49 protein-coding genes and 1 riboswitch (1 of these 50 running past the window's edge) are annotated in these 57,671 nt (G+C 63.5%); of the genes, 34 read left to right on the forward strand and 15 right to left on the reverse strand.

All coding sequences use genetic code 11. The features are described 5' to 3' along the window. Positions 1–98: 98 nt before the first annotated feature. A complete protein-coding gene (gene putA, locus PM2_RS12130; RefSeq protein ID WP_028698479.1) occupies positions 99–4,052 on the reverse strand; it encodes a trifunctional transcriptional regulator/proline dehydrogenase/L-glutamate gamma-semialdehyde dehydrogenase in 3,954 nt (1,317 codons plus the stop codon). Positions 4,053–4,083: 31 nt separating this feature from the next. After that, a complete protein-coding gene (locus tag PM2_RS30735) occupies positions 4,084–4,335 on the reverse strand; it encodes a hypothetical protein (protein WP_141099571.1) in 252 nt (83 codons plus the stop codon). A gap of 74 nt (positions 4,336–4,409) precedes the next feature. Here PM2_RS30735 and putP point away from each other — a divergent pair, with 74 nt between their 5' ends. The 9 genes from putP to PM2_RS12175 all read left to right on the forward strand — a co-directional run bounded on the left by putP (position 4,410) and on the right by PM2_RS12175 (position 15,181). After that, the gene (putP, locus tag PM2_RS12135; RefSeq protein ID WP_016712365.1) at positions 4,410–5,888 is read left to right on the forward strand and encodes a sodium/proline symporter PutP; all 1,479 of its coding nucleotides are present in this window, start codon (positions 4,410–4,412) and stop codon (positions 5,886–5,888) included. 106 nt (positions 5,889–5,994) lie between these two features. Then, the gene (locus tag PM2_RS12140; protein ID WP_016712364.1) at positions 5,995–6,831 is read left to right on the forward strand and encodes a 23S rRNA (adenine(2030)-N(6))-methyltransferase RlmJ; all 837 of its coding nucleotides are present in this window, start codon (positions 5,995–5,997) and stop codon (positions 6,829–6,831) included. A gap of 209 nt (positions 6,832–7,040) precedes the next feature. After that, positions 7,041–8,798 carry a carbamoyltransferase family protein gene (locus PM2_RS12145; protein ID WP_016712363.1) on the forward strand — a complete coding sequence of 586 codons (1,758 nt, stop codon included), beginning with the start codon at positions 7,041–7,043 and terminating at the stop codon, positions 8,796–8,798. After that, a complete protein-coding gene (locus PM2_RS12150) occupies positions 8,782–9,912 on the forward strand; it encodes a glycosyltransferase (RefSeq protein WP_016712362.1) in 1,131 nt (376 codons plus the stop codon). Before PM2_RS12145 ends, PM2_RS12150 begins: the two co-directional genes overlap by 17 nt. Next, positions 9,912–10,808 carry an antimicrobial resistance protein Mig-14 gene (locus PM2_RS12155; protein ID WP_016712361.1) on the forward strand — a complete coding sequence of 299 codons (897 nt, stop codon included), beginning with the start codon at positions 9,912–9,914 and terminating at the stop codon, positions 10,806–10,808. The genes PM2_RS12150 and PM2_RS12155 overlap by 1 nt, the downstream gene beginning before the upstream one ends. Further along, positions 10,805–12,208, forward strand: coding sequence for a PIG-L deacetylase family protein (locus PM2_RS12160; protein WP_028698480.1), 1,404 nt, complete (start codon positions 10,805–10,807; stop codon positions 12,206–12,208). The genes PM2_RS12155 and PM2_RS12160 overlap by 4 nt, the downstream gene beginning before the upstream one ends. A 48-nt stretch (positions 12,209–12,256) precedes the next feature. Then, positions 12,257–13,213 (forward strand): glycosyltransferase family protein, encoded by a 957-nt coding sequence (locus tag PM2_RS12165; protein WP_016712359.1) that lies wholly within the window; start codon positions 12,257–12,259, stop codon positions 13,211–13,213. Between the two features lie 65 nt (positions 13,214–13,278). Continuing rightward, entirely contained in the window at positions 13,279–14,052 is a 774-nt protein-coding gene (locus PM2_RS12170; protein WP_016712358.1) for a glycosyltransferase family 2 protein, read from the forward strand. Positions 14,053–14,089: 37 nt separating this feature from the next. Continuing rightward, entirely contained in the window at positions 14,090–15,181 is a 1,092-nt protein-coding gene (locus PM2_RS12175; protein WP_016712357.1) for a glycosyltransferase, read from the forward strand. A gap of 3 nt (positions 15,182–15,184) precedes the next feature. On the opposite strand, the gene PM2_RS12180 is transcribed toward PM2_RS12175, so the two are convergent. Continuing rightward, a complete protein-coding gene (locus PM2_RS12180) occupies positions 15,185–15,790 on the reverse strand; it encodes a serine/threonine-protein kinase (protein ID WP_016712356.1) in 606 nt (201 codons plus the stop codon). Positions 15,791–15,890: 100 nt separating this feature from the next. Between PM2_RS12180 and PM2_RS12185 the strand changes: the two genes are divergently transcribed. The 3 genes from PM2_RS12185 to hldE all read left to right on the forward strand — a co-directional run bounded on the left by PM2_RS12185 (position 15,891) and on the right by hldE (position 20,442). Beyond that, entirely contained in the window at positions 15,891–17,066 is a 1,176-nt protein-coding gene (locus tag PM2_RS12185) for an O-antigen ligase family protein (RefSeq protein WP_016712355.1), read from the forward strand. A gap of 15 nt (positions 17,067–17,081) precedes the next feature. Next, a complete protein-coding gene (gene msbA, locus PM2_RS12190) occupies positions 17,082–18,890 on the forward strand; it encodes a lipid A export permease/ATP-binding protein MsbA (RefSeq protein ID WP_028698481.1) in 1,809 nt (602 codons plus the stop codon). 130 nt (positions 18,891–19,020) lie between these two features. Beyond that, positions 19,021–20,442, forward strand: coding sequence for a bifunctional D-glycero-beta-D-manno-heptose-7-phosphate kinase/D-glycero-beta-D-manno-heptose 1-phosphate adenylyltransferase HldE (gene hldE / locus PM2_RS12195; RefSeq protein ID WP_016712353.1), 1,422 nt, complete (start codon positions 19,021–19,023; stop codon positions 20,440–20,442). 32 nt (positions 20,443–20,474) lie between these two features. On the opposite strand, the gene PM2_RS12200 is transcribed toward hldE, so the two are convergent. Genes PM2_RS12200 through PM2_RS12215 form a run of 4 tightly spaced genes read right to left on the reverse strand, consistent with a single transcriptional unit; the run spans position 20,475 to position 23,859 of the window. After that, positions 20,475–21,443, reverse strand: a complete 969-nt coding sequence (locus tag PM2_RS12200) for a hypothetical protein (protein ID WP_016712352.1) — start codon at positions 21,441–21,443, stop codon at positions 20,475–20,477. A gap of 52 nt (positions 21,444–21,495) precedes the next feature. Further along, entirely contained in the window at positions 21,496–22,308 is an 813-nt protein-coding gene (locus PM2_RS12205; RefSeq protein ID WP_016712351.1) for an aldo/keto reductase, read from the reverse strand. Next, positions 22,305–23,480, reverse strand: a complete 1,176-nt coding sequence (locus PM2_RS12210) for an NAD(P)/FAD-dependent oxidoreductase (protein WP_028698482.1) — start codon at positions 23,478–23,480, stop codon at positions 22,305–22,307. Before PM2_RS12210 ends, PM2_RS12205 begins: the two co-directional genes overlap by 4 nt. A gap of 46 nt (positions 23,481–23,526) precedes the next feature. Continuing rightward, positions 23,527–23,859, reverse strand: a complete 333-nt coding sequence (locus PM2_RS12215; protein ID WP_003249458.1) for a DMT family transporter — start codon at positions 23,857–23,859, stop codon at positions 23,527–23,529. An 87-nt stretch (positions 23,860–23,946) separates the two neighbouring features. Between PM2_RS12215 and PM2_RS12220 the strand changes: the two genes are divergently transcribed. Together PM2_RS12220 and waaA are read left to right on the forward strand one after the other, a co-directional pair. Then, complete coding sequence (locus tag PM2_RS12220; RefSeq protein WP_016712349.1) at positions 23,947–24,837, forward strand: LysR family transcriptional regulator; 891 nt, start codon at positions 23,947–23,949, stop codon at positions 24,835–24,837. 11 nt (positions 24,838–24,848) lie between these two features. Then, positions 24,849–26,120, forward strand: coding sequence for a lipid IV(A) 3-deoxy-D-manno-octulosonic acid transferase (gene waaA, locus PM2_RS12225; protein ID WP_016712348.1), 1,272 nt, complete (start codon positions 24,849–24,851; stop codon positions 26,118–26,120). A 52-nt stretch (positions 26,121–26,172) separates the two neighbouring features. On the opposite strand, the gene PM2_RS12230 is transcribed toward waaA, so the two are convergent. Next, the gene (locus tag PM2_RS12230) at positions 26,173–27,609 is read right to left on the reverse strand and encodes a TolC family outer membrane protein (RefSeq protein WP_016712347.1); all 1,437 of its coding nucleotides are present in this window, start codon (positions 27,607–27,609) and stop codon (positions 26,173–26,175) included. A gap of 160 nt (positions 27,610–27,769) precedes the next feature. Continuing rightward, positions 27,770–27,876, forward strand: a riboswitch (TPP riboswitch). 154 nt (positions 27,877–28,030) lie between these two features. On the opposite strand from PM2_RS12230, the gene thiC reads away from it, so the two are divergent. Together thiC and cytX are read left to right on the forward strand one after the other, a co-directional pair. Continuing rightward, positions 28,031–29,911: a phosphomethylpyrimidine synthase ThiC gene (thiC, locus tag PM2_RS12235; RefSeq protein WP_016712346.1), complete on the forward strand. Its 1,881-nt coding sequence runs from the start codon at positions 28,031–28,033 to the stop codon at positions 29,909–29,911. A 149-nt stretch (positions 29,912–30,060) separates the two neighbouring features. After that, entirely contained in the window at positions 30,061–31,344 is a 1,284-nt protein-coding gene (gene cytX / locus PM2_RS12240) for a putative hydroxymethylpyrimidine transporter CytX (RefSeq protein WP_016712345.1), read from the forward strand. On the opposite strand, the gene PM2_RS12245 is transcribed toward cytX, so the two are convergent. Continuing rightward, positions 31,313–32,059: an RsiV family protein gene (locus PM2_RS12245; protein WP_016712344.1), complete on the reverse strand. Its 747-nt coding sequence runs from the start codon at positions 32,057–32,059 to the stop codon at positions 31,313–31,315. The genes cytX and PM2_RS12245 overlap by 32 nt on opposite strands. A 196-nt stretch (positions 32,060–32,255) precedes the next feature. On the opposite strand from PM2_RS12245, the gene PM2_RS12250 reads away from it, so the two are divergent. From PM2_RS12250 to PM2_RS12290, 9 genes are all read left to right on the forward strand, one after another. After that, a complete protein-coding gene (locus tag PM2_RS12250) occupies positions 32,256–32,873 on the forward strand; it encodes an NUDIX domain-containing protein (protein ID WP_016712343.1) in 618 nt (205 codons plus the stop codon). After that, positions 32,864–33,316: a DUF1249 domain-containing protein gene (locus tag PM2_RS12255; protein WP_016501905.1), complete on the forward strand. Its 453-nt coding sequence runs from the start codon at positions 32,864–32,866 to the stop codon at positions 33,314–33,316. The genes PM2_RS12250 and PM2_RS12255 overlap by 10 nt, the downstream gene beginning before the upstream one ends. Position 33,317: 1 nt before the next feature. Beyond that, positions 33,318–34,115: a 3',5'-cyclic-AMP phosphodiesterase gene (gene cpdA, locus PM2_RS12260; RefSeq protein WP_028698483.1), complete on the forward strand. Its 798-nt coding sequence runs from the start codon at positions 33,318–33,320 to the stop codon at positions 34,113–34,115. A gap of 146 nt (positions 34,116–34,261) precedes the next feature. Further along, positions 34,262–34,870, forward strand: coding sequence for a YqiA/YcfP family alpha/beta fold hydrolase (locus PM2_RS12265; RefSeq protein WP_016712341.1), 609 nt, complete (start codon positions 34,262–34,264; stop codon positions 34,868–34,870). Positions 34,871–34,905: 35 nt separating this feature from the next. Beyond that, on the forward strand, positions 34,906–36,810 hold the full coding sequence (gene parE, locus PM2_RS12270; protein ID WP_016712340.1) for a DNA topoisomerase IV subunit B: 1,905 nt from the start codon (positions 34,906–34,908) through the stop codon (positions 36,808–36,810). Then, a complete protein-coding gene (locus PM2_RS12275; RefSeq protein WP_028698484.1) occupies positions 36,807–37,793 on the forward strand; it encodes an esterase-like activity of phytase family protein in 987 nt (328 codons plus the stop codon). The genes parE and PM2_RS12275 overlap by 4 nt, the downstream gene beginning before the upstream one ends. Next, on the forward strand, positions 37,790–38,308 hold the full coding sequence (locus PM2_RS12280; RefSeq protein ID WP_019097697.1) for a retropepsin-like aspartic protease family protein: 519 nt from the start codon (positions 37,790–37,792) through the stop codon (positions 38,306–38,308). The genes PM2_RS12275 and PM2_RS12280 overlap by 4 nt, the downstream gene beginning before the upstream one ends. A 10-nt stretch (positions 38,309–38,318) precedes the next feature. After that, positions 38,319–40,577, forward strand: coding sequence for a DNA topoisomerase IV subunit A (parC, locus tag PM2_RS12285; RefSeq protein ID WP_016712337.1), 2,259 nt, complete (start codon positions 38,319–38,321; stop codon positions 40,575–40,577). Positions 40,578–40,749: 172 nt separating this feature from the next. Then, entirely contained in the window at positions 40,750–41,460 is a 711-nt protein-coding gene (locus PM2_RS12290; protein ID WP_028698485.1) for a PqiC family protein, read from the forward strand. Between the two features lie 115 nt (positions 41,461–41,575). On the opposite strand, the gene PM2_RS12295 is transcribed toward PM2_RS12290, so the two are convergent. Continuing rightward, the gene (locus PM2_RS12295) at positions 41,576–43,036 is read right to left on the reverse strand and encodes an AhpA/YtjB family protein (protein ID WP_028698486.1); all 1,461 of its coding nucleotides are present in this window, start codon (positions 43,034–43,036) and stop codon (positions 41,576–41,578) included. Between the two features lie 134 nt (positions 43,037–43,170). Between PM2_RS12295 and serB the strand changes: the two genes are divergently transcribed. Beyond that, positions 43,171–44,385 carry a phosphoserine phosphatase SerB gene (gene serB, locus PM2_RS12300; protein WP_016712333.1) on the forward strand — a complete coding sequence of 405 codons (1,215 nt, stop codon included), beginning with the start codon at positions 43,171–43,173 and terminating at the stop codon, positions 44,383–44,385. Positions 44,386–44,458: 73 nt separating this feature from the next. On the opposite strand, the gene asd is transcribed toward serB, so the two are convergent. From asd to PM2_RS12315, 3 genes are read right to left on the reverse strand one after another with little or no spacing between them, the layout of a single operon-like run. Then, the gene (gene asd / locus PM2_RS12305; protein WP_016712332.1) at positions 44,459–45,322 is read right to left on the reverse strand and encodes an archaetidylserine decarboxylase; all 864 of its coding nucleotides are present in this window, start codon (positions 45,320–45,322) and stop codon (positions 44,459–44,461) included. A gap of 9 nt (positions 45,323–45,331) precedes the next feature. Then, entirely contained in the window at positions 45,332–46,141 is an 810-nt protein-coding gene (locus PM2_RS12310) for a rhodanese-like domain-containing protein (protein WP_028698487.1), read from the reverse strand. Positions 46,142–46,185: 44 nt separating this feature from the next. After that, entirely contained in the window at positions 46,186–47,721 is a 1,536-nt protein-coding gene (locus PM2_RS12315) for an HDOD domain-containing protein (protein ID WP_016712330.1), read from the reverse strand. 130 nt (positions 47,722–47,851) lie between these two features. On the opposite strand from PM2_RS12315, the gene motA reads away from it, so the two are divergent. Together motA and motB are read left to right on the forward strand one after the other, a co-directional pair. Next, the gene (gene motA, locus PM2_RS12320; RefSeq protein WP_016712329.1) at positions 47,852–48,703 is read left to right on the forward strand and encodes a flagellar motor stator protein MotA; all 852 of its coding nucleotides are present in this window, start codon (positions 47,852–47,854) and stop codon (positions 48,701–48,703) included. Between the two features lie 3 nt (positions 48,704–48,706). Further along, the gene (motB, locus tag PM2_RS12325; protein WP_016712328.1) at positions 48,707–49,738 is read left to right on the forward strand and encodes a flagellar motor protein MotB; all 1,032 of its coding nucleotides are present in this window, start codon (positions 48,707–48,709) and stop codon (positions 49,736–49,738) included. A gap of 45 nt (positions 49,739–49,783) precedes the next feature. Here the strand turns inward: motB and rsgA are convergent, their stop codons facing one another. Then, the gene (gene rsgA / locus PM2_RS12330; RefSeq protein WP_016712327.1) at positions 49,784–50,815 is read right to left on the reverse strand and encodes a small ribosomal subunit biogenesis GTPase RsgA; all 1,032 of its coding nucleotides are present in this window, start codon (positions 50,813–50,815) and stop codon (positions 49,784–49,786) included. 152 nt (positions 50,816–50,967) lie between these two features. Here rsgA and orn point away from each other — a divergent pair, with 152 nt between their 5' ends. Both orn and PM2_RS12340 read left to right on the forward strand, forming a co-directional pair. Continuing rightward, a complete protein-coding gene (gene orn / locus PM2_RS12335; RefSeq protein ID WP_016712326.1) occupies positions 50,968–51,510 on the forward strand; it encodes an oligoribonuclease in 543 nt (180 codons plus the stop codon). Positions 51,511–51,601: 91 nt separating this feature from the next. Next, positions 51,602–52,213 (forward strand): trimeric intracellular cation channel family protein, encoded by a 612-nt coding sequence (locus PM2_RS12340; protein WP_003249516.1) that lies wholly within the window; start codon positions 51,602–51,604, stop codon positions 52,211–52,213. Positions 52,214–52,239: 26 nt separating this feature from the next. On the opposite strand, the gene queG is transcribed toward PM2_RS12340, so the two are convergent. Continuing rightward, positions 52,240–53,304, reverse strand: a complete 1,065-nt coding sequence (queG, locus tag PM2_RS12345) for a tRNA epoxyqueuosine(34) reductase QueG (protein ID WP_028698488.1) — start codon at positions 53,302–53,304, stop codon at positions 52,240–52,242. A gap of 65 nt (positions 53,305–53,369) precedes the next feature. Between queG and PM2_RS12350 the strand changes: the two genes are divergently transcribed. The 4 genes in view from PM2_RS12350 to mutL are tightly spaced (at most 11 nt apart) and all read left to right on the forward strand, a layout consistent with a single transcriptional unit that may run on beyond the window. Further along, positions 53,370–54,230, forward strand: a complete 861-nt coding sequence (locus PM2_RS12350) for an NAD(P)H-hydrate dehydratase (protein WP_028698489.1) — start codon at positions 53,370–53,372, stop codon at positions 54,228–54,230. Beyond that, complete coding sequence (gene tsaE, locus PM2_RS12355) at positions 54,218–54,691, forward strand: tRNA (adenosine(37)-N6)-threonylcarbamoyltransferase complex ATPase subunit type 1 TsaE (protein WP_016712323.1); 474 nt, start codon at positions 54,218–54,220, stop codon at positions 54,689–54,691. Before PM2_RS12350 ends, tsaE begins: the two co-directional genes overlap by 13 nt. 11 nt (positions 54,692–54,702) lie before the next feature. Next, positions 54,703–56,133, forward strand: a complete 1,431-nt coding sequence (locus tag PM2_RS12360; protein WP_016712322.1) for an N-acetylmuramoyl-L-alanine amidase — start codon at positions 54,703–54,705, stop codon at positions 56,131–56,133. After that, positions 56,130–57,671, forward strand: the 5' portion of a protein-coding gene (gene mutL, locus PM2_RS12365; RefSeq protein WP_016712321.1) for a DNA mismatch repair endonuclease MutL. It continues 357 nt past the right edge of the window; the window shows 1,542 of its 1,899 coding nt (coding positions 1–1,542); the start codon lies at positions 56,130–56,132; the stop codon falls past the right edge of the window. Before PM2_RS12360 ends, mutL begins: the two co-directional genes overlap by 4 nt.

Raw genomic sequence — 57,671 nt, forward strand, 5'->3', positions numbered from 1 at the left:
GCGCGGGCGGCGCTCGGTCTCATAGGCGCCAAACATCTCAAGCCATGCGCCCATAAAAAAGGAGAGCCGAAGCTCTCCTTTATCAACAACCCTCAGCCTCAGCCAATGGTCATCAAGCTGGCATTACCGCCCGCAGCAGCAGTGTTTACACTCACCGCCCGCTCGATCACCAAGCGCTCCAGCGCAATCTGGTGATCCCCGCTGGACAGCCCGTGCACACCCACGATCGCCCCGGCGCGTTTGGCCACCTGCTGGCAAACGCCGCGCAGTTGGTCAGAGTCGCCATGGTGGATCACGGCGTCGAACGCCACTTCATCCTTGTTCCAGTCCGACACCAGCTTCACCTTGGCCTGCAGCTCGCGTGGCAGGCGCTGGCGCAGCGCCTTGCCAGGTTCGCCGTCAGCCCATACCGCCGAGCTGCCCACCGCCAGCACGGCCGCGAACTGGGCCAGCAGGTCGGCCTCGTTGTCGGCCAGGCACAGCACGTGCTCGCGCGGCAGGATGGTATAGCTGTTGCGCTCGCCGGTCGGGCCTGGCAGCAGGCGGGCGATGCCGCTCTGCGACTGGCTGGCGAACTGGCTGCACAGCGCGGCCAGGTCGGCCAGCTGGTTGTTTTCTGCCCAGGCCTTCAGGCCGTGCAGCGGCTTGATCAGCTGATCGTGCAGGGTGCGGTCCGGCTTGCCTTCGCCATCCTGATGCTGGAAGTGGCGGCCAATCGCGTCGGCCGGGCGGGTCGACAGCAGGCGGTACAAGTACAGCGGGCCGCCGGCTTTCGGGCCGGTACCAGACAGGCCTTCACCACCGAATGGCTGCACACCTACTACCGCACCGACGATGTTGCGGTTGACGTACATGTTGCCGGCGTTGGCGGTTTCCACGACTTTGGCGATGGTCTCGTCGATACGGGTGTGTACGCCGAGGGTCAGGCCGTAACCGGAGTTGTTGATCTGCTCGATCAGCTGGTCCAGGTTGCGACGGTTGTAGCGCACCACGTGCAGCACCGGGCCGAAGATTTCGCGCTTCAGCTCGTCGAAGCTTTCCAGCTCGATCAGGGTTGGCATCACGAAGGTGCCGCGCTTGATCTCGGCGGCATCGGCGATTGCCACTTGATAGACCGAGCGGCCTTTCTCGCGCATGCCCTGGATGTGCTTCTCGATGCCGGCCTTGGCTTCGGCGTCGATCACCGGGCCAATGTCCACGGCCAGGCGGTCCGGGCAGCCCAGGCGGCTTTCGGCCATGGCGCCCTTGAGCATTTCGATCACGCGGTCGGCGGAGTCTTCCTGCAGGCACAGCACGCGCAGGGCCGAGCAACGCTGGCCGGCACTGTCGAAGGCCGAGGACACCACGTCGATCACCACCTGCTCGGTCAGTGCCGAGGAGTCGACGATCATGGCGTTCTGGCCACCGGTTTCGGCGATCAGCGGGATCGGTCGGCCCTGGTTGTCCAGGCGGCCAGCGACGTTACGTTGCAGTAGGCGGGCCACTTCGGTGGAGCCCGTGAACATCACACCTTTGACGCGCTCATCACCCACCAGGCCGGCACCAACGGTTTCGCCGCGGCCTGGCAGCAGTTGCAGCACGCCTTCAGGGATGCCGGCTTCCAGCAGCAGGCGCACGGCCTGGGCGGCGATCAGCGGGGTTTGCTCGGCTGGCTTGGCCAGTACCGGGTTACCGGCGGCCAGGGCAGCGGCTACCTGGCCGGTGAAGATTGCCAGCGGGAAGTTCCACGGGCTGATGCACACCACCGGGCCCAGTGGGCGGTGGGCGTCGTTGCTGAAGTCGTTGCGGGCCTGTACCGCGTAGTAACGCAGGAAGTCCACGGCTTCACGCACTTCGGCGATGGCGTTGGCGAAGGTTTTACCCGCTTCGCGGATGAGCAGGCCCATCAGCGGCTGGATTTCGGCCTCCATCAGGTCGGCGGTGCGCTCAAGAATGGCGGCGCGCTCGGCGGGCGGGGTAGCCTGCCAGATCGGTGCAGCATTCAGCGCGCACTGGATGGCGTTGTCGACATCGGCGACGGTAGCTTCCTGTACATGGCCTACCACGTCGCGGTGGTCTGCCGGGTTCAGTACCGGCGCGGCGGCACCTTGGCTGGCCGCGCAGGCCAACAGCGGGGCGGCTTTCCAGTCATTGTGAGCGGTGGCCAGCATGGCGCAGGACAGCGATGCCAGGCGGTGTTCGTTGGCCATGTCGATACCGGCCGAGTTGGCGCGCTCGCTGCCATACAGTTCACGCGGCAGCGGGATGCGCGGGTGCGGCAGGCCGATGCTGCCTTCCTGGGTGCCCATGCGCTCGATGCTGGCGACCGGGTCGGCAACCAGTTCCTGAATGGAAATCGAGTGGTCGGCGATGCGGTTGACGAACGAGGTGTTGGCGCCGTTTTCCAGCAGGCGGCGTACCAGGTAGGCCAGCAGTGTTTCGTGGGTGCCGACCGGTGCATACACGCGGCACGGGCGGTTCAGCTTGCCGTCGGCAACCTTGCCGACCACTTGCTCGTACAGTGGCTCGCCCATGCCGTGCAGGCACTGGAACTCGTACTGGCCCGGGTAATAGTTCTGCCCGGCAATGTGGTAAATGGCCGACAGGGTGTGGGCGTTGTGGGTGGCGAACTGCGGGTAGATGGCTTCTGGCACGGCCAGCAGCTTGCGGGCGCAGGCCACGTAGGACACGTCGGTGTACACCTTGCGGGTGTAGACCGGGTAGCCTTCCAGGCCTTCGACCTGGGCGCGCTTGATCTCGCTGTCCCAGTAGGCGCCTTTTACCAGGCGGATCATCAGGCGGTGGCGGCTGCGCTTGGCCAGGTCGATGACGTAGTCGATCACGTACGGGCAACGCTTCTGGTAGGCCTGGATAACAAAGCCGATACCGTTCCAGCCGGCCAGTGACGGTTCGAAGCACAGGCGCTCGAGCAGGTCGAGCGATAGCTCCAGGCGGTCGGCCTCTTCGGCGTCGATGTTCAGGCCGATGTCGTACTGCTTGGCCAGCTGGGTCAGCGACAGCAGGCGCGGGTACAGCTCTTCCATCACGCGCTCGTACTGGGCGCGGCTGTAGCGCGGGTGCAGCGCCGACAGCTTGATGGAGATGCCCGGGCCTTCATAGATGCCGCGGCCATGGGAGGCCTTGCCGATCGAGTGGATGGCCTGCTCGTAGGACGCCAGGTACTTCTGTGCGTCGTGCTCGGTCAGTGCCGCTTCGCCGAGCATGTCGTAGGAATAGCGGAAACCTTTGGCTTCGAAGCGGCTGGCGTTGGCCAGGGCTTCGGCAATGGTTTCACCGGTCACGAACTGCTCGCCCATCAGGCGCATAGCCATGTCGACGCCCTTGCGGATCATCGGCTCGCCGCTTTTACCAATAATGCGGGTGAGCGAGGAGGTCAGGCCGGATTCGTTGTGGGTGCGGACCAGCTTGCCGGTCAGCAGCAGGCCCCAGGTGGCGGCGTTGACGAACAGCGATGGGCTGTTGCCCAGGTGCGGCTGCCAGTTGCCGGTGCTGATCTTGTCGCGGATCAGCGCGTCGCGGGTGCCCTTGTCGGGGATGCGCAGCAAGGCTTCGGCCAGGCACATCAGCGCCACGCCTTCCTGGGACGACAGCGAGAATTCCTGCAGCAGGCCCTGGACGATGCCGGCACGGCCACCAGCGCTCTTCTGGTTGCGCAGTTTTTCGGCGATGCCGGCGGCCAGCTTGTTGGTTGCCTCTGCCAGCGGGGCGCTCAGGCGCGCCTGCTCCAGCAGCATTGGCACCACTTCCTGCTCGGGGCGGCGGTAGGCGGCAGTGATTGCCGAACGCAGCACGGACTGCGGCAGGATGCTCTCGGCGAATTCCAGGAAGCACTGGTGGCTGTGGTCAGCCTGGACTTCGCCGGCGTCGTCGGCCAGGTTGCTAACATGACCGTTGAGTTCGGTCAGGGTGGCACCACCCTCGAGCTTCTCCAGGTAATTGAAGATCGCTTGCTTGATCAACCAGTGCGGCGTGCGGTCAATGGACTGCGCAGCTGCTTTGAGTCGCTCACGGGTCGGGTCGTCGAGTTTGACCCCAAGGGTGGTAGTCGCCATTTCTTATCCTCGTTATTGCCACGGTTGTGGCCTAAGCTGGCGTCAAGAGTATCTGTAGGACAATTCGGGTGCAACCAGGTGCAACCCGAATTTTTTGTGTAAAAGGTGCAACTCGTCTGACAGTCATTTCCACACGATGGAAAGGGTCGTTTTCGGTGCTTTTTATTCTGAAAAAACGGCTTGATGCGCCAAAAAGGAGCAAAAAAGCAGCTTTATCGGAAAATGCACCGGCAGGTGCAACTTGCAAATGAAAAAGGGTTGCACCCGCTTTGCGTTGTTGCATAGCATTCGCCGCCTGGGTGCAACCGCCATGGCTGCGGTTGCGCATGAGATAAAAACAAACGCCAGGGCACACGTATGGGCAACCCACTAACGATCACCTTCGTGATCTACATCGCGGCAATGGTGCTGATCGGCTTCGCTGCCTATCGCTCCACCAACAACCTTTCCGACTATATCCTCGGCGGTCGTAGCCTGGGCAGCGTGGTGACCGCGCTTTCCGCTGGCGCTTCCGACATGAGCGGCTGGCTGCTCATGGGCCTGCCGGGCGCCATCTACTTCTCCGGTCTTTCCGAGGCCTGGATCGCCATCGGTCTCACCGTCGGTGCCTATCTGAACTGGCTGTTCGTCGCCGGCCGCCTGCGCGTGCAGACCGAGCACAACGGTGATGCACTGACCCTGCCGGATTACTTCTCCAGCCGCTTCGAAGACAACAGCGGCCTGCTGCGGATCATCTCGGCCATCGTCATCCTGGTGTTCTTCACCATCTATTGCGCCTCTGGCATCGTTGCCGGTGCCCGCCTGTTCGAAAGCACCTTCGGCATGTCGTATGAAACTGCCCTGTGGGCGGGGGCTGCGGCCACGATTGCCTACACCTTCGTGGGTGGCTTCCTGGCAGTGAGCTGGACCGACACCGTGCAAGCGTCGCTGATGATCTTCGCGCTCATCCTCACCCCGGTGATCGTGCTGATCTCGACCGGTGGCTTCGACACCACCTTCGCCGCCATCGACGCGGTGAACCCGGCCAACTTCGACATGCTCAAGGGCGCGACCTTCGTCGGTATCATCTCGTTGATGGGCTGGGGGCTGGGCTATTTCGGCCAGCCGCACATCCTGGCGCGCTTCATGGCTGCCGACTCGGTGAAGTCGATTGCCAACGCTCGCCGTATCTCCATGACCTGGATGATCCTGTGCCTGGCCGGTACCTGTGCCGTGGGCTTCTTCGGTATCGCCTACTTCTCGGCGCACCCTGACCTGGCGGGTCCGGTAACTGAAAACCACGAGCGTGTGTTCATCGAGCTGGCCAAGATCCTGTTCAACCCATGGATTGCCGGTGTGCTGCTGTCGGCCATTCTGGCGGCAGTAATGAGCACCCTGAGCTGCCAGCTGCTGGTGTGCTCCAGTGCCCTGACCGAAGACTTCTACAAAGCCTTCCTGCGTAAGAACGCCTCGCAGGGTGAGCTGGTGTGGGTTGGCCGCCTGATGGTGCTGGCCGTTGCGCTGATCGCCATCGCCATGGCCGCAAACCCGGAAAACCGCGTGCTGGGCCTGGTGGCTTACGCCTGGGCTGGCTTCGGTGCGGCCTTCGGCCCGGTGGTGCTGATTTCGGTACTGTGGAAAGGCATGACCCGTAACGGCGCGCTGGCCGGTATCGTGGTGGGTGCGCTGACCGTGATCCTGTGGAAGAACTTCGACACCCTCGGGCTGTACGAAATCATCCCGGGCTTCCTGTTTGCCAGCATTGCCATTGTGCTGGTGAGCAAGCTGGGCAGCCCGTCGCAGTCGATGGTCAAGCGTTTCGAAACCGCTGATGCGGCTTATCACGCTGACAAGTAATACCCGTTGAATTGGGGGCGCCTGCTTCGCGGGCGCCACCGATCAGCAGCAAGGCCTGACTCCGCCTGCAAGGCAAGGTAAACTTGCCACCCCCGCAGGAGTTGCCATGAACTATCGTCACGCCTTCCACGCCGGCAACCACGCCGACGTCCTCAAACACATCGTGCTGACCCGCCTCATCGCCCTGATGTCGCGCAAGGAGCAGCCGTTCGCCTACATCGATACCCACGCAGGGCTTGGTCTTTACGACCTGCAAGGCGACCAGGCAACCCGTACCGGCGAGTATCTGGAAGGCGTTGCCCGCTTGTGGAATCGTGACGATCTGCCAGCCATGGCTGCCGATTACCTGCGCGTCATCAAGCGCCTGAACGCCGACGGCGAGCTGCGCTACTACCCCGGTTCGCCCGAGCTGGCCCGCCGCCTGATGCGCCAGCAAGACCGTGCCCTGCTCAACGAGAAGCACCCCGAAGACGGGCCGCTGCTTAAAGAGAACATGAAAAAAGACCCGCGCGTGGTCGTGCACCTGGGCGAAGGCTGGCATGTGCCGCGGGCCTTGCTGCCCGTGCAGGAAAAGCGCGCGATCATGCTGATCGACCCGCCGTTCGAGCAGGCCGATGAGCTCAAGCGCTGCACCAATGCCATGAAAGAGGCGATTGGCCGCATGCGCCAGACTGTTGCGGCCATCTGGTACCCGATCAAGGACCAGCGCTCGCTGACTCGCTACTACCAGGACCTGACCAGCACCGGTGCGCCGAAACTGCTGCGGGTCGAGCTGTATGTGCATCATCAGGACAGCCCGCAGGGGCTCAATGGCTCTGGCCTGGCCATTGCCAATCCACCGTGGGGGCTGGAAGAAGAGCTCAAGGAGCTGCTGCCTTGGCTGGCCAAGGAGTTGGCGCAGACCGATGGCAGCTACCGTATGGACTGGTTGATCGCCGAGTAAGCAGCTGTCTCCTATCCCTTGTGGGAGCAGGCTTGTCCCGCGAAGCAGGCGACGCGGTGTATGGCACCGGCTTTGCCGGTGTTCGCGGGGCAAGCCAGCTCCCACAACGACCGCGCAGTTCCTGATCTTTGCGTTATAATCCCGCCCTTTAGCCGCCACCCGCCCAAGAGGCCGCTGGCGCATTTTTACCGAATGAAGAGGCTAATCCCTTGGCATTGACGATCCTTGGCCTGTCCGGCGCCCTTAGCCATGACCCTTCCGCGGCCCTGTACATTGACGGCAAGCTGATTGCCGCCGCCGAAGAAGAGCGCTTCGTGCGTGACAAGCATGCGAAGAACCGCATGCCCTACGAGTCGGCGAAGTTCTGCCTGGAACAGGCAGGCATCAAGCCGTCCGACGTCGACGTGGTAGCCATCCCGTTCGCCCCGATCAGCCTGTTCGGCAAGGCGCGCTGGCACTATGCCAAGCGCTACTGGTACGCCCCGGATCGTGCCCTCGACGCCATCCTGATGGGCAACCGTCGCTACAAGCGCTACCGCAAGAAGATCGTCTGGTGCCTGGAGCAGCTGGGCTTCGACCCGAAAAAGGTCAAGATCGAGCCGGTCGAGCACCACCTGGCTCATGCCTCCAGTGCCTACCACTGCTCGGGCTTCAAGGAAAAAACCGCCATCCTCGGCATCGACGGTAAAGGCGAATACGCCACCACCTTCTTTGGCTACGGCGAAAACGGCAAGATCCACAAGATCAAGGAGTTCTTCGACCCGGACTCCCTGGGTGGCCTGTACGGCGCGATTACCGAGTTCCTCGGCTTCGAAATGCTCGACGGCGAGTTCAAGGTCATGGGCATGGCGCCGTATGGCGATGCCAGCAAGTACGACTTCTCGCGCCTGGCCAGCTTCGAAAACGGCGAACTGGTGATCAACACCGAGTATGCCAACGTTATCGGCCTGCGCCGCTATAAAGAGAAGGGCAAGGGCTTCTACTTCTCGCCGAAGCTGATCGAATGGCTGGGCCCCAAGCGCGAAGGCGACATCGCCGACGAGCCGTACATTCATTACGCGGCCAGCATGCAGGCGCTGTTCGAGAAACTGGCGCTGCAGATGATCGACCACTACCTGGGCGACACCCTGCGTGAAACCGGCAAGCTGGCCTTCGCCGGCGGCTGCGCGCTGAACGTGAAACTGAACCAGAAGATCATCGCCCGTCCGGACGTAAAAGAGCTGTTCGTCCAGCCGGCCTCTGGAGACGCAGGCACTGCCGTTGGCGCCGCGGCCTATGTCTCCCATGCCCGTGGCGTACCGGTCGAGAAGATGGAGCACGTCTACCTCGGCCCGTCGTACTCCAACGAAGACGTGATCGCGGCCTGCGCCCGTCACCCGAACCAGCCGAAGTGGCGCAAGCTGGAGAACATGCCGCAGCAGATCGCCCAGATCATGGTCGACGGCAACCCGGTGGCCTGGTTCCAGGGCCGCATGGAGTTTGGTCCGCGTGCCCTCGGTGGCCGCTCTATCATCGGCTGCCCGAGCGTTGAAGGTGTGGCTGACCGCATCAACCACCAGATCAAGTTCCGCGAACGCTGGAGACCTTTCTGCCCGTCGATGCTCGACACCGTCGCCCCGCAGATGATCAAGGTCGACCACCCGGCGCCGTTCATGACCTTCACCTTCGAAGTGGCTGAAGAGTGGAAAACCCGTGTGCCGGAAGTGGTCCACGAGGACGGTACTTCGCGTGCCCAGGTGCTCAAGCGTGAGTACAACCCACGCTACTACGACATGATGAAGGCGCTGGAAGACCTGACCGGCAACGGCGTGTCGCTGAACACCTCGCTGAACCGCCGTGGTGAGCCGATGATCTGCTCGCCGACCGATGCCCTGAACATGTTCTTCGGCTCGGACCTGCAGTACCTGATCATGGAAGACATCCTGGTCGTGAAGGACGGCGCTGCCGCCTATGACCAGCCGCTCTGAACCGCGCATCCTGCAGTTCTGCCATGGCTATGACGGGCCTTTCCTGGATTGCGCCCGTCAGTACGCCAGCCTGTTCCAGGGCCGTGGCTACCAGGTCACCACGGTGTTCCTCACCGGCGCTGCCGACCCGCAGGTAGCGGCGGGCTGCGCGTCGGACGAGGTGCTGTTCCTGGCGTTCAGCTCCAAGGCCGTGCGTGGCCTGAAGCTCGGCGCCATCCGTGCCTTGCGGCGGATCGCGGCCGAGCGCAATTTCGCGTTCTGCATTGCTCACCGCTTCAAGCCGATCTACGTGGCCCTGCTGGGCACCGGCCTGCCGGTGATTGGCGTGCATCATGCCTTTGGCGACTACGAGCGCAAAGGCCGCCGGTTGTTCGCCAACCTGTTCAGCAAGCGCCTGAGCTTGCTGGGCGTGTCGGACGCCGTGCGTGACGATATGCGCCGCTGCCTGCCGCACTGGCCGGCCGAACGCATCCAGACCCTGTACAACCGCATCGATATCGACGCCCTGCAAGCGGCACTGGTGCCGCGCGCCGAAGCACGCCAGGCCTTGGGCCTGGATGCACAGGCATGGATCGTCGGCAATGTCGGGCGCCTGCACCCCGACAAAGACCAGGCAACCCTGTTGCGTGGTTTTGCTCAGGCGTTGCCAGGGCTGCCAGCGGGCGCCCGTCTGGCGATTCTCGGCAAGGGCCGGCTGGAGGCCAAGCTCAAGGCTCAGGCCGCCGAGCTGGGTATTGCCGGGCAAGTGGACTTCCTGGGCCAAGTGCCGGATGCACGGCGCTATTTCCAGGCGTTCGACGTGTTTGCCCTGAGCTCTGACCATGAGCCGTTCGGCATGGTCCTGCTCGAAGCCATGGTCGCCGGTGTGCCGGTGCTCGCCACGGCATGCGGCGGGGCCCGCGAAGTGGTCGAGGGTGTGGGTGTGCTGTTCCCGCTGGGCGATGCTGCACAGTTGGCGCAGGGGCTGAAGCATCTGGCCGTGCTGGACGGCGAGCAGCGCCAGGTCTGTGCCGAGCACATGTTGCAGCGTCTGCGTGAACGCTTCTCTGACCATGCGGTGCGTGAAGCCTTCTGGCAGCTGCCGCAAGTGCGTGCGCTGGTGGAGCAGGCCTGATGCTCAATCGAATCCAGGCCTTCCGCGAACGCGGTTGGCAAGTTATAGACGCCAAGGCCTATGCCGAGGCATGGGCGCGCTTTGGTGGCAGTGTTGCCACTCATCCGCTGGTGGTCGAACAGCTGGCAGACCTGGCACAGATCCCGGTGCGATACCTGGGCTGGCATCAGGCGGGTGAGCTGAAGGCCGCCATCCCAACCTGGGGGCGTCACCTGGCGCTGTCCAAGGATGTGCTCAAGCGTGCTGGCAAGAAAGCCCTGTTCGATCTGGGCAATGCCGAAATCATCCTGCCGGCGGCAGCCGATGCCGCTGCACCGCTGCGCCATGCCGCACGCTACCTGTCCGACCTGAACCAGGGCCGCTTCAGCGGCCTCAAGGCGCAGAAGGAACAGCTGGCCATGGCCCGCGCCCCTGAAGACCTGTCGAAAAAATTCCGCTACAACCAGCGCCGCGAACTGCGCCTGCTGGAAGAAGCAGGTGGCGTGGTACGCCCGATCAGCGACTTCAGTGCGCAGGAAATCGCCAGCATGTACTGCGACCTGTTCCAGCGCCGCTGGGGCTTCCCGGCCACCGGTGCCGAGCACATGGCCCAGGTGCTGGAGCGCCTGCAAGCGCTGCTGATCGGCTCGGTACTGCTGCTGGATGGCAAGCCGATTGCCATTCAGCTGGTGTACCGCGTCGAAGCGCCGGAATGGATCAGCGTCGAGTACATCAATGGCGGCGTAGACCCTGAAACCAAGGCTTTCAGCCCGGGTAGCGTGCTGAGCTTCCTCAATACCCAGGCCGCCTGGGAAGACGCCCGTGCGCGCAACAAGCCACTGCGGTTCTCGTTCGGCCGTGCCGACCGCGAGTACAAGGACCGCTGGTGCAACCCTGTGCCGGTGTACCAGGCGTGAGCCGCAAGCAGCAGTTGCTCAAGCGCCACCGGCGCAACAAGCGCCTGGGCTTGCTGACGGGCCTGGTTGCGTTGGTCGCCTTGGGGGTTTTCAGCTGGTGGTGGCTGCCACTGCTGCTGTTGCCGCTGGTCTGGGCGGCTCACGAAGCTTGGTTTGCCGACCATCTGTTCTACGCCCCGGGCGAGGATTACGCCTACGACTTCGGTGAACAGGCGCGGGAAGTGCCTGCCAGCCTGCGCGATGGCCAGCTCCAGGCCGATTGCGTGCTGCAGGGTGACGAAACCCTCATGCTTGAGCTGCAGGTAAAAAGCTCCTGGCTGGGGCGGTTTCTCGACCCTCGGGTAGAGCTGGGCGCTGCTGAGCAGGCTGACCGGCAAACGTTCGAGCGTGGTGTCGATGGCGTACGGTTTCTCAACCTGACCGGCCTGGCCGTGCCCTTGCAAGCGGGTACCTTGCGCCTGCGCGGTCGTCATTGCCGGCTGCAAGGCCAGCCGCGCCTGTGGATAACCCCCGCTGTCGAGCTGCAACGTCGCCGAGTGATGGTGATCGCGCCGCACGCCGATGACGCCGAGCTGGCTGCATATGGCCTCTACAGCCAAGCCGACGAAACCTGGGTGGTCACCCTGACAGCTGGCGAGATCGAAGCCGAACACTACCAGCAGATGGGCCTGGCAAAAGCCGAGGCCGCCCGCCTGAAGGGCCGCTTGCGTGCCTGGGACAGCATCGCTGTGCCCCGCTGGGCTGGTGTGCCGGAGTCACGTTGCGTGCAGTTGGGTTACTTCTGCCTGCAACTGCCTGCCATGCAGGCCGCGCCCGATCAGCCGGCTGCTTCCCGTGAAGCTGACCTGGCCGATATCCGCGTGTTCCGCCAGTTCAACCCGTTCCTGCTACCGGCCGACCGCGATGGCGCGCCAACCTGGCACAACCTGCTGGCCGACCTGCGGGCCTTGCTGGAAATGGCCAAGCCGGAAGTGTTGGTGATGCCGCACCCACAACTCGACCCGCACCCCGATCACATCTGCGCCCAGGCGGCCGTGCTGGAGGCCCTGCAAGGCCTGGCCTGGCAGCCGCAGACCTTGTTGTGCTACGCCAATCACCTGCACGACAACGACCGCTGGCCGATGGGCGACAGTGGCGACGGCGTGGCCTTGCCGCCGCAGTTGAGCGCAGCCCAGGCCTGGGCACCCTGCAGCCTGGTGCTGGACCTGGCCACGCAGCGCGACAAGGCCATGGCCCTGGGCATGATGCACGACTTGCAGCCGCCGGCGCCCTTCAAGCGCCGCTTGCGCCGCCTGCTGCAGCGCTGGCTGGCCGGGCGGCAGCCCTCGCCTTACGGGGAGAACGAGTTCTTCCGCAAGGCCGTGCGCCGGCACGAACTGTTCTGGCGGCGTGAACTGTAAGCACGCCCCATGGTTGACCGCGATGGCGCAGAGCGCCCAAGGAACGTTATGAAAGTCCTATTTCTGGTACAGAAGGAACAGCGGGCTATTCTCGACCGCCTGTACGACGGCGTCGCGGCCAACTGCGAGTGCGACCTGCGCTGGCTGACCAGCGATGACCAGCGCAACCTGCGCCGCTACTTCAAGCGTGAAGTGCAGGTCGAGCGCTATGACCGCATCGTGTTCTTCCTGCGCTTCAAGCAGGAGATTCGCCAGGTGGCTTTCATCCGCACCGTGCCGAACCTGGTCATCCTGGAGCACGATGCCTACCAGAACTACATCCCGTGCAAGTACACCGGAAAGTTCAGCGCCCATTACCGGCAGCTGCCATGGGCGCGGGTCATCAGCTCGGGCTACATGGTCAGCGAACGCCTGCGCCAGGAAGGCTTCGATGCGGTATTCGTGCCCAAGGGCTATGACGAGCAACTGCTGGCCGACCAAGGGCGTGAGCGCGATATCGAACTGGCCTTCGTCGGCAGTGTCAACAGCGTGGCCTACAGCGGCCGCAAGGCGCTGCTGGACGAATTGGGGCAGGTCGAGAACCTGCTGGTTACCCGTACCAAGTCGGGCGAAGACTACTGCAACACGCTCAACCGTATCCGGTTCTTCGTCAGTGCCGACGTTGGCATGGGCGAATACATGATCAAGAATTTCGAAGCCATGGCCTGTGGCTGCGTATTGCTGGCATACGACCAGGGCGAGGAAGAGAACCGCGCGCTGGGCCTGCAGGACATGCACAACGTGGTGTTCTATGACAACATCCCGACCCTTCAGGAAAAGCTCCGCCGTTTGCGGGCAGACCCTGAACTGGCCCGGCAGATTGCAGAAAATGGCCGCCATCTGGCGGTTTCCCGTTTCAGTTTCGCCGCAGTTGGACGTAGCATCGTCGACCACATGCGCCCGGCGCTCAGGCCCCACCCGCCCTTGTCTGCATGGCAGCGGTTGCGCCTGAAGCTGGGCATCTAAATAAGAGCTTTCACGCCCAGGAGCGGGTTGTTGAAGGCCGTTTGTCGCAATGCGGAGGGAGTCCGGTGCGCTTTTCAAATGAGAGTGACGTCACACTCGTCGTGACCAGTTGTGGGCGGTTCGATCTGCTCAAAGATACCCTTGAGAGTTTCGACCGCTGCAACACCGCGCCCATTCGCGAGGTATTCATCACCGAAGATTCCGGTGACGATGCTGTGCATGCCGCTGTGCCAGAGCACTGGAAACCGCACTGCAAGGTGTTCGTTAACCGGCCCAAGCTTGGCCAGTTGCCGTCTATCGACCTGGCTTACAGCCACGTCAAGACGCCGTACATCTTCCACTGCGAGGACGACTGGCATTTCTATCGCCAAGGCTTTGTCGAAGACTCGCGGGCCATTCTGGATGTGAGCCCCAACCTGTTGCAGGTGTGGCTGCGCAGTCATGCTCACGACCTGGCCATCCATAGCCCTTACATCCACTTGGGCGATCGGCAGGTGATCGCGGGTGTGCCTTGCTACCCGCTGCTGTCCGACAAGGCTGAATGGCAGGCGTTTTCGCTCAACCCCGGTCTGCGGCGTTTGAGTGATTACCAGCGCTGCGCGCCATTTGCCGCCTATGCTGGAGAGAAGGCGCTTTCCCGACGCTACGCTGAGTTAAATCTGACAGCGGTCACCTTGGAGGGTGATGCAGTATTGCACACTGGATTCGGTAATCACGTGACCTTGCCCATCGAAGTGGAGCGCAAGGCCAAACGCCGTCAACGTGATCGGATCAAACTGGCATTGACGCTGGTGACGGGTGCCTTGATCGGCATGGGTATCACCATTTTTGTTCAATGAAGTCGCTGTCCCATCTGACATGAGCGGGAGAGGGCCCATGAACATCGTCAATATGATGTGGGCGGGTGGAACGCCGTACATGTCCATCCACAAGGTGCATCGCCAAGTGCTGTCGCACGCAGGTACTGATGCCCGGATCAGTAACTGGTTGCTGCTGGGAAGCGGGTTGTGTTGCGGGCTTGGCTCGACCCGGGAGTGGCACATGCCACTGCGTGCGCTGAAAGGGCGGCACCTGTGGCGCCTATTGCGGCCCTGGTTGCGCTTGCGTTTGCGCAAGGCGCTGGCCGAGGCCAAGGCTGAGGTCGTGCTGCTCGACGGTATTGGTGTCGCGCGGCTGGTGCTGCCGCTGTTGCAGAACATTCCCCAGGTACGGGCAAAGGTGCTGTTCCATGGCAAGACGCGCCTGAACAGTAGCGATGTACGCTTGTTGCGTATGTTCCCCGCCGAGCGCCTGAGCATCGCAGCGGTGTCGCATACGCTGGCCGAATCACTGGAGCACGACTTGGGCAGGCCGGTGCAGACCCTGCGCATGGCGCTTGACCCGTTAGCGTTCGTCGAGCCGTTGTTGAGCCGTGACAGCGCCAGGCAGGCGCTGCAGTTGCCTGTTGCGACTGGGGTGATGCTCGGCGCGGTAGGGCGGTTGGTGGAAAGCAAAGGCTTCGAGATGCTGATCGAGGCGTTTGCCCGGGCCAGCACACATCAGCCGGACCTGCAGTTGGCCATTATTGGCGAAGGCCCTCTGCACGCCGTGCTGCAAGCGCGTATCGATGCACTGGGCCTGGCCGCGCGCGTTCACCTGTGCGGTCACCGTGAAGACCTGCAGCAGTTGTATCGGGCGTTCGATTGGCTACTGGTGCCTTCTCGCTCTGAAGGCCTGGGGCTGGTGGTGCAGGAGGCGGTCATGGCCGACGTGCCGGTGGTGTGCAGCGACCTGCAAGTGTTTCGCGAACAGTTGCAGGATACCGGGGGTTACCTGCCGGTAGCCGATGAGGGGGCATGGGCCGAGGCAATCGAACGATGCACGTCCCTCAGCGCCCGGACGGTAGCCGCCCGGCAGCGTCAGGCGCTGGCGCCGGAGCAAGCCTGGCAGGCCTTCTGCAATGGCTCGCAGAGCTTGCTGCGCAACTGACGTTCAGCGTGCCAGCAGGGCAGCCTCGAACGCAGCGAGGGGGAACCGGTCACCCAGGTTCTCCCGCTCGATATAGCGCACCATGTGCTGCACATTGCGACGAATCATGCGTGCCGACAACGGCGGGCGCAGGAAACGCATGTCGGCCACGTCGATCAGGCCCAGGCGCTGGTCGGGGGTAACCACCACGTTGCCCAGGTGCAGCGAGCGGAAGTACACGCCGCTGTGGTGCAGCTGGCGAACCAGCTGAATCAGCTGCGGCAGGTAGGTATCCCAGCTGAACCCTTCATCGCGCGACATTTGCAGCAGGGTACGCCCGGGCAGCGGGCGATACAGCACGGCGGTACGGCCTGGCAGGTCGAGCTTGTGCTGGCTGATCACCTCGAGCGTAGGGATGCCCAGTTGTGCCAGGCGCGCAGCGTTATCGACGAAGCGCTGCGAGTAGGGGCGCAGCAGTGCAGATGAAATCAGCCGCTTCCTACGAAAAACCTTGAGGAAATTTCCATCCTTGAGCAGGTAGACTTTGGCGCCATGGCTGTCTGCCTCAAGCACCTGTGCGCCTTGTGTCAGCTGATCGAAGTCGACCTGGGTGAGCCGGGAGCATTGCATGAATAGAGCCTTGTCGTCTGGCGAGCAAAATGACCGGCAATAATGCCGAAAATAATGCTGTTGCACCATGGATGGTGTCTTTGATTCATCGGGGGAAAGGATGTTGTATCAAAAAAACTGGGCACGGGCCTGGTTAGGTTTGGGTCTGGTCTGGTTCCTGGCAGCAATTGCCCTGGCACCGAGCAACAAGGTTTACCAGCAGGGGCTGGTGTTGTTTTTGTGGCTGCCAACGCTGGTACTGGCGTGGTCTGCCCGTGAAGTGCTGGTGCAAGCCTGGAGGCGCCAGCCGGCGCTGTGGGTGAGTGTGCTGCTGTTGTTGGCGTGGTGCGGGCTGAGCCTGGCCTGGTCGCCCGCAGAAGACCCAGGGCGCGAGATCAAGCGGCTTGTCTACATTCTGGTATTCCTGCTGGCATTCCCGCTGCTGGCGCAGCAAGGCAGGGCCCGCATTCGTCAGCTGTTGCTGCTTGGCAGCGGCCTGTTGGCCCTCGCCGCGCTGGTCTCGATCATCAATTTCTACGGTTTGCAGGGCAAATCGTTGCTAGCCCGTCTGGCAGGCATTGGCGAGATCTCGCACCCGATTCTGGGGGCTTATGTCATCGGCTCGGCGGTGCTCTTCTTGCTGTACGAGCCGCCGCGCCAGCGTGGCATGCAGCTGTTATGGCTGGCGGCGCTGGTCTGTCTGGGCGCGTTTGCCATGCTCAGCCAGAGCCGCGGGGCGGTTCTGGCCCTGGTGATCACCGTGGTGATCGCGCCGCTGTGGTTCCGCGATCGCCACAGCCAGGTGTTTTCCATCCTTGCGCTGGTTGCCACCGGCCTGGCGTTCTTCGTCGTATACGACCTGATCGCCAAGCGCGGTTCGTCCTATCGGCCGGAAATCTTCAATGCCGTCATCGATATGATTGCCGCACACCCCTGGACCGGCCTGGGGCTGGGGGCTGCCTACGACGTAAGTGCCGTGGGTAAACACTTTGACCACACCCACAACATGTTCACCCATGTTGCCGTGGAAATGGGGATCCCTGGCATGTTGCTCTGGGTCATCGTGTGGTTGTTCACCCTGGGCGAAATCATCCGTGCGCGCGGCACACTGTTTGGCAAGATCCTTCTGGGGTTCTGGGTGTACTCGACCCTGGCCATGCAGTTCGATGCCGCCAGCCTCACCGGGACGCCGCGTGCCGAGTGGTTCATCAGCTGGCTGCCTGTCGGCCTTGCCATGATGCTGCCATGGGGGCGTGCCGAAAATGGCGCCTGTGGTAAAATTTCGGGTTCAACCTGAACAGCGAGCTCGATAATGGCCGAAACACCGCGACCGGCGGAGCAAACCTCCAGCCTGAAGATCTACTTCCGGCTGCTGAGCTATGTGAAACCCTATGTCGGCATTTTCCTGCTGAGCATTGTCGGTTTCGTGATCTTTGCCTCAACCCAGCCAATGCTGGCGGGCATCCTCAAATACTTCGTCGATGGGCTGAGCAACCCCGAAGCGGTGTTGTTCCCCAACGTGCCCTACCTGCGCGACCTACAATTGTTGCAGGCAGTGCCGCTGCTGATCATCCTGATCGCCGCGTGGCAGGGCCTGGGTTCGTTCCTCGGCAACTACTTCTTGGCCAAGGTGTCCCTGTGCCTGGTGCATGACCTGCGGGTGGAGTTGTTCAACAAGCTGCTGGTGTTGCCCAACCGCTATTTCGACAACCATAACTCCGGGCACCTGATTTCGCGCATCACCTTCAACGTGACCATGGTCACCGGCGCGGCGACCGACGCCATCAAGGTGGTGATCCGCGAAGGCCTGACCGTGGTGTTCCTGTTCGCCTACCTGTTGTGGATGAACTGGCACCTGACCTTGGTGATGGTCGCCATCCTGCCGGTAATTGCGGTAATGGTCAGCGTTGCCAGCAAGAAATTCCGCAAACAGAGCAAGAAGATCCAGGTGGCCATGGGTGATGTCACCCACGTTGCCTCGGAAACCATCCAGGGCTACCGCGTGGTGCGCAGTTTCGGTGGCGAAGCCTATGAGGAACAGCGCTTCGCCAAGGCCAGCCAGAGCAATACCGACAAGCAATTGCGCATGACCAAGACCGGCTCGCTCTACACACCGATGCTGCAGCTGGTGATCTACAGCGCCATGGCCGCGCTCATGTTCCTGGTGCTGTTCCTGCGCGGTGACTCCACGGCTGGCGACCTGGTTGCCTATATCACCGCCGCCGGCCTGCTGCCCAAACCGATCCGCCAGCTTTCGGAAGTCAGCTCGACCATCCAGAAGGGCCTGGCCGGTGCAGAAAGCATCTTCGAGCAACTGGACGAAGAACCTGAGCTGGACACCGGTACTGTCGAGAAGGAGCGCGTGGAAGGGCGCCTGGAAGTGCGCAACCTGAGCTTCACCTACCCGGGTACCGAGCGCGAAGTGCTAAGCGACATCAGCTTTGTCGCCGAGCCAGGGCAAATGATCGCCCTGGTGGGCCGCTCCGGCAGCGGCAAGTCGACTTTGGCCGCGCTGATCCCGCGCTTCTATCACCACGACCAAGGGCAGATTCTGCTCGATGGCGTGGAAATCGAGAACTATCGCCTGCGTAACCTGCGCCGCCATGTTTCGCAGGTGACTCAGCACGTCACCTTGTTCAACGACACCGTGGCCAATAACATCGCCTACGGCGACCTGGCTGGCGCCCCGCGCGCAGATATCGAAGCTGCTGCGGCCGACGCCTACGCCAAGGAGTTCGTCGACCGGTTGCCCAAGGGCTTCGATACCGAAGTGGGTGAGAACGGTGTGCTGCTTTCCGGCGGCCAACGCCAGCGCCTGGCGATTGCCCGCGCGCTGCTGAAAAACGCACCGCTGCTGATTCTCGACGAGGCCACCTCGGCGCTGGATACCGAGTCCGAGCGGCACATCCAGGCTGCCCTGGACCATGTGATGCAAGGTCGCACCACGCTGGTGATCGCCCACCGCCTGTCGACCATCGAGAAGGCCGATCAGATCCTGGTCATGGATCAGGGCCGCCTGGTGGAGCGCGGCACCCATACCGAGCTGCTTGCGGCTAATGGCCATTATGCCCGCCTGCACGCCATGGGGCTGGATGAGCCGGCCAAGGCTGATATCACCTGAACCCTCCTTGATCGGGGCCATCATGGCCCCGATTGTCACGGGAATTTTCCGGGGACGATCTGGCCATAAAGCCGTTGACTACCCTGTGCTAATATCCTGCCCCTGTTCATTATTTCCATATGGGTTGCCCATGAAGTTGTCCATGCCGCGTTTCGATCAAGCCCCGGTACTGGTGGTCGGCGATGTCATGCTCGACCGCTACTGGCATGGCGGTACTTCGCGTATCTCGCCTGAGGCGCCAGTTCCGGTGGTCAAGGTCGATCAGATCGAAGATCGCCCAGGCGGTGCGGCCAACGTTGCCTTGAACATCGCTGCGCTGGGCGCGCCGGCTTCGCTGATCGGCGTCACCGGCCAGGATGAAGCTGCCGATAGTCTGGCCAACAGCCTGCAGGCTGCCGGTGTGCGTTCGGTGTTCCAGCGCATCGCGCACCAGCCGACCATCGTCAAGCTGCGGGTCATGAGCCGTCACCAGCAATTGCTGCGTATCGATTTCGAAGAGCCGTTCGCCACCGACCCGCTGTCGCTGGGCGCGGAAGTCGAAAGCTTGCTCGAAGGCGTCAAGGTGCTGGTCCTTTCCGACTACGGCAAGGGCGCACTGAAAAACCACCAGAGCCTTATCCAGGCGGCGCGAGCCAAGGGTATTCCGGTGCTGGCCGACCCCAAGGGCAAGGATTTTTCCATCTACCGCGGTGCCAGCCTGATCACCCCGAACCTCAGCGAGTTCGAGACCATCGTTGGCCGTTGTGCCGATGAGGCCGAGCTGGTTGCCAAAGGCGTGCAACTGCTGCAGGACCTGGACCTGGGGGCCTTGTTGGTCACCCGTGGTGAGCACGGCATGACCCTGCTGCGCACGGGGCAGCCAGCGCTGCACCTCCCGGCGCGGGCGCGCGAAGTGTTCGATGTGACCGGTGCCGGTGATACTGTCATCTCCACCCTTGCGGCGGCTATTGCGGCTGGCGAGGACCTGCCCCACGCGGTGGCGCTGGCCAACCTGGCGGCAGGCATCGTGGTTGGCAAGCTGGGTACGGCTGCGATCAGCGCCCCCGAACTGCGCCGGGCCATCCAGCGCGAAGAAGGCTCCGAGCGCGGTGTGCTGGGCCTTGAGCAGCTGCTGCTGGCCATCGATGATGCGCGGGCGCACAAAGAGAAAATCGTCTTCACCAACGGCTGCTTCGACATCCTGCATGCTGGGCATGTTACCTACCTGGAACAGGCGCGGGCCCAGGGCGATCGACTGATTGTTGCGGTCAACGACGACGCCTCGGTCAGCCGTTTAAAGGGGCCGGGTCGACCGATCAACAGCGTAGACCGGCGCATGGCGGTACTGGCCGGGCTGGGGGCGGTGGACTGGGTGATCAGTTTCCCAGAAGGCACGCCGGAAAACCTGCTGAGCCAGGTCAAGCCGGATGTGCTGGTCAAGGGTGGCGACTATGGCATCGACCAGGTGGTGGGCGCCGATATCGTCAAGGCCTATGGCGGTACCGTGAAGGTGCTGGGGCTGGTCGAGAACAGCTCGACCACGGCGATTGTCGAGAAGATTCGCAAGAACTGATATAGCTGGGGCTGCAAAGCAGCCCCAGGCTTTCACTTGTGAAGTGAGGTACGCGCCCGCTCCAGCAGCGCCCGCGCTTTGTCACCAAACCGCTGCAAGTGCGATGCCCGCAACGGCTTGGGCTCCACCAGCCCCTGTTGCTTCACCCAGTCCTTCCAGCGCACTCGCTCGTCCTTCACCACCCAGCCTTCCTGCCGGGCAAAACTCTCTGCCAGGTACAGCCCACGCGTACTCGCCGGCACCAGCTCATCCTTCTTCAGCGTATACAGCTCCGCCAGCGGTTGGCCGTCCTTCAACGGCATCAGGTACAGGTCTGGCCGTTTGCGGTTGAGTCGCGCCACCAGCTGGCCGCTCTCCAGTCGCTCATCGACGTGGAACAGGCTCAGTTTCTTGGCTTCACGAGGCACCTGCAGGCGCATGTCGTATATCAGTTGCAGCGAGGCGGTGGGCAAGTGCACATAGGCCCGTGGCCGCTCCAGCAGCATCAGGTTGCCGCAGTGCACGGGGCGGGCGGCGCCGGACTGCGGGGTCAGCAGGAAGTGCGGTGTTTCGCGATAGTGCAGGGCGGCGGCGTACGGTACGGGCAGCCAGGTATCGTTGAAGCGCCCGCCCAGCCAGCCTTCCGGGGTTTCCAGCAGGCATTCCTCAGCCACTTCCTGCACTGCCGTGTGCAACGGCAGGTTCAGCTCCTGTGCCGGTACATAGCCAGAAATCAGTTTCAGCACCACATCGCCCCGGTCTTGGCGGCGCTGGCGCACCAGCACCCAGTAATCGCGGTTTTGCCAATGCAGGGTGAGGCGCACCGATACGCCCAGGTTGGCCAGTTCGGCCACGAAGTGCTGCGTGTCGGGTAGCTGGATGGCCTTGCGCCGCTGCTGGGTCTGGGCAAAGTTGAGCGGCATGCCGATACTTTGATAAATCAGCCCTTCGGGCGTGGCCTCGACATGCAGCGGCAGTGTCTTGAAGTTGCTCGGGTTCTTGCGGATCAGCGTTCGCGCCACGAGGCTCCTCCTTGCGTCGGGTCAGTCGCCAGGCCCTTGGGCCTGGGGAAACTCAATGCTGGCCCAGGATACGGGCAACGGTGGCCACATTGTGGGCCAGGTGCAGCGGGTTGATGGTGCCGACGATAGCACTGCTGACGCCCGGGTGGGCGAACAGCAGTTCGAAGCTGGCCTGCACCGGGTCAACGCCAGGGGCCAGGCAGACATGTCCACTGGCCAGGGCCTTCTTTATCAGGATGGCCTTGCCGTGCTCGGCAGCGTAGTCCAGTACCGGGCGTTCTGCCTGCTCGTTGAGGTTGTAGGTGACCATGGCGCAGTCGCCCTGTTCCAGTGCTTTCAGGCCGCCGGCCACGGTCTTGCCAGACAGGCCGAAGCCGAGGATCTTGCCCTCCTGCTTAAGTTCCGCCAGGGTCTGGTAGACCTCCTGCTGTTCGAGGATCGCCAGGTCGTTGCCGTCGGAATGCACCAGTACCAGTTCGATGCGGTCGGTTTCCAGGCGGCGCAGGCTGCGCTCCACTGAGCAGCGGGTGTGGGCGGCGCTGAAGTCGAAGTGCGACTGGCCGTTGTCGAATTCTTCACCGACCTTGCTCACGATCACCCACTCATCGCGTTGGCCGCGCAGCAGGGGGCCCAGGCGTTCTTCGCTGCGGCCATACGCCGGGGCGGTGTCGATCAGGTTGATGCCCAGCTCGCGGGCCTGGGCCAGCAGCAGGCGGGCTTCGTCATCGCCGGGGATGGTGAAGCCGGCGGGGTACTTCACGCCTTGGTCGCGGCCCAGCTTGACCGTGCCCAGGCCCAGCGGTGAAACCTTGAAACCGGTGCTGCCCAGCGGGCGGTGGAAGTCGTGCAGGGTTGGCAGGGTCATGGCAGCAGTTGCTCCCAGGCCGGCACACCCAGCGGTGGGCGTGGCAGGCCGGCCAGGTCGGCTTGTGCCTGCGGGCGGATACCGTCGCGCTCCAGGTGGCTGATGACCCGGTCGCTGAAGTCCGGCGCCAGGGCCAGCTTGGTCGGCCAGCCCACCAACAGGCGTTGCTGGTCGGCGAGGAAGGCGTTGTCCGGGCGCACCAGGCCGGACTGCGCAGGTTCGGCGCGGTCGACGCGCAAGGTGGCCCAACGGACCTGGCTTTGGTCCATCCATGGCAACAGGTTGGCTATTTCCTTCTGCGCCGCCGCAATCTGTGCCGCCGGCTCACGTGCCACGCCATCGGCTTCGGCCAGATCCCCGCCCAGGTACCAGACCCATTGGCCATCAGCAGCCGGGTGAGTCGTCACTGTTACCCGTGGCTTGGGGCCGCCGCCCAGGCAGTGTGCATACAGCGGCTTGAGGTTAGGGCCCTTGGCCATGACCATGTGCAGCGGGCGAATTTGCATCGCAGGCAGCTTCAGGCCCAAGGCATGCAGCAGGTCCTCGGTGCCGGCACCGGCGCTGAGCACGATACGCTGGGCACGGATGTCGCGGCCATCGACGCGCAGGCCGACCAGTTCGTCGCTTTCGCGCAGCGGCTCGATGCGTTCCCCGGCCAGCAGGCTGTCGCCCGCCAGGTCGGCCAGGTTGGCCAGCAGGCTTGGTACGTCGATGACCAGTTCGGCCAGGCGATAGACCTTGCCCTTGAAAGCGCGGTCTTGCAGGGCGGGCGGCAGTTGCTCGCCTTTTACCTGGTCGACCCGGCCGCGCACGGCCTTGCTCGCGAAGAAGCTGGTGAGGTTGCCGGCCAGGGTGCCTGGCGACCACAGGTAGTGGGCCTCGGACAGCAGGCGGGTGTTGCTCAGGTTCAGCTCGCCGCTACCGCTCAAGGCTTCGCGCCAGCGGCGCGGCATGTCGGCGATGGCTTCCGAAGCACCGGTGAGGGCACCTTGCAGGGCGTACTTGGTACCGCCGTGAATGATGCCTTGAGACTTGATGGTCTGCTCGCCGCCAAGGCTGGCGCGTTCCACCAGCACTGTCGAATACCCCAGGCGGCGCAGGCGGGCATTGAGCCAGAGGCCTGCGACCCCGGCGCCGACGATCAGTACGTCAGTGGAAATGGCAGATGGCATGGCGGTACCTCGAAGACTGGGACAGCTGACAAGTATACAGGCAGCTTCAGTGCCCGGCAGTCTTGGAAAACAGCTGAATCACCACCACCCCACCCACGATCATCGCCATGCCCAGCATCGCCGGTATATCCAGCTTCTGCCCGTAGATCACCAGCGCCGCCACACTGATCAGCACGATCCCCAGCCCGGACCAGATGGCATAGGCAATGCCCACCGGAATGCTGCGCACTACCAGGGTCAGCATCCAGAACGCGATGCCATAGCCAACCACCATCAGCAGCAACGGCAATGGCGTGCTCAGGCCCTTCACTGCTTTCATCGAAGCGGTGGCAATGACTTCGGCGCAGATGGCGATGGCGAGGTAGGTGTAGGCATTCATGGCAGGATCCTCCGGTAACTGGTCGGGCATTCTAGACGCTACCTGGATGGGGTAAAGTCATTGCCTATCAGTAGGGGAGATAGGTTGATGGCTGAGCAATGGAACCTTGAGCAACTGCGCACCTTCCTGCGCGTCGCTGAACTGCGCTCGTTTTCTGCCGTGGCCCGTGAGCAGCGCAAGGCGCAGTCGGCCATCAGCAGCGCGATTGCCCTGCTTGAAACCGACCTGGGGGTCACCCTGTTCGAGCGCAGCAGTGGCCGGCAGCCGAAGCTGACCGAAAACGGCAGTGCATTGCTGGAAGATGCCCGCGAACTGTTGCGCCAGTGCGAGCGCCTGGATGGCCGCGCCCTTGCGTTGATGCGCGGGCAGGAGGCTTTGTTGCGGGTGGCGCAGGACGAAGCCATGCCTTATCAGCCGGTGATCGACAGCCTCGACGAACTGGCCAGCCGCTATCCATTTCTAGAAGTGCAATTGGCCAGTGGTGCGCAAGGTGATGTGGCGCGCAAGCTGGTGGAGCGCCGCGCCGACCTGGGCCTGTTCTTCCACCACGAAAGCATGCCGGCATCACTGGAGCGGCGCGCCCTGGGCAGTGTGGAGATGGTCACGGTGTGCGCTGTCGGCCATCCGCTTGCAGGTGAGGGCCGGGTCACCCGCCAGCAACTGGCCCGCCACCGGCAACTCCTCATCACGCCACAGCAAAGCGGTTACCCCGGCGGCGAGGCAGTCAGCCCGCAGGTGTGGCGTGCCGACAGCTTCTACGCCATGGCCGAACTGCTGATGCGCGGCCTGGGCTGGGCCTGGTTGCCGCGGCATGTGGTGCAGTACCCGACTTACCAGGCGCACATGGTCGAACTGGACAGCGAGTGGCGCCCGCCGGCACTCGTGGCAGAACTGGCCTGGCGCCGTGATGAGCCGCTGGGGCCTGCGGCGCAGTGGCTGGCCGAGCGCTTTGCAGTGCACTTGCGTGCGATCGGGTAAACTCCGCCGCCATGAACAGAACACTCTATACCTTGCTGTTTCACCTGGGCCTGCCGTTGGTTGCGCTGCGCCTGTACCTGCGCGCACGCAAGGCGTCGGCCTATGGCCAACGCATCGGCGAGCGCTTTGCCTTCAAGCTGCCGGCCATGCGCCAGGGTGGCATTTGGGTGCACGCAGTGTCGGTGGGCGAAAGCATCGCAGCAGCGCCGATGGTGCGTGCCTTGCTCAAGGCCTACCCGGGCCTGCCGATCACGCTTACCTGCATGACGCCGACCGGTTCCGAGCGCATTCGCGCCATGTTCGCAGACGAACCACGCGTGCAGCATTGCTACCTGCCCTACGACCTGCCCTGGGCGGCCGGGCGCTTTCTCGACCATGTGCAGCCGAAGCTGGGCATCATCATGGAAACCGAGCTGTGGCCCAATCACATTCACCAGTGCGCCAAACGCGGCATCCCGGTGGCGCTGGCCAATGCGCGGTTGTCCGAGCGCTCGGCCCGTGGCTATGGGCGCTTTGCCAAGCTGACACGGCCAATGCTGGCGGAGATGAGCCTGATTGCGGTGCAGACCGAAACCGAGGCCCAGCGCTTCCGTGATTTGGGCGCGCGCCCTGAGTGCGTGCAGGTCACCGGTTCGATCAAGTTCGACCTGAAGATTGATGAGCAACTGCTCCCGCGTGCCAAGGCACTGCGCGCGCAATGGGGGGCTGAGCAGCGCCCGGTGTGGATTGCGGCCAGTACTCATGAAGGCGAGGATGCGCTGATTTTGCAGGCGCACCGGCAGTTGCTACAGGTGCATGGTGATGCGTTGCTGATCCTGGTGCCGCGCCATCCCGAGCGATTCAATGCGGTACATGTGCTGTGCAGCGAGCAATTCGCTACCGTGCGGCGCTCTGCTGGCACGCCCGTCGATGCGCAAACCCAGGTATTGCTTGGCGATACGATGGGTGAGTTGTTGTTCCTGTATGCGCTGGCCGACATTGCCTTTGTCGGTGGTAGCCTGGTGGCGACGGGTGGGCACAACCCGCTGGAGCCGGCAGCATTGGCGTTGCCGGTGCTGATGGGGCCGCATGTGTTCAACTTCCTTGAAATCAGCGCGATGCTGCGTGAGGCGGGGGCGTTGCAGCAGGTGGACGATGCCGAGGGGCTGGCCGGGGCAGTGCGGCGGCTGGTCGAGTTGCCGCAGGATGCACAGCGCATGGGCGAGGCGGGCAGGGCGGTGATGCGGGCCAATCAGGGGGCATTGCAGCGGTTGCTTGATGGGCTGGGCGCGCTCCTCCACTGATTTTTGTGTGGCCTTCTTCGCGGGTAAACCCGCGAAGAATCCAGCATCTATATCAAGGCCTGCGCTCAAAGTTCTTGGCAGCCGCCGCAGCCAAGTCCGGCGGCAGGAAGTCCTTGTCCGGGTTGTAGTCCGGCTTCAGGTAGCGCTTGAGGTCCTGCAGGTCTTGCGGGCTGAGGGTGCCGGCCGCCTGCTTCAGGCTCAGGTTGTCGAGGATGTAGTCATAGCGGCTGTTGTTGTAATCCCGCACCGAGGTGTACAGCTGGCGCTGGGCATCGAGCACGTCGACGATGTTGCGGGTACCCACCTGGTAACCGATTTCAGTGGCTTCCAGCGCGCTCTGGTTGGAGATAATCGACTGCTTGCGCGCCTGCACCTGTTCCACGTCGGTGTTCACCGCGCGGTGCAGGTTGCGGGTGTTTTCCACCACCTGGCGGCGTAGGCTTTCGCGCTGCTGCTCGCTCTGGCTCAGGCGCTGGTAGGCCTCGCGTACTTGCGAGCTGGTCAGGCCACCGCTGTAGATCGGGATGTTCAGCTGCAGGCCGATGCTGGTTTGCTCGACGTCACCGCTATAGCGTGAAACAGGGGCCGGTGCAGGGTTGGTGAAGCCGAAGCTGTCGTTGTCGCCTTTCTGGTATTTGGCCACCGCATCGAGCGTCGGTGCATGGCCTGCCTTGCGCTGACGCAGCGTTTCCTCAGCGGCGGAAACCGCATAGTTGGTAGCCAGCAGGTTGAGGTTCTGGCGCCCGGCGGTTTCGACCCAGGCTTTGGCGTCGTTCGGGGTTGGCACCTGTACCGGCAGGGTATGCACTACGCCCTGGATCGAGGTGTATTCGCGGTTGGTCAGGGTGACCAGCGCTTCGAATGCATCCTGCACCTGGCGCTCGGCGATGATACGGTTGGCCCGGGCGGTGTCGTAACTGGCCTGGGACTGCAGCACGTCGGTCTTGTCCGAAAGGCCCACATCGAAACGTTCGTTGGACTGGTCGAGCTGGCGCTTGAAGGCAGCTTCTTCGGCTTTGGTAGCGGCCAGGTTGTCCTGAGCGCGCAGCACGGCGAAGTAGCTCTGCGCGGATTGCAGGATCAGGTTCTGTTCAGTGGCCGACAGCTCCAGTGCCGCCTGTTCGTTGACCGCTTCGGCAGCCTGCAGCTGGAACCAGCGGTCCGCGCGGAAGATCGGCTGCGCCAGGGTGGCGCTCCAGGTATTGCCGCTGCGGTTGGTGGTGGCAGAGGGCTCGTCCAGCTTGGTGCGGGTGTTCATCATCTCGGCGCCAGCCGACAGGTTGGGCAGCAACCCGGCGCGGGCCTGTGGCACCACTTCGCGGCGGGCGCCGTAATCGGCGCGGGCGGCGGCCAGGTCGGCGTTGTTGTCCACCGCTTCCTGGTAGACGCTGACCAGGTCGGTCTTCACTGTCGGGGGCACGTCCGCTGCCCAGACCACTCCGTTGGACGCACAAGACACGGCTATCGCCAGTGAGAGTTTGCGCAGCATAGAGGCAATCCTTGTACGAAATTTAATTACTGAACTGTTGAGTATCGGATGACGGGCCAGTGTAGTGCCATGCGCCCCCGGCAACAATCGCCTGGTGTGCCTTTCATCAAGTGCGCATTTACCCGCTTGGCTTTGCCGACCACTCCAGTCTAGACTGCGCATGTTCTTGTCGGGGTGCCTTGAAGCAAAGGCTGAGATCGCAGAGGTGCGGATCCCGTTGAACCTGATCAGGTTAGCGCCTGCGTAGGGAACAAGATTGCTCGCCTTCCCGGGGAGCCTCTTGTGCCAGGTCCGGGAATGTCGCAGCTGCATGCAGCTTCAGGCACCCCCATATCCGGCACTGCACCCATCATGGGTGTGTCCGCGCCATTCAGGTTCACCCCGACATTCCACTGCTAGGAAGCCGTCTGGAGAGCCTGTGATGACCAAACAAGAAAAAGCGATCAACCTCAGCGAATCGGCACAAGTCGATCAGCAGTCCGTGCAACCGTTCCCGCGTTCGCGCAAGGTGTATGTCGAAGGCTCGCGCCCGGACATCCGCGTGCCCATGCGTGAAATCAGCCTGGACGATACCCCGACCGATTTCGGTGGCGAAACCAATGCCCCGGTGCTGGTCTACGACACCTCTGGCCCGTACACCGACCCAAACGTGATCATCGACGTGCGCAAGGGCCTGGCCGACGTGCGTTCGGCGTGGATCGACGCCCGTGGTGACACCGAGCGCCTGGACGGCCTGAGCTCCGATTTCGGCCAGCAGCGCCTGAACGATGCCGAACTGGCCAAGCTGCGCTTTGCCCACGTGCGCAACCCGCGCCGCGCCAAGGCCGGCGCCAACGTCTCGCAGATGCACTATGCCCGCCAGGGCATCATCACCGCCGAGATGGAATACGTGGCCATCCGCGAAAACATGAAGCTGCAAGAGGCCCGCGCCGCCGGCCTGCTGAAAGAGCAGCACGCCGGCCACAGCTTCGGCGCCAACATCCCGAAAGAAATAACCCCCGAATTCGTCCGCCAGGAAATCGCCCGTGGCCGCGCGATCATCCCGGCCAACATCAACCACCCGGAAGTGGAACCGATGATCATCGGCCGCAACTTCCTGGTGAAGATCAACGGCAACATCGGCAACAGCGCCCTGGGTTCCTCGATCGAGGAAGAAGTGGCCAAGCTGACCTGGGGCATCCGCTGGGGTTCGGACACGGTCATGGACCTGTCCACCGGCAAGCACATCCACGAAACCCGCGAGTGGATCATCCGCAACTCGCCGGTGCCGATCGGTACCGTGCCAATCTACCAGGCGCTGGAAAAGGTCAACGGCGTGGCCGAAGACCTGACCTGGGAGCTGTTCCGCGACACCCTGATCGAGCAGGCTGAACAGGGCGTGGACTACTTCACCATCCACGCCGGCGTGCTGCTGCGCTATGTGCCGCTGACCGCCAAACGTGTTACCGGCATCGTCAGCCGTGGTGGCTCGATCATGGCCAAGTGGTGCCTGGCGCACCACAAGGAAAACTTCCTGTACACCCACTTCGACGAAATCTGCGAAATCATGAAGGCCTACGACGTCAGCTTCTCGCTGGGTGACGGCCTGCGCCCTGGCTCGATTGCCGACGCCAACGACGCCGCGCAGTTCGGTGAGCTGGAAACCCTCGGCGAGCTGACCAAGATCGCCTGGAAGCACGACGTGCAGTGCATGATCGAAGGCCCTGGCCATGTACCGATGCAGTTGATCAAGGAGAACATGGACAAGCAGCTGGAGTGCTGCGACGAGGCGCCGTTCTACACCCTCGGCCCGCTGACCACCGACATTGCACCGGGTTACGACCACATCACGTCGGGCATTGGTGCGGCGATGATCGGCTGGTTCGGTTGCGCCATGCTTTGCTACGTCACGCCCAAGGAGCACCTGGGCCTGCCGAACAAGGACGACGTGAAAACCGGCATCATCACCTACAAGATCGCCGCGCACGCCGCCGACCTTGCCAAGGGCCACCCCGGCGCGCAGATTCGTGACAACGCCTTGTCCAAGGCGCGTTTCGAGTTCCGTTGGGAAGACCAGTTCAACCTGGGCCTGGACCCGGACACTGCCCGTGCCTTCCACGACGAGACCCTGCCGAAGGAATCGGCCAAGGTCGCGCACTTCTGCTCGATGTGCGGGCCGAAGTTCTGCTCGATGAAGATCACCCAGGAAGTGCGTGAATACGCCGCCAGGATCGAGACCGTGGACGTGTCGGTCGAAGAAGGCATGCGCGAGCAGGCCGAGCGGTTCCGCCAGGAAGGCAGCCAGCTGTACCACAAAGTGTAAAAGCGCCGTTTCTCCACTGTGGGAGCGGGCTTGTCCCGCGAACGCGTCAGCTGCGCCAACGCGTTTGGCAGGCCTGACGCCTTCGCGGGGCAAGCCCGCTCCCTCAGTGGGTCGGCGAAACCCTATCAATCCTTCTGGCGAACATAACAATGACCACCCCCAGCCAATTTTCCCCCGACCACCCGATCCCCCCCCACCAGCGCATCTTCGGTGCCCGCGACCTGTTCTCGCTGTGGTTCTCCCTCGGCATCGGCCTGATGGTGCTGCAGGTCGGCGCCATGCTGGCCCCCGGTCTGGGCCTGGCGGGCGCAGTGCTGGCCATCGCACTGGGCACCGGCGTGGGCGTGCTGTTGCTGGGGGCTGCCGGTGTGATCGGCAGCGACACCGGCCTGTCGGCCATGGGCACCCTGAAACTCAGCCTGGGCGGCCACGGCGCGCGCCTGCCGGCGCTGCTCAACCTGCTGCAACTGGTCGGCTGGGGCGCGTTCGAGATCATTGTCATGCGCGATGCTGCCAGCCTGCTGGGCGCGCGCGCCTTCGGCGAAGGCAGTGCCTGGAACAGCCCGATGCTTTGGACCCTGTGCTTCGGTGCCCTGGCCACCTTGCTGGCAGTGAGCGGGCCACTGGCCTTCGTGCGCAAGGTACTGCGCGCCTGGGGTATCTGGTTGCTGCTGGGTGCTTGCGTCTGGCTGACCTGGAACCTGTTCGCCAAAGCTGACCTGGCTGATCTGTGGAACCGCGCCGGGGACGGCTCGATGTCGCTGGCGGTGGGCTTCGACATCGTCATTGCCATGCCCCTGTCGTGGCTCCCGCTGATCGCCGACTACTCGCGCTTCGCCCGCAACGGCAAGCATGTATTTGGCGGTACGGTGGTGGGCTACTTTATCGGCAACACCTGGCTGATGAGCCTGGGCGTGGCTTACACCCTGGCCTTCGCTGCCAATGGCGAGGTCAATGCCCTGCTGCTGGCCCTGGCGGCCGCCGGCATGGGTATTCCGCTGTTGCTGATTTTGCTGGACGAGTCGGAAAAGGCCTTTGCCGACATCCATTCGGCGGCCGTGTCCACCGGTGTGCTGGTGCCGGTGAAGGTCGAGCACCTGGCCTTGGCCATTGGCGTGCTGTGCACCCTGATCGCTTTGCTGGCGCCGCTGGCCCAGTACGAGAACTTCCTGCTACTGATCGGCTCGGTGTTCGCGCCGCTGTTCGGCGTGGTGCTGATGGACCACTACGTGGTGCGTCGCCGTCGCCTGCCGGCCCAGGTGGGTGGTTTGCACTGGCAGGCGCTGCTGGCCTGGGTGGTGGGGGTGGCGGCTTACCATGTCATCGCTACACAGGCGCCGGACTTCGGGGCGACCCTGCCGGCACTGGTGCTGGCAGGGCTACTGCACGGGCTGCTGAGCCTCAGCCGCGGCCGGGAAACAGTTCAGGCTTGAGCACGCCATTCAGGCGTGGGTAGGGGATCTTCAGCTCCACGTGGCCCATGGAATAGGGCGCGATGGCGTAGACCTCATACTTGACCACGACTGCGCCGTACGTCAGGGCGATGTGCGGCGATTTCTTGAACGGCCAGGTTTTGACGAACTCGGCGTCCTTGTCCATGCCCACGCTCATCAGCCAGGCCCGGTGCGACTCCTCGACGGTTTTCCAGAAGGTGTCTTCCTGGCCGGGCACCAGCATGTCCTGCAGGGTCAGCACCTTGTCCAGCTTTCGCGAATAGTTGATGAAGCCACGCCCCGGCATGCCGTGGGCGCCACCGCTGTCCAGGTAGCTGGACAATTCGATGATCACCAGCCCGTCATGCTGCTCGCGTACTTTGGCTTGCAGGTAGCTGCTGTTACGTTTGTCGGCACTGGCCAGGTATTGCTGCTCGTAGGCCTGCAGGGTGCTCGGCGCGGTGCCATGCTGATTGTCTTCGGTAAGTTGCAGCAGGCGTTTTTCGACGATGGCGTCCAGCTTTGGCAAGGCCGGGAAGTGGACCATGTCGATGTTCACCAACGGGCAGTCGCTTTCGCTGCAGCCGGGTTTCACGTGCTCCCAGGCGTCGCGCTTGACCTCGAGCGGGGCCCGGTAGTTGGGCGTGAACAGGCTCTGGCAGGCGCCCAGAGCGAGTGCCAGCACAGCCACGGAAGTCAGTTTGACAAGTGTCATGATGATCCTTGCAGAACAGGGAAAAGTCGGCCTTTGACCGTCTGCGCGGCCTTCAGTTCGCCACTAAGCTAACAGAGTGAAGACCTGCTGTCCCGAGTGCGCCAGCGGTTGGCGGAAAGGGATGAAACCGGCAGGCGTGCAGAGTAGGATGGCGCGATGCAGTAACCAGGCGGTTGATGTAGCAACGAGGATTTCCATGTCAGACACATTGAATTCGGTGCCCAAGGCGGTCGAGATCGTCAAGCGGGCCAACTGTTTCCAGGGCTTCTACAAGCTCGACAAGGTGCACCTGCGCCACGAGCTGTTTGCCGGAGGCATGGGCCGCGAGATCAGCCGCGAACTGTTCGTGCGCCACGATGCAGTGTGTGTACTGCCTTACGACCCGTTGCGTGATGAAGTGGTGCTGATCGAGCAGTTTCGCGTTGGCGCCATGGGCAAGATCGATAACCCCTGGCTGATCGAGATGGTCGCCGGGCTGATCGACAAGGACGAACAACCCGAAGAAGTCGCTCACCGCGAAGCCGAAGAAGAAGCTGGCCTGACGTTCACTGCACTGTGGCCGATGACCCGCTACTTCCCGTCGCCCGGCGGCAGTGACGAATACGTTCATCTGTTCCTTGGCCGGTGTAGCAGCGAGGGGGCGGGCGGCCTTCATGGTCTGGAAGAAGAGGGCGAAGACATTCGCGTGCGCGTGTGGTCGTTCGAGGACGCCTTGCAGGCCGTGCGCGACGGGCGTATCTGCAACGCGGCGACCATCATCGGCCTGCAATGGCTGGCGCTGAACCGCGACGAAGTACGAGGTATGTGGAAGTGAATTTGCTGCGCGAGCGCTATCGAGTCGATCTGGTCGGGCTGCAGGCAGCCTGCGAGGCCAACTACGCCCGGCTGATGCGCCTGTTGCCCGACATGCGCACCACCCAGAGCTCGCGCCGTATCGGCATGACCCAGGGTGACCAGATGCTCGGTGTGCTGGTGCTCGACGTGGTGCTGGCCTGCCCGTACACCACCACCCTGCATGTACGCCAAGAGCACAGCCTGCCGTGGCTGCCTGTGCCGCACCTGGAAGTGCAGGTGTACCACGATGCGCGCATGGCCGAAGTGGTCAGTGCCGAACACACGCGGCGCCTGCGCAGCATCTATCCGTACCCTAACGAGGCCATGCATCAGCCGGACGAAAAGGCCCAGCTCAACCTGTTCCTCGGTGAATGGTTGAGCCATTGCCTGGCTTGCGGTCACGAACTGGCAAGTGTTCGCTGACATGCAGCCAGACCTGACGCGCCCTGTGCATGTGGTGCAACTGACCGACGCTCACCTTTTCGCCGATCCGGCCGGCAGCATGTTGGGCCTTAAAACCCGTGACAGCCTGGGCCATGTGGTGGCCCAGGTGCAGCGTGAGCAACCGCTTGTCGACTTGCTGCTGTGTACGGGCGACCTGTCCCAGGATGCCAGTGTTGCCTCTTATGAAGCGTTTCGTGAGCTGACCGCGCCATTTGCCGTGCCCACCCGCTGGTTGCCGGGCAACCATGACGAAGCCCGGGTCATGGCCGAAGTGGCCCCGGAGCTGCTGCAGGCGGTAACCGATATCGGCGCCTGGCGTATTGTCATGCTCAACACGGCAGTGCATGGCGCGACACATGGCCTGCTGGAGGATGACCAGCTGGCCGTGCTGCAAGCCGCGCTGAAAGGGGCGGGCGAGCGCCATTGCCTGGTGTGTTTCCACCATCAGCCGGTAGACATCGGCTGCGCCTGGATCGCGCCGATCGGCTTGCGCAACGCCCAGGCACTGTTCGATATCGTCGAGGCTTATCCACAGGTGCGGGCGTTGCTGTGGGGGCATGTGCATCAGGAATGGGATGAAGTACGCGATGGCCGGCGCCTGCTGGCTACGCCGTCGACCTGCATTCAGTTCGCGGCGCGCAGTGAGGATTTCCAGGTGAGCGAAGAGCCGCCTGGTTACCGCTGGTTGCGCCTGCATGCTGATGGGCGGCTGGAGACCGGGGTGGAGCGGGCGCTGGATTTCAAGGTTGCTCTCGATTTCGATAGTCCAGGATATTGAAGAACTTGGGGCGCGGAGCGGCCCCGGCTCTCTTGAAGAAATTGTTGCGAAACCCGTGACACTGCGTCAAAACCCGGCGAACGCGCTACACTGCGCGTCCCTGCGCCCGCATCATCAGGCGCAACGCCACAGTTTCCGGGGGCAGCATGTCGGGTTCCATCCTCTATATCCATGGCTTCAACAGCTCGCCGCTTTCCACCAAGGCGCGCCAGCTCGAAGCCGTGATGCAGCAACTGGGGCTGTCGGCCCAGCTACGCGTGCCTGCCTTGCACCACCACCCGCGCCAGGCCATCGCCCAGCTCGAAGCGGCTATCGCAGAACTCGGTGCGCCATTACTGGTGGGCAGCTCGCTCGGCGGCTACTATGCCACCCATCTGGCCGAGCGCTATGGCCTTAAAGCACTGCTGGTCAACCCGGCGGTAACCCCGCACAAGCATTTCGACGGTTACCTGGGCACCCAGCGCAATCATTACAGTGGTGAAACCTGGGAGCTGACACACGATCACGTGAAGGCCCTGGCCGAGCTGGAAGTACCGGCCCCGGTCGATGCCAGCCGCTACCAAGTGTGGCTGCAGACCGCCGATGAAACCCTGGACTATCGCCACGCCGAGCACTATTACCGTGCATGTGCCCTGCGCATCCAGGCCGGTGGCGACCACAGCTTCCAGGGCTTCGCCCAGCACCTGCCGGCACTGCTGGCCTTCGCCGGCATTGCCCGCGGGCAGTATGCGGCGCTCGACTTTTCTGTATTTTGACTTTTTTGCATTCACCAGACTGACGAAGAGACCCTATGGCCAATCCCAGCGCTAGCGCCTATAACGCAGACGCCATCGAAGTCCTCTCGGGCCTTGACCCGGTCCGCAAGCGGCCGGGCATGTACACCGATACCAGCCGCCCCAACCACCTGGCCCAGGAAGTCATCGACAACAGTGTCGACGAAGCCCTGGCTGGCCACGCCCGCTCGGTGCAGGTCATCCTGCATGCCGACCACTCGCTGGAAGTCAGCGACGATGGCCGCGGCATGCCCGTGGACATCCACCCGGAAGAGGGTGTGTCCGGGGTCGAGCTGATCCTCACCAAGCTGCACGCCGGCGGCAAGTTCTCCAACAAGAACTACCAGTTCTCCGGTGGTTTGCACGGTGTGGGTATTTCGGTGGTCAATGCCCTGTCGACCCAGGTGCGTGTGCGCGTCAAGCGCGACGGCAACGAATACCAGATGACCTTTGCCGATGGCTTCAAGGCCAGCGAGCTGGAGGTGGTCGGTTCGGTCGGCAAGCGCAACACCGGCACCAGCGTCTACTTCAGCCCTGACCCGAAGTACTTCGATTCGCCCAAGTTCTCCATCAGCCGCCTCAAGCATGTGCTCAAGGCCAAGGCCGTGCTGTGCCCGGGCCTGCTGGTCAGCTTCGAGGACAAGGCCAGCGGCGAAAAGGTCGAGTGGCACTATGAGGACGGCTTGCGCTCTTACCTGGTCGATTCGGTCAACGAGTTCCAGCGCCTGCCCGACGAGCCGTTCTGCGGCAGCTTGGCCGGTAACAAGGAAGCCGTTGACTGGGCCTTGTTGTGGTTGCCAGAGGGCGGCGACAGCATCCAGGAAAGCTATGTCAACCTGATTCCGACCGCCCAGGGCGGTACCCACGTCAACGGCCTGCGCCAGGGGCTGCTGGATGCCATGCGCGAGTTCTGCGAGTTCCGCAACCTGCTGCCGCGTGGGGTGAAGCTGGCACCGGAAGACGTCTGGGAACGCATCACCTTCGTGCTGTCGATGAAGATGCAGGACCCGCAGTTCTCCGGGCAGACCAAAGAGCGTCTGTCTTCGCGTGAAGCGGCAGCGTTCGTTTCCGGCGTGGTCAAGGACGCCTTCAGCCTGTGGCTCAACGCCCACCCCGAGCTGGGCATGCAGCTGGCCGAGCTGGCCATCAGCAATGCCGGACGTCGCCTCAAGGCCAGCAAGAAGGTCGAGCGCAAGCGCATCACTCAGGGCCCGGCATTGCCCGGCAAGCTGGCCGATTGTGCCGGCCAGGACCCGATGCGTGCAGAGCTGTTCCTGGTCGAGGGTGACTCGGCCGGTGGCTCGGCCAAGCAGGCGCGGGACAAGGAGTTCCAGGCGATCCTGCCGCTGCGCGGCAAGATCCTCAACACCTGGGAAGTGGACGGTGGCGAAGTCCTGGCCAGCCAGGAGGTGCATAACATTGCCGTGGCCATTGGCGTTGACCCCGGTGCCACCGACCTTGCGCAGCTGCGCTACGGCAAAATCTGCATCCTCGCCGACGCCGACTCTGACGGCCTGCACATTGCCACGTTGCTGTGCGCGCTGTTCGTTCAGCACTTCCGGGCGCTGGTCGAGGCCGGGCACGTGTATGTGGCCATGCCGCCGCTGTACCGCATCGACCTGGGCAAGGAAATCTACTACGCCCTCGACGAAGCCGAGCGTGACGGCATCCTCGATCGCCTGGTGGCCGAGAAGAAGCGCGGCAAGCCGCAGGTCACCCGCTTCAAGGGCCTGGGCGAGATGAACCCGCCACAGCTGCGCGAAACCACCATGGACCCGAACACCCGGCGCCTGGTGCAGTTGACCCTGGATGACGTGCAGGCCACCTGCGAGCTGATGGACAAGCTGCTGGCCAAGAAGCGCGCCGGCGACCGCAAGAGCTGGCTGGAAACCAAAGGCAACCTGGCTGAGGTCATGGTTTGATTCGGCAGTTTCTTGCCGTTTGCCTTGCGCTGGTTGCCCTGCCAAGCCTGGCGGGCAACTGGCCGGAGCTGAAGCTCAGTGCCGAACACCCGGTCGAAGGCATGCGCGGTGGCAACCTTTCGGGCCTGGTGGAATGCCGGGGCGGGCTGTGGGGCGTGTCCGATCGCGACGACGACCGTATCTACCGCTTTGACCAGCAAAACCCGACCTGGCGCGCACAACCGCTGACCTTTACCCCGCCATCGCCACCGGAAAGCGGGCTGCCGTGGGGTCTGAAGTCGCGCAACTGGGCGGCGTCGTACATTCGCGGAGGCGAGCTGGACTTCGAGGGCATCACCTGTGATCAGGCGGGTAACCTCTACCTGGCCAGTGAAGCCCATGCCGCCGTTTTGCAGTTGCCCGTGGACGGCGAACCGGACTGGTTGAAAATCGACCCGGCCATGGTTCGCCAGGCCCGCGCCAGCGGCATGCTGTTGAACTTCAATGCACTGTTCGAAGGCTTGGCTATCAACCCGGCGGGCGACCGCCTGTGGCTGGCCGCCGAGCGCGAACGGCGTGGCCTGGTAGCCATCGAACGCCAGCAATCGGTATGGACTTGCGGGCGCAGCTGTGTGCTGTTGAGCGAGGCCGGGGTCGAGATGCAGCCGGCGCAAATGCCCGATGCCCGAGCGCTTTCGCGTGATTTTTCCGACCTGGCCTGGTTCGAGGGCAAGCTGTTTACGCTCGAACGCAACGCCTACCGGGTGTGCCGGCGTGATGTCGATAGCGGCAAGGTCGAGCGCTGCTGGTCGTTTGCAGCAGATGCCCTGGTGGAGTCGCGCCGCTACGCACAACCGTTCGGACTGGCTGAAGCGCTGGTAATCGATGCCAAGGGCGCTTGGATTGGCCTGGACAACAACAACGGTGCCCGTGCCGATGGCGAAACCCGCCCGATCGTCTGGCGCTTCGATGCGCCGGAAGGCGGCTGGAGCGCCAAGCCATGAGCCAGACGCCGGGCAAGCGCGCGGGCAGGGTGCTGATGGTTGTCGCCTGGGCGGCGGCACTGTTTCTTGCTACGCGTTTTTTCGGCCAGTGGGAAGACAGCCAGCGTAACCCCAATACCCAGGTGCAGTCCGAGCATGGCGAAGGCTTTATCGAGGTGCGGCTGTTGAGCAATGGCCAGGGCCATTTCGTGGTGGATGGTGCCATCAATGGCCAGGTCGTGCATTTCATGCTCGACACCGGCGCTACCGACGTGGCCATCCCCGAGGCATTGGCCCGGGACCTGAACCTGGAGCGGGGCAGCCCGGTCCTGCTCAGCACCGCCAACGGGCGCACCGAGGGCTACCGCACACGCCTGGCCAGCCTGCAACTGGGCGACATCCGCCTGCAGGGCGTACGCGCAATCGTGGTGCCAGGCCTGGACGGGCCAACTGTATTGCTGGGCATGAGTGCCCTGAAACAACTTGAATTTACCCAGCGCGGCGGCACCATGCTACTGCGCCAGAACCTGAAATGACGAGGCCCGCATGAGCGACTCACTGGAACTCAGCCTGGACGGCGTAGAACGCCGCTCGCTGGCTGACTTCACCGAACAGGCCTACCTCAACTATTCCATGTACGTGATCATGGACCGCGCCTTGCCGCATATCGGCGACGGCTTGAAGCCGGTGCAGCGACGCATCGTCTACGCCATGAGCGAGTTGGGGCTTGATGCCGATGCCAAGCACAAGAAGTCGGCGCGTACCGTCGGTGACGTGCTCGGTAAGTTCCACCCCCACGGCGACTCGGCCTGCTACGAGGCCATGGTGCTGATGGCGCAGCCGTTCAGCTACCGCTACACCCTGGTCGACGGCCAGGGCAACTGGGGGGCGCCGGACGATCCGAAGTCGTTCGCCGCCATGCGTTACACCGAGGCGCGCTTGTCGCGCTACGCCGAAGTGCTGCTGAGTGAAGTCGGCCAGGGCACCGTCGACTGGGTGCCGAACTTTGACGGCACTCTGCAGGAGCCGGCCGTGCTGCCCGCGCGCCTGCCCAACATCCTGCTCAACGGCACCACCGGTATCGCCGTGGGGATGGCCACCGACGTACCGCCGCACAACCTGCGTGAAGTGGCCAGCGCCTGTGTGCGCCTGCTCGACGAGCCAAAGGCCACCATCGAGCAGCTGTGCGAGCACATTCAGGGGCCGGACTACCCGACAGAGGCCGAGATTGTCACGCCTCGGGCGGAAATCCTCAAAATGTACGAGAGCGGCCGTGGCTCGATCCGTATGCGTGCCGTGTACCGCGTCGAAGATGGCGATATCGTCGTCACCGCGCTGCCGCATCAGGTTTCCGGGGCCAAGGTGCTGGAGCAGATCGCCGCGCAGATGCAGGCCAAGAAGCTGCCGATGGTCGCCGACCTGCGTGACGAGTCGGACCACGAGAACCCGTGCCGTATCGTCATCATCCCACGGTCCAACCGCGTGGATGCCGACGAGCTGATGCAGCACCTGTTCGCCACCACCGACCTGGAAAGCAGCTACCGGGTGAACGTGAACATCATCGGCCTCGACGGTCGGCCGCAGTTGAAGAACCTGCGTGCCATCCTGGTGGAGTGGCTGGAGTTCCGTACCAACACGGTTCGCCGCCGCTTGCAGCACCGCCTGGACAAGGTCGAGAAGCGTCTGCACCTGTTGGACGGTTTGCTCACCGCGTTCCTCAACCTGGATGAAGTGATCCATATCATCCGTACCGAAGAGCACCCCAAGCAGGCGCTGATCGAGCGCTTCGAGCTGACCGAGATTCAGGCTGACTACATCCTCGAGACCCGCCTGCGGCAGCTGGCACGCCTTGAAGAGATGAAGATCCGCGGCGAGCAGGACGAGCTGCTGAAGGAGCAAGCCAAGCTGCAGGCCTTGCTGGGTAGCGAGGCCAAACTGCGCAAGCTGGTGCGTAGCGAACTGATCAAGGATGCCGAAACCTACGGCGACGACCGCCGCTCGCCGATTGTCGAGCGCGCCGAAGCCAAGGCACTGTCGGAAAACGAACTGATGCCGACCGAGCCGGTTACCGTGGTGCTGTCGGAGAAGGGCTGGGTGCGTTGTGCCAAAGGCCACGATATCGACGCTACCGGCCTTTCCTACAAGGCCGGCGACGGCTTCAAGGCCGCTGCGGCCGGGCGTTCCAACCAGTTTGCCGTGCTGATCGACTCCACCGGCCGCAGCTACTCGCTGGCCGCTCACAGCCTGCCCTCGGCGCGTGGCCAGGGCGAGCCGTTGACGGGTCGCCTGACGCCGCCACCGGGGGCGACTTTCGAATGCGTGCTGCTGCCTGATGACGATGCACTTTATGTGGTGGCATCGGATGCCGGTTACGGCTTTGTGGTCAAGGGCGAAGACTTGCAGGCCAAGAACAAGGCCGGCAAGGGCTTGCTCAGCCTGCCCAACGGCGCCAAGGTCATGACCCCGCGCCCGGTGGCCGACCGCGAGCAGGACTGGCTGGCGGCAGTCACCACCGAGGGCCGCTTGTTGGTATTCAAGGTCAGCGACTTGCCGCAGCTGGGTAAAGGCAAGGGCAACAAGATCATTGGCGTGCCGGGCGACCGGGTGGCCAGCCGTGAAGAATTTGTCACCGATCTGGCCGTGATTCCCGAAGGTGCAACCCTTGTATTGCAAGCCGGCAAGCGTACCCTATCTCTGAAAGCGGACGACCTGGAGCATTACAAGGGCGAGCGCGGACGGCGGGGCAGCAAGCTGCCACGCGGCTTCCAGCGCGTCGATGGGTTGCAGGTGGAAGTACCGGCTTAACCGGTAGAAATGTCTGGAACGGCAATTTCAGCGCCGTTCCGGGCAGAAATGCTGGAGTCGGACGGTTATTTCGCGGATGATATGGCCCTTGCGGTGCCGACGTAGTCGTGTGCCCGTTTGAATCTATATGTATCACTGCGGTGTGCCTGAAGGCGACCGCCTGGATGGGATGATGAAATTTCTGCGCCTTCCATTTGCGCTGTTGATGACTGGCCTGCTGGGCCTTGGCGGGTGCACCATGCATCAGCCGGTTGCCCTGTACCAGCTCGACAGTGGTGATCCTGGCCAGCCTTCGCAAAGCGCAGGCATGGCCGTGGTACTCGGCCCGGTATCGGTTGCCGATTACCTGCAGCGCGAGACGTTCCTGCAACGTCAGGCCGATGGCAGCCTGAGCGCAGCGACCGACGGTCGCTGGGCGGGCAGCCTTTCGTCGGATATCGACCAACTGCTGGTGCGTCAGCTTGCCTGGCGCCTGGACAGCCAGCGCGTGGTGTTGGCTCCGGCAACCGCTGGTTTCAGCCCGGATGTACAAGTGCTGTTGTCGATCACCCGCCTGGACTCGGGCAAAAACCAGCCGGCCATTCTCGATGCCCAATGGCGTCTGCTGGACCGCCGTGGCCATGTGCGTGACAACCGCATCATTCACCTTGAGCAGCCGCACGAGGGTAGCGAGTCGTCGCAGGTGCAGGCCCAGGGCCAACTGCTGCAAAAGCTGGCTGAGCAGCTGAGCGCGGCGGTGAAGCCACTGGCCAACCAGCCGGCAATTGCCGAAGAATCGCCTAAAAAGCCTGCAGCGCCGGTGCAAGTGAAGAAGACGCCGGAGAAGTCCAAGATCCCGATGGCTTCGCCGATTCGTACCGATATGGAAGTTTATCGGTTCTGATCAAGCCGCCAGCTACAAAAAAGCCCGCATATTTGCGGGCTTTTTCATATCTGCTGTTTTTCGCTATCAGTGCTGGCCTCTTCGCGGGTTTACCCGCGAAGAGGCCACCTCGGTATCAGGCCCTGCGTTCGTGCATCCGCGCCAACTGCCGCTCCAGCATCGACGGGTAAGGCTCCATCAAGCGCTCCACGCAGCAGGCACCCTCAGGGCTGGCAATCGGGCGAATACGCGCACGCTGGCGAATCAGCGCGTCATCGCTGATTTGCCGCTCCACCAGCAACAGGTTGCGGCTGTGCTGCGACAGCGCCAGGGCATCCTGGGCCTTTTCGGCCATGAGCAGGTCCACCATCTCCAGCCCTTGCAGGTCGTTGCCCAGAGCCAGGCCCAGCTGTAGCTGCAGTGTGATGCCGCTGTCGGCCACTTCAATCTGCAGGGCGTGGCCCAGGGCGCGCAACAGCTCGCCGCAGCAGATGGCATTGGTCAGGTAGTCTTCGCCGCACTCGCGGCTGTGGAACAGCACCAGGGTGCTGCCATCGTTCAGCGTGTGGGTTTCACCGTCGTAGAGCGAAGCCGCGTGCTCCAGGCAATCGCGGTAGCGTTCGGTCAGCTCGGTGAGGCGTGTGCGTGGCAAGCGGCGCAACTGCTCCTGCGAGCCCAGTTGCACGGCAAGGACGGCGCTGTACTGCGGTTCGTCAGACTCCACCACTGCAGCGGCCTTGGGCGCACTGTCGTCGTCCAGCAGGCCGGCGAAGGCATCGTCGTCATCCTCGTCTTCCACCGCGGCAACCTTGGCGCGTGGCGCGGCCTTGGGGGCCGGTGAAGCCTCGTGCAGGTCGTCGTATTGCGCATCGTCCTCTTCCTCCAGCTCGGGCTCTGGCGGTGGCGGTGGGGCCAGGCGCGCATGCAGCTGGCGGGCGATATCGCCGATCTCGTCCTGACGGTCGGTGGCCGGGGTGTAGGGTTGCGGGTCGCGTAGCCATACCCGCAACTGCAGCAGCGGCAGGGTAATGAAACGGCCCTGGCGCAGGCTCAGGGTCAAGGCGAGCACCAGCAGGATAGCGGCAAGGATGCCCATGCTCTGCAGGCTGATCAGCATCGGCTGCTGGAACTGGCTCATGTCCAGGCTTATGCGCAGTTGCCCGGCAGTGACGTCCTGGAAGGTGATCTTGGTCTGGTACAAGCCCTCGGCCTCACCCAGCAGGCTGTTGCGCGGGCGCTGGCCGGCTTCGGCGAGGATACGGTTGTCCACACTGTAGATCGCCGCATGGGCCACCAGCGGGTTTTTCACCAGATTACCCAGCAGCACGTTGAGGCTGAGGATGTCGTTTGACACCAGCAGCTCGGTTGCCGACGTGGCCGTCTGGGTGGTCAGGCTCTGGCCCAAGGCATCGGCCTGCTCATGCATGGCCTGCTTGAACTGCAGGCCCATGACGCAGGCGTAGATCACCAGCGCCAGCGCCACCAGGAAGATGTTGGTGCAGGCGATGCGCAGTGCCAGCGGCACGCGACGTTGACTCAGGGCACGATAGATCATCAGGAAGAAGTTGTCTGGTTTGACGGGCGTGGGCCGGTTCACTGAGCTCGGCTCTTAATGGCATGAAAGTGGGGGGAGTATAGCGACCCGGGTTTTGTCGGCAAAGTATCGTTGGCGCCCGATGGTCACGGAAAATCGGTAGAATGCGCATTTTTCATCGAAGTCGGAGCCAGGTTGTGCGCGAAATCGTCCTGATCAACATCACCGGTGAGGACCGTCCCGGTCTCACTGCGGCTATCACCGGCGTCCTGCTGCAGGGCGGTGTGAGCATCCTCGACATCGGCCTGGCGGTCATGCACGGCACCTTGTCGTTCGGCATTCTGGTCGATATCCCGGACAACGAAGTGGCTACCGCGCTGCTGCAAAGCGTGCAGGCCAAGGCTCACGAGCTGAATTTGCAGGCCCGCTACACGCCGATTTCCGAGGCAGACTACCAGCACTGGGCCGACGGCCAGGGTGAAGCGCGCCACATCGTGACCCTGCTCAGCCGCAAGATCACCCCAGAGCAATTGCAGCGTGTGAGTGCGGTGATCAGCGAGTACGGCCTGACCATCGAGCGCATCGAACGCCTGTCGGCCCGGGTAGCGCTGGACGCCGAAACCGAAAAGGGCAAGGCGGCCATCGAGATTTCCGTGCGTGGCGTGCCGAGTGACGCCCAGGCCCTGCGGGCTGACTTCTTCGCCCTGGCTGAAGCGCTGAGCGTCGACATCGCCTTCCAGAAGGACGACCTGTTCCGTCGCAACCGCCGTCTGGCGGTGTTCGACATGGACTCCACGCTGATCGAGGCCGAAGTCATCGATGAGTTGGCCAAGGCGGCCGGCGTGGGTGAGCAGGTGGCGGCCATCACCGAGCGTGCCATGCGCGGCGAGCTGGACTTCCGCGCCAGTTTCAAGGAGCGCATGGCGCTGCTCAAGGGCCTGGATGTGGGCGTGCTGGACGAAATCGGGGCTTCGCTGCGCCTGACCGAGGGCGCCGAAAACCTGTTCGCAGAACTCAAGCGCCTGGGTTACAAGACTGCGATCCTGTCGGGTGGCTTTACCTACTTTGCCCGCCAGGTGCAGGCGCGTCTGGGTATCGACTACGTATTCGCGAACGAACTGGAAGTGGTCGACGGCAAGGTGACCGGCGTGGCGGTCGAGCCGATCGTCGATGCCCAGCGTAAGGCCGAGCTGTTGCAGAAGCTGGCCAGTGAAGAAGGTTTGCAGCTGGAGCAGACCATTGCCGTGGGTGACGGTGCCAACGACCTGCCAATGCTGTCGTTGGCCGGGTTGGGCGTGGCGTTCCGCGCCAAGCCCCTGGTGCGCCAGTCGGCCAAGCAGGCCATCTCCACCTTGGGGCTGGATGGTGTGCTGTACCTGCTGGGCCTGCGCGACCGCGACGCCCGCGGTTGACCTGGGAGTCTGGGGCTGCAAAGCCCCAATAAAAAGGCCCTGCTCATGCAGGGCCTTTTTCATGCGGCTTGAGTCAAGCCTGTGCAGGCTCTGCCAACAGTTGCCCCATGCGCACTGCGGAACCAGCGCCCAGGTTTTCAGCCCATTTCACCTGCTCTGGTCCGAACAGCACGATGGCGGTCGAGCCCAGCTTGAAGCGGCCCAGCTCGGCACCTTTCTCCAGGTGGATCGGCGCACGACTGGCTTCGTCGTAACGGAAAGTCTTCAGTTCACGCTTGGGTGGCGTTACCAGCCCGGCCCACACGGTCTCGATCGAGGCCACGATCATTGCACCCACCAACACCACGGCCATCGGCCCGCGTTCGGTGTCGAACAGGCAGACCACGCGCTCGTTGCGGGCGAACAGCTCGGGAACGTTCTCTGCGGTGGTCTGGTTGACCGAGAACAGACGGCCCGGCACGTAGACCATTTCGCGCAGGGTGCCGGCCAGCGGCATGTGCACGCGGTGGTAATCCTTGGGCGACAGGTAGATGGTGGCGAACTCGCCGCCCATGAACGGCGCGGCCATGGCCGGATCACCGCCCAGCAGCTCTTGCGCGCTGAAGCCGTGGCCCTTGGCCTGGAAGATGCGGCCATGCTCGATCGGGCCGAGCTGGCTGACAGCACCGTCGGCCGGGCACAGGATGGCACCTGGTGTTTCGTCCAGCGGGCGCGCACCCGGTTTCAGGGCGCGGGTGAAGAACGCATTGAAGTGCTCGTAGGCGCTCAAGTCCTCGACCAGGGCTTCGGACATGTTGACCTGGTAGCGCTTGGCGAACCAGGCGGTGAAGGCGTTCTTGAACCAGCGCGCGCGGCACTCGGCAACGCAGCCGGCCAACCGCGACAGCAGGTGGTGCGGCAGCAGGTACTGGCTGATGATGAACAGACGGGATTTCATGCAGGTTCCTTAAACGTCTACAGGCGTGTCCGGGTGGTTGCCCCATTCGCTCCACGAGCCGGCATAGGCCTTGACGCGTGGGTAGCCGAGGGCCTTGGCCACCAGATAAGTGAAACCGGAGCGGCGATGGGTCTGGCAGTGGGTGATCACTTCCTTGTCAGGGGTGATGCCCAGGTGCTCGAGGACTTCTTTGATGTCCTTGCGAATGCGCAGGTGGTCGTTGAGATCCATGCCGGCGGTCCACTCGAAGTTGATCGCACCGGGGATATGGCCACCCTTGGCTGCCAGCACTTTCTCGCCGTTGAATTCCTGCGGGCCGCGCGCGTCCCAGATGACCAGGTCATCGGCGCCCAGGCGGCTTTGCAGGTACTCGCGGGTGGCGGTGGGCGCGTTGTCGATACGCAGGTGCACCGGAGTGTTGCCGTTGGCGGGCACTTTGGTGGTCAGCTTGTCTGCTGGCCAGGCCTGGATGCCGCCATTGAGGTAGTGGTAATGCTTATGGCCGATCACGTCGAGCAGCCAGATGAAACGCCCGGCCCAGCCGCCGCCTTCATCGTCATACACCACATACACGGCGTCGTTGCGGTGGCCGAGTTCGCTGAACAGTTTTTCCAGGTCACCCAGCGCAGGCAGCAGGCCGGGCGCAGGAGGCTGGCCAAGCTGGGTACGCTTGCCTTCGACAAAGCGTGCGCCGGGGATATGCCCGCTGACATAGCGGTTGGCGCTGCTCAGGTCGACCAGGATCAGCTGGGGCGAATCCAGGCGTGGCAGCAGGTCCGCGGCTTCGATCACCAGGGGCAGGCCGGAAAAGTCAGTCATCCACGGTCTCCAGTGTGGAAAGAGGGGCGATTGTAGCGCAAGGCTCAGCCCTTGCGGTTGGCAAACACCGACAGCGCCCGCTCGGTACATTGCGCGGTCTTGCCGAAGGCCTGCACGCTGATGTCGGCCAAAGGCCGGCAGCCTTGGTCGGCCACCATCAGCATCAGCACCTGGTCGTTCACCGCCAGCGAGCGTAGCAGCACATGCTCGCTGCGGAACAGTGCACGCAGGGGCGCGGGTAACAGTGCCGAGAACTGGGTGTGGTTTTCCGGGGTGATGCGCAATTGCCCTGCCTGGGCCAGCAGCTTTTGCAGCAGTTTGTTCTGCGACACTTGTAGGGCCATGGCGCCAGCCTCCTTGGGCAGGCCGGCAAGTTGCTGCACGCGCAGGTAGTCGCTGGCTTTGTCCAGGCTCAGCAGCAGGATGCGTTGCATGCCGCAGGCCTGCAGGGCTTCGAGGGCCTGGGTGGCCAAGTGTACGGTGTTGGTGAACGGGCTAGGCTGGGCCAGCAGGTGCTGGCACAGCTTGCGCCAGCGTGCCAGGTCGTCGCTGCTGGGCGGCGGCGGGGCGAGCATATCCGGGTGCGGGCGGCGCTGGTGCCAGGGCCAGATCAACGCCTCTGCCGGGTGGAACAACGCGTGCCGGGCGTGGCGGCGGGCACTGGCGGCGGCCTGTTGGTGCACTTGCTGCTGCACATCTTCCAGCGAGGTTTGCAGGTACAGCGCAGTCAGCAGCTGCCAGCGCAGCAGGTGCGGGTTGTCCCAGCCAACTTGTGCTGCCAGGGCCAGGTTGTTGGCCAGCAGCACGGTGTTGGCCGGTTGGTTGAACCAGCGGCGCAGGCCGGGCTCGGCGTCCAGGCGGTGTTGCTGGCTGAGCAGGTCTTCGTCGCGGGCGATACTCAGCACCTGAGCCAGTTGCTCGCGCTCTTCCAGCAGCAGGCGGTAACCCTGGGTTACCCACTGCGGCAGGCGCCAGTACTCGGCCATGGTCTGGCACAGCGCCAGGATCCGTACGCCAAACAGTTCTTCCTCGACATGGGCGGCGTCTTCGCCCTTGTGGATAACCCGTAGCTCCCAGGTGTCGAGCAGTTTGGGGTAGGCCAACGCCAGCGGCCAGAGTGGCGACAGGAACAGCAGGCTGCCCCAGTGAATCTCCTGCCACAGCCGTGCCAGGCGGCTGGCGAACAGGCCGCTGGCCTGTTGCGAGGCGTGCTGGCTGATCAGCTGGAACTGGCTGAGTACGGGTGGGATTTCTTCGACGGGCACCGAGGGCAGGCGCTTGAGCAGTTGCTCACTGCGCTCCAGGCCCAGGCGATTAAGGGCGACTTCCAGGCTTTCGGCAGGCTCTGCCTGGCTGGCATTGGTGGGGTGATTGGCTTCGCGCATCACCGACAGCACCAGTGCCGGGCTATCCTGCATCAGTTCGGCGATATCGCGCAGCGAGCGGCGGCTATCGTGGATGGCAGCCATGACCCGGTCGTAGCTGTGCTTCGGCACGGGGATGCGAACACTCTCTAGCAGCTTTACCCAGGCCTCTAGCGTACGTGGGGCCTGAGCGGGCACCTTGGTTTCAATTGGCATTTTGACATCAGTCCGAACTGGCTTTTCGCATTGAGTGGCTATAGTCTGGCGCAGTTCTGCCGATAAGTAGAAGAAGAGTTTTAAAGCTCCCGTCTCTTCCCCTGACCACGACAGCAAGTGCTTTGAACCTATGGCTAAAATTATCGGCATCATCGTCGTATTCGCGAGCGTGCTCGGCGGGTACGTGCTCTCCCACGGCAAGATCGCGGCGCTGATCCAGCCGTTCGAAGTACTGATCATTGGCGGTGCGGCCTTTGGTGCATTCCTGCAGGCCAACCCTGGCCACATGACCATGCACGTCATCAAGAAGTCGATGAAGATGTTCGGCTCGCGCTTCACCCACGCCTACTACCTGGAGGTGCTGGGCCTGGTGTACGAAATCCTCAACAAGAGCCGTCGCGAAGGCATGATGGCCATCGAGGCCGACATCGAGGACGCAGCAGCCAGCCCGATTTTCGCCAAGTACCCGACGGTGCTGGCCGACGAGCGCATGACCGCGTTCGTCTGCGACTACCTGCGCATCATGTCCACCGGCAACATGGCCCCGCACGAGCTGGAAGGCCTGTTCGACATGGAGCTGCTGAGCATGAAGGAAGAGCTGGAGCACCCGTCCCATGCGGTGACCGGTATCGCCGACGGCATGCCTGGCTTCGGTATCGTCGCGGCAGTACTGGGGATCGTGGTGACCATGGCCTCGCTGGGCGAGGGTGACCAGGCGGCTATCGGCATGCACGTAGGTGCGGCACTGGTCGGTACCTTCTTCGGTATTCTGGCGGCGTACGGCTTCTTTGGCCCGTTGGCCAAGTGCCTGGAGCACGATGCCAAGGAAGAGCTGAACCTTTACGAATCGATCAAGGCTTCGCTGGTTGCCTCTGCCTCGGGCATGCCACCTTCGCTGGCGGTCGAGTTCGGGCGCAAGGTGCTGTACCCCAAGCACCGCCCAAGCTTCTCCGAGCTGGAACAAGCGGTTCGCGGTCGCTGAGTCATGGAGAACAATCAGCCCATCATCGTCAAGCGCGTCAAGCGCTTTGGCGGCGGCCACCACGGTGGTGCCTGGAAAATCGCTTTTGCCGACTTTGCTACGGCAATGATGGCGTTCTTCCTTGTGCTGTGGTTGATGTCCACGGCCACGCCGGAGCAGAAGATCGCCATCGCCGGCTACTTCAAGGACCCGATCGGCTTTTCGGAAAGCGGCACGCCTTATGTCATCGACCTGGGTGGTTCGCCTGAGCTGGCACCGGAAAAAACCATCAATCCGGAAGCCAAATCCGAGCCGATGCCCGAAACCACGACCCAGCTGAACAAAGACCAGGTCGAGACCATGGCCGAGCAGGTCGAGCGTGAGCGTCTGGAGTTGCTGCTGCAAGAGCTGCAGAACAAGGTGGAAGAGAACCCGCAACTGCAGAAGTTCAAGGACCAGATCCTGTTTGAGATCACCCAGGATGGCCTGCGCATCCAGATCATGGATGCCGAGAACCGGCCGATGTTCGACATCGGCAGCGCGCGCCTGCAGCCGTACTTCGAAGATATCCTGCTGGCCATGGCCGACACCATCAAGACGGTGCCGAACAAGATCAGCATCAGCGGCCACACCGATGCCAAGCCGTATGCCGGCACTGGCGAATTCGGCAACTGGGAGCTGTCGGCCAACCGTGCCAATGCCGCACGCCGTGCGCTGGTGGCCGGTGGTTACCCGGACGGGCAGGTGGCGCGGGTGGTGGGCTACGCTTCGTCGTCGCTGTTCGACCGCAAGGACCCGTTCAACCCGGTCAACCGCCGCATCGACATCATCGTGCTGACCAAGAAGGCACAGCGCAATATCGAGGGTGAGCAGGGTGCGCCGGAAGCGCCGGCTGCCGAGCCTGCGCCACCGGCCAGCGGTGCTGCGCCAGGGGCTGCGGCGCCGGCTGCACCAGGGGCAACTGAACAAGCGCCAATGCAGCCGCGTGAGCTGCGCCAAAAGCTGAACATCTTTGAAGATGGCACGCTGAAGATGGATGAGGCCAAAGAGCAGTAAGCCTGCTCGGCCCTTGTAGGCGCGGCGCAAGGCCGCGCCTGCAACTCAATGGCTGTCTTGTGACAGGCTGGCGATGATCGAGCGGTAGCTGTTCATGCGCTGCGGCTTGATGCGCCCTTCGTCCAGTGCCTTGAGCAGCGCACAGCCCGGTTCGCGGTCATGTTTGCAGTCGCGGAAGCGGCAGGTGCCGAACAGGTCGCGGAACTCGATGAAGCCATCTTCCACATCGTCGCGGCTGACATGGCCAAGGCCGAATTCGCGGATGCCCGGCGAGTCGATCAGGTCGCCGCCGTTAGGGAAGTGGTACAGCCGTGCCGTGGTAGTGGTGTGGGTGCCCTGGCCAGACCATTCCGACAGGTCGCCGACACGGGTGTCGGCGTCTGGGAGCAGGCTGTTGACCAGCGACGACTTGCCCACGCCCGACTGGCCGACGAATACGCTGATGTGGCCGTCGAGCTGCTGTTGCAGGCGCTGCATGCCATCACCGTGGTGTGCCGATACCTCCAGCAGTGGGTAGCCCAGTTCGCGGTAAACCTCCAGCAACGCATGCAGGCCAGGGCCGTTCTCGTCGTTGATCAGGTCGGCCTTGTTCAGCAGCAGTAGCGGGCGCAGCCCCGCGTGCTCGGCAGCGACCAGGTAGCGGTCAATCAGGTTCGGGTGGGGCTCCGGGGCCGGGGCGAACACGATCACGATCAGGTCGACGTTGGCTGCCACAGGCTTCAGCTGCCCGTGATTGTTCGGCCGGCACAGCTCGGTGCTGCGCGGCATCTGCGCCACGATCACGCCAATGCCCTGGTTGCCCGCACGCCATACCACGCGGTCACCGGTGACCAGTGCTGGCAGGTTGGCGCGCAGGTGGCAGCGGAACACCTGGCCTGCGGATTCGCCGTCCTGGGCTTCCACCTCTACCTGCACACCGAAGTGCGCGATCACCAGGCCCAGTTGCTCAGGCCCCAGATCGCCGCCTTCCAGTTCCTGCAGCACGTGCTGCTCGCGTTTGGCGGCGCGAGCGGCGCGCTCGCCCTGGATTTTTTCGATCCGCCAGTTCTGGCGGCGATTGAGCTGGCGTTTGGCCATGAAAGTACCGTGAGAGAGGCCCGGCGAGGGGCATTGAAAACGGCAGGCAGTTTAGCACGCCAGGCGTTGGACTTTTCCGCTTACCTTTGTGCAGTGAATGGGCGTGCCTTGGCCACTAGGCTACTATGACGGCCTATACGAGGAGCCCCTACATGCAAAACCCACAGAACCTGATCTGGATCGACCTGGAAATGACCGGCCTGGATCCGGACAGCGACGTCATCATCGAGATGGCGACCATCGTCACCGACAGTGAGCTGAACACCCTGGCCGAAGGGCCGGTGATCGCTATCCATCACAGTGACGAAGTGCTGGCGCGCATGGACGAATGGAACACTCGCACCCACGGTGCTTCGGGCCTGACCCAGCGCGTGCGCGAGAGCAAGGTCAGCATGGCTGAAGCCGAGGCGCAGACCATCGCCTTCCTCGAACAGTGGGTGCCCAAGGGCAAGTCGCCCATCTGCGGCAACAGCATCTGCCAGGACCGCCGCTTCCTCTATCGCCACATGCGCAACCTGGAAAACTACTTCCACTACCGCAACCTGGATGTCTCCACCCTGAAGGAGCTGGCCGCGCGCTGGGCGCCGAATGTGCGTGACAGCTTCAAGAAGGGCAACACCCACCTCGCGCTCGACGACATTCGCGAGTCGATCGCCGAGCTGCGCCACTACCGCGAGCACTTCATCAAGGTGTGAGCTGAAACGGCGCAGATATTGTATCTGCGCCCCCTTTTGGTGCTTCGAGCAACTGGTTAGACTGCGCGCCTTTCTCGCACGGACACGCACCATGTTGTTGATGCTCTACCTCATCGCCATCACTGCCGAAGCCATGACTGGCGCGCTGTCTGCCGGGCGCCGCGGCATGGACTGGTTCGGCGTGGTGCTGATCGCCTGCGTCACCGCCCTGGGTGGCGGCTCGGTGCGCGACGTGCTGCTCGGGCATTACCCGCTGACCTGGGTGAAACACCCGGAATACCTGGTGCTGACCAGCTTCGCGGCGCTGCTGACCATCTTCATTGCGCCGATGATGCGCCGCCTGCGCTCGCTGTTTCTGGTGCTCGATGCACTGGGGCTGGTGGCCTTTACCCTGATTGGCTGCATGACCGCGCTGGAGATGGGGCAGGGCATGCTGGTGGCGTCGATAAGCGGGGTGATCACCGGGGTGTTTGGCGGCATCTTGCGGGATATCTTCTGTAACGACATTCCGCTGGTGTTCCGGCGCGAGCTCTATGCCAGCGTGTCGTTCGCGGCGGCCTGGTTCTACCTGGGGTGTGTGTATTTCAAGGTGCCGGCAGAGCAGGCGATGCTGCTGACGTTGTTTGGCGGGTTCCTGGTGCGCTTGCTGGCGATTCGTTTCCACTGGGAAATGCCCAAGTTTCACTATAACGACCAGCAGTGAATTCGTGGGCCGCACAGCGGCCCCAGCTATTGAATGCCGTGCTGGGCCAGCGCCCACTCCACATGCTCGCGCACCAGCTCCGATTCATCGTCACGCCGTGCTTTCAGCGCCTCGATCACTGGAATGGTGGATGGCGCATTGCCCAACCCTACCGCCAGGTTGCGCAAGAACCGCTCATACCCCGCCCGCCGCAACGGCCCGCCCTCGGTCTTGCGCAGGAAGGTGCGCTCATCCCACAGGAACATTTCCGCCAGCTCGGCATTTTCCAGCCCATGCCGTGGCTGGAAGTCCTGCTCCTGGCTGTGTTTGGCAAAGCGGTTCCATGGGCAGACGATCTGGCAATCGTCGCAACCGAACACCCGGTTGCCCATCTTCGCGCGCAGCTCGACAGGGATCGCGCCCCTCAGTTCGATGGTCAGGTATGAAATGCAGCGCCGCGCATCCAGCACATAGGGCCCGACGAAGGCCTGGGTCGGGCAGATGTCCAGGCAGGCCTGGCAGCGGCCGCAGTGTTCGCTGGTGGTGGCTTCGTCCACCGGTATTGGCAGGTCGACAAACAGCTCGGCGAGGAAGAAGTAGCTGCCTGCCTTGCGGTTGAGCAGCAGGGTATTCTTGCCGATCCAGCCCAGGCCGGCCTGTTCGGCCAGGGCCTTTTCCAGCACCGGGGCGCTGTCGACGAAAGCGCGGTAACCGAACGGGCCGATGGCCTCCTGGATGCGGTCGGCCAGGAACTGCACGCGCTTGCGCACCAGTTTGTGATAGTCCCGGCCCAGCGCATAGCGCGAGATGTAGGCTTTTTCAGGCTGTGCCAGGCGCTGTGCCATCTGTGTGTCGCCGGACAGGTAGTCCATGCGCAGCGACACCACGCGCACGGTACCGGGGATCAGCTGATCGGGGTGCGAGCGCTTGCTGCCATGTGCGCCCAGGTACTCCATCTCGCCCTGGTAGCCAGCATCGAGCCAGCGTTGCAGGTGATGTTCGTGTTCGCCAAGGTCGACCCCGGCGATGCCAACGTGGGCAAAACCGAGTTCTTGGCCCCAAATCTTGATCGATTGGGCCAGTTGGGCGAGGTCAGGCGTACAGACGGACATGGATGGGCAAGGCAATACGGGTTCAGGTGCGTATAATTCTGCCAGACATTGGAGCCTTTGACCCCATGCCGCAGACCAAACACCCCAGCCATGCCCCTCAACTGCTCAGCAGCGTGACCGTCGCGCACCTGCCGGCCCGGCATGCGCATGCCCATAAAGGCGACTTTGGCCATGTCCTGGTGGTCGGCGGTGACCTTGGCACCGGCGGCGCCGTGCTGCTCAGCGCCGAAGCCGCGCTGCGGTGCGGTGCCGGGCTGGTCAGCGTGGCAACCCGGCCCGAACATGTCTCGGCCAGCCTGGCGCGTTTGCCCGAGGTAATGTGCCTGGGCGTCAGTTCGGCCAATCAGTTGATGGGTGTGCTGGAGCGAGCCTCGGTGCTGGTGGTCGGCCCGGGGTTGGGGCAGGCGGCATGGGGCCGCAGCTTGCTGTCGGCGGTGGCCAATGCCGAGCGGCCGCAGGTGTGGGACGCCGATGCCCTGAATTTGCTGGCACGTACCCCACTGGCCCTGCCCAGTGGCAGCATCCTCACCCCGCACCCGGGCGAGGCGGCGCGGTTGCTGGGCATTTCCACCGAGGCGGTGCAGGCCGACCGCCCGGGTGCTGCGCGCAAGCTGGCGCGACGGTATAACAGCGTCTGCGTGCTGAAAGGGGCCGGTACCCTGGTGGCCGACCCTGCCGGGCAGTTGATGCTGTGCGAGCGTGGCCATCCGGCCATGGCCGGTGCCGGCTTTGGCGATGTGCTGACCGGTGTGCTGTCGGCGTTGCTGGCCCAGGGCCTGGACGCCTGGCAGGCCGCCGGGCTGGGGGTGTGGCTGCACGCCTGTGCGGGCGAGCGGCTGGGTATAAAAGGTAGAGGCCTGGCGGCCAGTGATCTGGCGCCGGTCATTCGAACGTTGTTGGAGGAGCATTCTGCGTGTCTGGCATAACCCTGTTTCTGGCCGATGAAGACGCCACGGTCAAATTTGGCGCAGCACTGGCCGAGGTGACCGGCGGTCGCGGTGTGATCTTTCTTGAAGGCGACCTGGGCGCTGGCAAGACTACGCTTTCCCGAGGGCTGATCCGCGGCCTGGGCCATACGGGGGCAGTGAAAAGCCCGACCTTCACCGTGGTCGAACCCTACGAGATCGGTGAGGTCCGAGCATTCCACTTCGACCTGTATCGCCTGGTCGATCCGGAGGAACTGGAGTTCATGGGGATTCGTGACTATTTCGAGGGCGACCCGCTGTGCCTGTTCGAGTGGCCACAAAAGGGTGCGGGCGTTTTGCCAAAGCCTGACCTGACCATTACCATAAGCCCCCAAGCGGGCGGACGCTCGCTGATCCTTTCGCCGCAGGGGGCTCGCGGCGAGGCCTGGTGCGTGGCACTGGCCAAACACTATAAACAGTAAGTGGGGTAGGTATGCGCATACGCGCACTGGTCGCCATCGTTGGTCTGCTGCTGACAACGGTGACCGTTGACGCTCTGGCCGTCACTCAAGTCAAGAGCGTGCGCCTGTGGCGCGCGCCAGACAACACGCGGCTGGTCTTCGACCTGTCTGGCCCCGTGCAGCACAGCGTCTTCACCCTGAGCGCGCCGGACCGCCTGGTTATCGACATCAATGGTGCGACGCTGGCCGCGCCGTTGAACGTGGCCACCTCCAACACGCCGATCAGCAGCGTGCGTTCGGCCCAGCGTACCCCGACCGACCTGCGCGTGGTGGTCGACCTGAAAAAGTCGGTCACCCCGAAAAGCTTCACCCTGGCGCCGAATGCCCAGTACGGCAACCGCCTGGTGGTCGACCTGTACGACCAGGAGGCCGACGCCATTGCGGCCAGCGCGCCGCCTCCGGCCCCGGCGCCGGTGCAGACGCCTGCGACCACGCCTGCCGTGCCGGTAAGCCCGGCCCAGCCCGCCATCAAGCTGCCACCGGTACCGAGCGGCAAGCGTGACATCGTGGTGGCCATCGACGCCGGTCACGGCGGCGAAGACCCGGGGGCCTCCGGCTCGCGCGGCCAGCACGAAAAAGACATCGTGCTGCAGATCGCCAAAGAGCTGCAGCGCCAGATCAACAGCGAAAAAGGCTTCCGTGCCGAGCTGACCCGTACTGGCGACTACTTCATCCCGCTGCGCAAGCGCACGGAAATCGCCCGCAAGAAGGGCGCCGACCTGTTCATCTCGATCCATGCCGACGCGGCACCGTCGCGCGCCGCCTTTGGTGCCTCGGTGTTCGCCCTGTCTGACCGTGGCGCTACCTCCGAGACCGCGCGCTGGCTGGCCGACACGGAAAACCGTTCCGACCTGATCGGGGGTGCCGGCAACGTCAGTCTGGATGATAAGGACCGCATGCTCGCTGGCGTGCTGCTGGACCTGTCGATGACCGCCACCCTCAGCTCCAGCCTCAATGTGGGGCAGAAGGTGCTGGGTAACATGGGACGCGTCACCTCGCTGCACAAGCAGCGTGTGGAACAGGCCGGCTTCATGGTGCTGAAATCGCCGGACATTCCATCGATTCTCGTTGAAACCGGGTTTATCTCGAACAACAACGAAGCCGCCAAGCTGGCCACCGCCAGCCACCAGCAGGCGTTGGCCCGCTCGATCCACACCGGTGTGCGCCAGTACTTCCAGCAAAACCCGCCGCCTGGCACGTATATCGCCTGGCTGCGTGACACCGGCAAGATTGCCGCCGGCCCGCGTGAGCACACGGTACGCCCTGGCGAAACCCTGGCGATGCTCGCCGTGCGCTACCAGGTGAGCGTGGCCAGCCTGCGCAGCACCAACAGCCTCAAGACCGATGAGCTGAAGGTCGGCCAGCGCCTCGACATCCCTGCTACTACACTGGCCTCGCAATGAGTGGCGGTTCGCGCATTCAGCTGCTCAGCCCGCGGCTGGCCAACCAGATTGCCGCTGGCGAGGTTGTCGAGCGGCCGGCCTCGGTCGCCAAGGAACTGCTGGAAAACAGCCTGGACTCCGGTGCCCGACGCATTGACGTGGAAGTGGAGCAGGGCGGCGTCAAGCTGCTGAAGGTGCGCGACGATGGCAGCGGCATTTCTGCCGACGACCTGCCGCTGGCCCTGGCCCGCCATGCCACCAGCAAGATCCGCGAGCTGGAAGACTTGGAAGGGGTGTTGAGCCTGGGGTTCCGTGGCGAGGCGCTGGCTTCGATCAGCTCCGTGGCGCGGCTGACCCTGACGTCGCGTACCGCCAGCGCTACCGAGGCCTGGCAGGTGGAAACCGAAGGCCGTGACATGCTCCCGCGCGTACAGCCGGCGGCGCATCCGGTGGGAACTTCGGTGGAAGTGCGCGACCTGTTCTTCAATACCCCGGCGCGGCGCAAGTTCCTCAAGGCCGAGAAAACCGAATTCGATCACTTGCAGGAAGTGATCCGCCGGCTGGCGCTGGCACGTTTCGATGTCGGCTTCCACCTGCGGCATAACGGCAAGAGCATCCTCAGCCTGCACGAGGCTCACGACGAAACAGCGCGTGCCCGGCGGGTAGGTGCCATCTGCGGCCCGGGCTTCATGGAGCAGGCGCTGCCGATCGACGTCGAGCGCAACGGCCTGCGCCTGTGGGGCTGGGTCGGCCTGCCGACCTTCTCGCGCAGCCAGGCAGACTTGCAATACTTCTTCGTCAATGGCCGCGCAGTGCGTGACAAGCTGGTCGCCCACGCCGTGCGCCAGGCCTACCGCGACGTGCTGTTCAATGGCCGGCACCCGACCTTCGTGCTGTTCCTGGAGCTGGAGCCCAACGGCGTCGACGTCAACGTGCACCCGACCAAGCACGAAGTGCGCTTCCGCGAAGGGCGTTCGGTGCACGATTTCCTGTATGGCACCCTGCACCGTGCCCTGGCCGATGTGCGCCCGGAAGACCAGCTGGCCGCGCCTGCCGCCGTGCCTGAGGTGATCCGCCCCACTGGCCAACAGGCCGGTGAGTTCGGCCCGCAGGGCGAAATGCGCCTGGCTTCGCCGGTGCTTGAGCAGCCTCGTGCCCCGCAGCAGTCGTTCTCCAATGGCGGCAGTGGTGCGGGCTATCAGTATCAGTACACCCCACGCCCGTCACAGCCGGTGCCGGCTGCCGAAGCGCAGGCGGTGTATCGCGAATTTTACAAGCCGTTGGAAAACGGTGCGGCGCCGGCAACGGCCCTTCCCGAAAGCCAGGGTGACATTCCCCCGCTGGGCTACGCGCTGGCGCAGCTCAAGGGCATCTACATCCTCGCTGAGAACGCCGTTGGCCTGGTGCTGGTGGACATGCACGCCGCCCACGAGCGCATCATGTACGAGCGCCTGAAGGTGGCCATGGCTAGCGAAGGCCTGAGCGGGCAACCGCTGCTGGTGCCTGAAACCCTGGCCCTGAGCCAGCGCGAAGCGGACTGCGCCGAAGAACACGCGCAG

It is taken from the genome of Pseudomonas monteilii NBRC 103158 = DSM 14164, assembly GCF_000730605.1.
Taxonomy (GTDB): Bacteria; Pseudomonadota; Gammaproteobacteria; order Pseudomonadales; family Pseudomonadaceae; genus Aquipseudomonas; species Aquipseudomonas monteilii.

Coding starts and splice junctions, on each gene's coding strand:
- PM2_RS12185 (WP_016712355.1), top strand. CDS start 15,891: ATGTTGTATCAAAAAAACTGGGCACGGGCCTGGTTAGGTTTGGGTCTG.
- PM2_RS12150 (WP_016712362.1), top strand. CDS start 8,782: ATGACCAGCCGCTCTGAACCGCGCATCCTGCAGTTCTGCCATGGCTAT.
- PM2_RS12180 (WP_016712356.1), bottom strand. CDS start 15,790: ATGCAATGCTCCCGGCTCACCCAGGTCGACTTCGATCAGCTGACACAA.
- PM2_RS12230 (WP_016712347.1), bottom strand. CDS start 27,609: ATGCTGCGCAAACTCTCACTGGCGATAGCCGTGTCTTGTGCGTCCAAC.
- orn (WP_016712326.1), top strand. CDS start 50,968: ATGCAAAACCCACAGAACCTGATCTGGATCGACCTGGAAATGACCGGC.
- queG (WP_028698488.1), bottom strand. CDS start 53,304: ATGTCCGTCTGTACGCCTGACCTCGCCCAACTGGCCCAATCGATCAAG.
- PM2_RS12360 (WP_016712322.1), top strand. CDS start 54,703: ATGCGCATACGCGCACTGGTCGCCATCGTTGGTCTGCTGCTGACAACG.
- cpdA (WP_028698483.1), top strand. CDS start 33,318: ATGCAGCCAGACCTGACGCGCCCTGTGCATGTGGTGCAACTGACCGAC.
- PM2_RS12210 (WP_028698482.1), bottom strand. CDS start 23,480: ATGCCATCTGCCATTTCCACTGACGTACTGATCGTCGGCGCCGGGGTC.
- motA (WP_016712329.1), top strand. CDS start 47,852: ATGGCTAAAATTATCGGCATCATCGTCGTATTCGCGAGCGTGCTCGGC.
- PM2_RS12250 (WP_016712343.1), top strand. CDS start 32,256: ATGTCAGACACATTGAATTCGGTGCCCAAGGCGGTCGAGATCGTCAAG.
- rsgA (WP_016712327.1), bottom strand. CDS start 50,815: ATGGCCAAACGCCAGCTCAATCGCCGCCAGAACTGGCGGATCGAAAAA.
- PM2_RS12340 (WP_003249516.1), top strand. CDS start 51,602: ATGTTGTTGATGCTCTACCTCATCGCCATCACTGCCGAAGCCATGACT.
- PM2_RS12140 (WP_016712364.1), top strand. CDS start 5,995: ATGAACTATCGTCACGCCTTCCACGCCGGCAACCACGCCGACGTCCTC.
- msbA (WP_028698481.1), top strand. CDS start 17,082: ATGGCCGAAACACCGCGACCGGCGGAGCAAACCTCCAGCCTGAAGATC.
- parC (WP_016712337.1), top strand. CDS start 38,319: ATGAGCGACTCACTGGAACTCAGCCTGGACGGCGTAGAACGCCGCTCG.
- putA (WP_028698479.1), bottom strand. CDS start 4,052: ATGGCGACTACCACCCTTGGGGTCAAACTCGACGACCCGACCCGTGAG.
- hldE (WP_016712353.1), top strand. CDS start 19,021: ATGAAGTTGTCCATGCCGCGTTTCGATCAAGCCCCGGTACTGGTGGTC.
- PM2_RS12205 (WP_016712351.1), bottom strand. CDS start 22,308: ATGACCCTGCCAACCCTGCACGACTTCCACCGCCCGCTGGGCAGCACC.
- PM2_RS12215 (WP_003249458.1), bottom strand. CDS start 23,859: ATGAATGCCTACACCTACCTCGCCATCGCCATCTGCGCCGAAGTCATT.
- thiC (WP_016712346.1), top strand. CDS start 28,031: ATGACCAAACAAGAAAAAGCGATCAACCTCAGCGAATCGGCACAAGTC.
- waaA (WP_016712348.1), top strand. CDS start 24,849: ATGAACAGAACACTCTATACCTTGCTGTTTCACCTGGGCCTGCCGTTG.
- motB (WP_016712328.1), top strand. CDS start 48,707: ATGGAGAACAATCAGCCCATCATCGTCAAGCGCGTCAAGCGCTTTGGC.
- PM2_RS12315 (WP_016712330.1), bottom strand. CDS start 47,721: ATGCCAATTGAAACCAAGGTGCCCGCTCAGGCCCCACGTACGCTAGAG.
- asd (WP_016712332.1), bottom strand. CDS start 45,322: ATGAAATCCCGTCTGTTCATCATCAGCCAGTACCTGCTGCCGCACCAC.
- PM2_RS12265 (WP_016712341.1), top strand. CDS start 34,262: ATGTCGGGTTCCATCCTCTATATCCATGGCTTCAACAGCTCGCCGCTT.
- PM2_RS12290 (WP_028698485.1), top strand. CDS start 40,750: ATGAAATTTCTGCGCCTTCCATTTGCGCTGTTGATGACTGGCCTGCTG.
- PM2_RS12175 (WP_016712357.1), top strand. CDS start 14,090: ATGAACATCGTCAATATGATGTGGGCGGGTGGAACGCCGTACATGTCC.
- PM2_RS12310 (WP_028698487.1), bottom strand. CDS start 46,141: ATGACTGACTTTTCCGGCCTGCCCCTGGTGATCGAAGCCGCGGACCTG.
- putP (WP_016712365.1), top strand. CDS start 4,410: ATGGGCAACCCACTAACGATCACCTTCGTGATCTACATCGCGGCAATG.
- PM2_RS12280 (WP_019097697.1), top strand. CDS start 37,790: ATGAGCCAGACGCCGGGCAAGCGCGCGGGCAGGGTGCTGATGGTTGTC.
- PM2_RS12220 (WP_016712349.1), top strand. CDS start 23,947: ATGGCTGAGCAATGGAACCTTGAGCAACTGCGCACCTTCCTGCGCGTC.
- PM2_RS12350 (WP_028698489.1), top strand. CDS start 53,370: ATGCCGCAGACCAAACACCCCAGCCATGCCCCTCAACTGCTCAGCAGC.
- PM2_RS30735 (WP_141099571.1), bottom strand. CDS start 4,335: ATGCAACAACGCAAAGCGGGTGCAACCCTTTTTCATTTGCAAGTTGCA.
- PM2_RS12155 (WP_016712361.1), top strand. CDS start 9,912: ATGCTCAATCGAATCCAGGCCTTCCGCGAACGCGGTTGGCAAGTTATA.
- PM2_RS12245 (WP_016712344.1), bottom strand. CDS start 32,059: ATGACACTTGTCAAACTGACTTCCGTGGCTGTGCTGGCACTCGCTCTG.
- parE (WP_016712340.1), top strand. CDS start 34,906: ATGGCCAATCCCAGCGCTAGCGCCTATAACGCAGACGCCATCGAAGTC.
- PM2_RS12165 (WP_016712359.1), top strand. CDS start 12,257: ATGAAAGTCCTATTTCTGGTACAGAAGGAACAGCGGGCTATTCTCGAC.
- cytX (WP_016712345.1), top strand. CDS start 30,061: ATGACCACCCCCAGCCAATTTTCCCCCGACCACCCGATCCCCCCCCAC.